Source organism: Aquitalea pelogenes, assembly GCF_001515305.1.
GTDB lineage: Bacteria > Pseudomonadota > Gammaproteobacteria > Burkholderiales > Chromobacteriaceae > Aquitalea > Aquitalea pelogenes.
In genome coordinates this window covers 1-56851 of the sequence record NZ_LNQV01000027.1, presented here as the reverse complement: position 1 = coordinate 56851, position 56851 = coordinate 1, and the positions used below count along the sequence as shown (strand labels likewise).

Sequence of the window (56851 nt, the reverse complement as noted above, 5' to 3'; positions counted from 1 at the left end):
GACCCGCTGGCCGAGGGGCTGGACTTCACCGTGCGGGTTACTGATAGCCCGCCGCCCGGCATGGCCGGCCGACCGCTGATGCCGATACGCCAGTTGCTGTGCGCATCGCCGCAGTATCTGGCGACGCATGGACGGCCTGGCCATCCTCGCGAGCTGGCAAATCATTTGTGCCTGTATCTGGCCGAGCATGCCGGGGACAAGCGCTGGCAATTGCGGCGTGGCAACGAGCAACTGAGCGTCACAGTGCAAGGCCGTTATGCTACCAATCACAGCGAGCTGCGTCTGGAGGGTGTGCTGGCACATCTGGGTATTGCCCCCTTGCCACACTGTACCGCGCAGGCGGCATTGGCCGCCGGGCAGATAGAAACCGTGCTGGACGACTGGGAGTTCACCACTGCCTACCGTGGCATGGCCTGGCTGCTTTACCCGCCCAACCGCTATCTGCCACCCAAGGTGCGGGTGCTGATCGACTATCTGGCGGACTGTCTGGCTGATCAAACCACACCCATGACACGGTAATGCCACAGCCGGGCCAAAGCCGGCTCGCCCTCGGGGGTGGCTTTCCCTATAATTGCCGCTGCTGTCTACGGGCAGCCCAAGACAATCACCGCAGGGAACCATCGAGATGCAAGAAAGCCATGCCTGGTCCGGTCGCTTCAGCGAACCGGTTTCCGAACTCGTCAAGAAATACACCGCCTCCATCGACTTCGACAAGCGACTGGCCGAATTCGACATCGAAGGCTCGCTGGCTCACGCCACCATGCTGAACAAGGCAGGCGTGCTGTCCGACGACGATGTGGCGGCAATCCGACGTGGCATGGCCGAAATCCTGGACGACATCCGCGCTGGCCGACTGGAGTGGAGTGTGGATCTGGAAGACGTGCACATGAATGTGGAACGTCGCCTGACCGACAAGATCGGCGATGCCGGCAAACGCCTGCACACCGGCCGTTCGCGTAACGACCAGGTGGCTACCGACATCCGCCTGTGGCTGCGTGCACAGATTGACGCCATCGTCGGCTTCATTGCCGAACTGCAAACCAGCCTGCTGGAACTGGCCGAAAAACACGCCGACACCGTGATGCCGGGTTTCACCCACCTGCAAGTGGCCCAGCCGGTGACCTTTGGCCACCATATGCTGGCCTATGTGGAAATGCTGGCGCGCGATGCAGAACGCATGACCGACTGCCGCAAGCGCGTCAACCGCCTGCCGCTGGGTGCAGCAGCGCTGGCCGGCACCACCTTCCCCATCGACCGTCATTACACTGCGCAACTGCTGGGTTTTGACGATGTCTGCCACAACTCGCTGGACGCGGTGTCCGACCGTGACTTCGCCATCGAATTCACTGCTGCCGCCAGCCTGGTGATGGTGCACCTGAGCCGCCTGTCCGAAGAGCTGATCCTGTGGATGAGCCCGCGCGTCGGCTTCATCGACATCGCCGACCGCTTCTGCACCGGCAGCTCCATCATGCCGCAGAAGAAAAACCCGGACGTGCCGGAACTGGTACGTGGCAAATCCGGCCGCGTGGTGGGCCACCTGATTGCGCTGGTCACCCTGATGAAGGCGCAGCCGCTGGCCTACAACAAGGACAACCAGGAAGACAAGGAACCCTTGTTTGACACCGTGGACACCCTGATCGACACCCTGCGCATCTACGCCGACATGATGCGTGGCGTCACCGTGAAGCCGGAAGCCATGCGCGCTGCCGTGCTGCAGGGCTTTGCCACTGCCACCGATCTGGCCGACTACCTGGTGAAGAAGGGCCTGCCTTTCCGCGACAGCCACGAAGTGGTGGCCCTGAGCGTGCGCTACGCCGAAGGCCGTGGCGTGGATCTGGCCGATCTGTCGCTGGACGAACTCAAACAGTTCAGCCAGCTGATCGAGCAGGACATCTACCAGGTACTGACCCCGGAAGGCAGCCTGGCCCAGCGCGACCACGTGGGTGGCACCGCGCCGAACCAGGTGCGTGCTCAGATCGCCCGCCACAAGGCAAGACTGGCAAGTTGATCAGTTAACGCCGTTCCAGACCAAACCGCCGCTCTCGGCGGTTTTTTATTGGCCTACAGTGTCAGCTGTGATCAGTTTCTCTGGAAGATTGCCGTGCAATTACCTTCGCTAGAGCCACTGGGACGCAGCCAGCGCATCATGCTGACCATGTTGCCCGGACTGGCGCTGTTCATGCTGGGCGGCCTGTTGATGCTCTACCAGTTCTACTCGGGTATCCAGTCTGCACTGGAAAGCCAGCTGTTTTACAAGCTGGAAAAAATCGAGCAGATTCTCGATCAGGCACAAAGCACGGGCGAGGCCATGTTGCAGAAGCCGGATCTGGAATGTCGCAACATTTATCCGGAAATCCGCCGACAGGTCACCACCCAGTCCTACGTCCGCTCGATGCGGCTGATTGATCAGGATGGCCGGGTGTATTGCGATTCCGTCATCGGCTGGCATTCGCCCGCCTATTCGCAGGAATACCCGAACCAGACCCGGCTGCTGCTATTGCCGGGAAACCGCCTGTCGCCCTGGCACCCCTTGCTGATGCTGTGGCTGGACGCCAAGCGGCACGATGTCCATGCCATCCAGCTTGCCGTAGACAGTGATTATCTCAAGGACAGGCTGGCACATCATGAACAGAACACCTGGTTTTACCTGCAGGTTGGCGACCGCTGGCTGGATGAAAAGGGTGGCATGACATCTCCACCACAACGTCCTCACTGGCAGCAACGTTACCTCAGTTCAGGGCGTTATCCGCTATCCATCGTCATGGATTACTCCATGCCGTGGTTGGTGCTGGAGCGGGTGAAGCAGGAGCCGGATCAACTGACCTTGCTCCTGTTGTTCAGCGTCAGTTTCAGTTGGGGGTTTCATCGCCTGCTGCTGCGTAATGGCGCGCCCAGTCGGGAATTGCAACGTGCGGTGCGCGAACGGGAATTCATTCCCTACCTGCAACCGCTGATTGATGCCGAGCATTTGCAGTGGCGCGGGGTGGAGGTGCTGATGCGCTGGCACCACCCGGTAGATGGCATCGTGCTGCCCGATCTCTTCATTCCGTTTGCCGAAAATACCGGTCATATCGTGGCCATGACCCGCGCACTGATGCAGCAGACAGCCGAACAGTTAAAAGACTGTCCCTTGCCGCCCGGTTTCCAGATCAGCATCAATGTCAGTGCCACGCATATCGAAGCGGGCAGCCTGCCTGCCGATTGCGCCGCCTTTTTGTCAGCCTTTGCGCCGGGCAGCATTGTGCTGACCCTGGAATTGACCGAACGCGAGCTGATCAAGACCGGCCCGCAAACCGATGCCCAGCTACAAAAACTGCATGATATGGGCGTGCGTATTGCCATCGACGATTTTGGCACCGGGCATTCCAGTCTGTCCTATCTGCAAAAGCTGGATGTGGACGAACTGAAAATCGACCGCAGTTTTGTGGCCGGCATCGGCAGCGACAGCCTGTCGGCCGATATCCTGGACAGCATCTTGCAGCTGGCTGCCAAGCTGGGCCTGGCCGTGGTGGCCGAAGGCGTGGAAACCCTGCAACAGGAAGATTATCTGCGCAGTCATGGCGCGCATTTGCTGCAAGGCTATCGCTATGCCAGGGCGATGCCGATTGCCGAGTTCCTGCATCGTCCCGAATGGCATAATGATGCCTCTCCGTTCCTGGCCAAGGCCAGGGCCGACGCACACTCCTGAGTAGAGGTAAAGCAGCAAGATGAAACCAGCCATCATCGGCATTGCCGGCGTAACCGTTCCCGGTGCGCTGGACTGCCTGTCCAAAATGCATCAACTTTCCGCCCTGATGTGTGGCGGTCACCATCATCACCCCCGCTTCGTGCTGGACCAGCCAGACTTTGGCGTGGTGCATGCCGCCCAGTTGCAAGAGCGCTGGGATATTGTCGAGGACTCCATTGTCGGCTCCTTGCAGCGGCTGGCAGCAGCCGGTGCCCAGGTGGCGGTGATTCCGGCCAATACCGTGCATTGCTGTATTGATGGCATTCGCCGCCGTGCGCCCTTGCCGCTCATCAGCATGCTGGATGTGGTTGCGGCAGAGTGCCGGCAGCGTGGCCTGCGCCGGGTCGGCGTATTGGGTACCCGCTGGACCATGCAGTCCCATCTGTACCGTGCGCCGCTGGCGGCGGTCGGAGTGGAGGAGTGCATTCCGGATGAAGCAGGCCAGGCCATTGTGCAGCGGGTGATTTTTGAAGAACTGGTTCCCAATGGCAGCGTAAGTAGCGATAGCCTGCAGCAATTATTACAGGTGGTGGCGGACTTGCGGGCGGCAGGTTGTGATGGCGTAGCGCTGGCCTGCACCGAGTTGCCACTGGTACTGGATGAGGCCAATTGCGGCATGGCGGCGGTGGATACCACCGCAGTGCTGGCGCGGGCAGCCATGCAACAGGTTCTGGCCTGAAGCATGCCGGGCCTGCACCTGTTGCAGGCCCGGTGGCTTTTGCCGTCGGCTTGCGGCGGGTCAAGGGCGGATTGGTGCTAGCATTTGCCCTACTACCAGAAAATATGTTAGTAACTAAACATGATTTTCGGAATCGAATCCCTATGAGCCGCTCACCCCGTCACGACAAGATTCTGCAGCTGGTCCGCGAAAATGGCTTCATGCCGATCGAAGAACTGGCCAGACTGCTCGATGTCACGCCGCAAACCATCCGCCGCGACATCAACCAGCTGTGTGAAGAAAATTTGCTGCGCCGTTATCACGGTGGTGCTGCCCTGGGCAGCAGCGTGGAGAACGAGGATTACTTTGCGCGCAAAGGAAAATTCCAGAGCGAAAAGGCACATATTGCCGACATGATTGCCGGCAGCATTCCGGACCATGCCTCGCTGTTCATGAGCATCGGTACCACCATCGAAGCGGTGGCCCAGGCGCTCACCATCACCCACAAGGGTTTGCGTGTCATCACCAACAATATCCATGTGGCGTCCATCATGTCGGCCAATCCGGATTTCACCGTGATGATCACCTCCGGCGTGGTACGCGCCAGTGATGGCGGCATTACCGGGGTGGCCACACTGGACTTCATCAACCAGTTCAAGGTGGATTACGCCATCATCGGCGTGTCCGGCATCGAGACCGATGGCTCGCTGCTGGATTTCGATTACCGCGAAGTGCGGGTGGCGCAGGCGATGATGTCCAATGCCCGTCACCGTTACCTGGCTGCCGACCACAGCAAGTTCGGCCGCAATGCGCTGGTGCGCATGGGACATATCAGCGAATTCCACACCGTGTTCACCGATGCCGAGCCGCCGGAGTCGCTGGCCAAGCTGCTGGAAGAACACAATGTAAGGCTGATTCTGGCCGATGCAGTCTGACATTCAGCCAAGACTGTATTGATAATCTCCTCTCGCTTTCTGAAATGAAAGCGAGGCTCCCTTGCAGGGCAAGGGCGGGGGGATTGGGAATAGATGGGAAGGCTGCGGAATCCAAGAGTTAGTTGAAAGGCCCGGCTTTGCCGGGTCCAGTACAAGCGCACCAAATAACCTTGTCAGCAGCCTGACGCCCGCACTGCGGGCGTTTTTGCTGTCAGCCCTCGGCGGGTACATCCACCCTGGGCAGCGCATAGGCCTGCACCCGGTTGCGGCCCAGATGCTTGGCCTGATACAGCATGTCGTCCGCCTGTTGTACCAGGGTAGTGGTGTCGTCAGCCGTAGCCAGTGAGCTGATGCCCACGCTGAAGGTCTGGCGGAAGGTACGCTGGTTGCTGAACTGGTCGATCTGCACGAATGCCTGCCGCAGAGCTTCCATTACCTGCAGGGCATCTTCCTGACGGGTGCCTGGCAACACGATGGCAAACTCTTCGCCACCGTAACGGCTGATCAGGTCGGAGCGACGCAGCCTCTCTTTCAGGAAGCGGGCCAGGTTGACCAGTACTTCATCGCCCGCCGGATGGCCGTAGGTATCGTTGACCACCTTGAAATGGTCGAGGTCCAGCATTACCAGCGACAGGGGACGCTGGTCGCGTTTGGCGCGCAGTACTTCGTATTCCAGTTGGGCATACAGATGGGAGTGGTTGAGCAGGCCGGTCAGGCTGTCATTGATGATGTAGGAGCGCAGCTTGCGGTAACGCCTGGCACGGTTGATCACCGTTACCACCAGTTCCTCCGGGGCCACCGGCTTGGTGAGAAAACCGTCAATGCCCAGTGTCAGCGTATCCAGCTGGATGGACTGCCGTTTTTCCACCGACAGGAACAGGATGGGGATGCCATCCAGCAAGCGTTGCTGGCGGATGATCTGTGCCAGTTCCATGCCATTGCAGCCCGGCATGTACATATCCATCAGGATCAGGTCCGGGCGGAACTGCACGATGCCATCCAGCACCCGGGCAGGCTCGGTGACCTGCAGGGTGTCAACACCATGCTGACCAAGCACACTGGCATACAAGCCGGCCAGCGAGGCCATGTCTTCCACAATCATCACCCGCAGCGGGTCGCGTTTTTCACCCAGATCACCAAAATTCAGGCTGTCTATCAGCTCGTGGGCCAATACCGGCCAGCCCAGAAAACCGGAGCCTCCGGCGCGCACCGCCTGCAAGCGGGCATCAAAATCGATGCGCGGCGAACAGAACAGCAAGGGACACAGCCCACGCAAGGTATCAGCCAGGGTGAAAATGGGGTCGCTGGCGGCAAAGTCGGTATAGGCCACCACCGCGGCCGGTTTGGCCTCGTTCAGCGCCTGCGCCAGCCGTGATGCCTGGTACATCACCCGCACGACAAAACCATAGCAGCTTAATTGCTCGCTCAGGCTGGCCGACTCCTCGCTCTCCGGCATCCACAGGTACAGCAGATGTGGTCCGGGCTGGCTCAAGCCGGGGTTGTACGGTTCGGGTGTTGTCTGCCGGTCGGCCATCATTGCCAGCTGGCTGACAATGCCCAGATGGTGACGCAGTTCGTTGTAGCGTTCCGGTTCACTCGGGCTGGCATCGTTCTGCAGCAACCAGTGCTGTAGCAGATTGCGCAATGCGGTGCATTCGCTGCGCAGGGGCAATGCCTGTTCCGCGTCGATGTGGCGTTCCAGATTGTTCAACAGTGCCAGCAGGTGTGCAGCCAGCGAACGGTCCCAGCGCATCACCAGCATGTGGCCGATGCGATCGATTTCACGTGCAGCGTGTTCTCTTGCCGAGTGGTGTAGGTTGCTTGCCAGCTTCATAGTGTTATCCGTTATTCAGACGTGGGCGAGGTCTGTGCGACAGCCTGGCGGTGCAGCAGTGCTGTGCAAACATGGGCAAGACTCAAGGCATTGCAAAGGAAAGCAGGGCCTGAATGCTCAATGTTATAATTCTGGCTTGATGAATCAGTTGGCGCGCAAATGAACGTATTTTACGAAGAAAGCGGTTCCTTCAAGGTTGGCACCATTGTTTCCCGTGCCGATGCCAGCTTGCAGGTAGATACGCTGCATGGCAAGCGAGCCAAGATCAAATCAAGCAATGTTTTTCTCGAGTTTAGCTCGACTCTGGCAGATTTTCTTCCTGCTGCAGAAAAAATGGCTGATGAGATCGATCTGGATTTCCTGTGGGAATGCAGCCCGGAAGATGAGTTCGAGCACGACGTGCTGGCAGCCGATTACTGGGGCCATGCCCCCTCGGCACTGGAGAGTGCTGCCATCATCCTGCGCGTGTTCGGTGCCCCGATGTATTTCTACAAAAAGGGCAAGGGCCGCTATAAAAAAGCCCCGGAAGAAGCACTGAAAGCCGCGCTGGCCGGTATCGAGCGCAAAAAGCGCGAGCAAGAGCAGATTGATGGCTGGGTGGCCGAGCTGAAGGCCGGTACCCTGCCAGAGGCCATCCGCAGCCAGTTGATGACCTTGCTGTGGAAGCCGGACAAGAACACGCTCGAATTCAAGGCCTTCGACCAGGCCGCGCGCGAGCTGAACCAGCCGCCGCTGAAACTGGCACAAAGCGTGGGCGGCATCAGTTCGGTGCCGGACTACCTGATGGCCGGTTTCTTGATGGAGTACTTCCCCAAGGGCAGCGGTTTTGGCAAATATGCTCCGCCGCTGCTGCCGGAAGAACTGCCGCTCTCCGAGGTGGCGGCTTTCTCCATTGATGACGCCAACACCACCGAAATCGACGATGCGCTATCGGTAGTCGACCTGCCGGACGGCAACAAGCGCGTGGGCATCCATATTGCTGCCCCTACACTTGGCGTGCCGGTGGATTCGGACATCGAAAAGCTGGTATGGGGCCGCCTGTCCACCGTGTATTTCCCCGGTGGCAAGATCACCATGTTGCCGGACGACGTGGTGCAGGCTTTTACCTTGCAGGAAGGGCAGGACTGCCCGGCGCTCAGCCTGTATGTGGACGTCACGCCGGACTTCGAACCGGTGGCCTACGAAAGCCGTATCGAACGGGTGCGCATTGCGGCCAACCTGCGTCATGCCGAGCTGGAACAGCAGTTCAACGAAGACACCCTGCTGAACGATCCGGGCGTGGATTACCCGTTCAAGCGCGAGCTGACCTGGCTGTGGCACTTTGCCAATGCACTGGAAAAACGCCGTGGCAAGTACGACCCCACCCGTCCGGTGCAGATGGACTACAACTTTGATGTGGTCGATGGCAAGGTGCTGATCACCCTGCGCAAGCGTGGTGCGCCGATGGACAAGCTGGTGTCGGAACTGATGATTCTGGCCAACAGCGAATGGGGCCGCATGCTGGCCGAAGCGGATATCCCGGCCATGTATCGCGCCCAGAGCATGGGCAAGGTCCGCATGACCACCCGCCCCGAGCCGCATATCGGCCTGGGCGTGGCGCAATATGCCTGGGCCACCTCGCCGCTGCGTCGTGCCACCGACTTCGTCAACCAGCGCCAGCTCACTGCCATGATTCGTGGCGAGAAGCCGCAGTTCGAGCAAGGCAATGCCATGCTGTTTGCCCTGCTGCGCGACTTTGACACCACCTATTCCGCCTATCTGGGTTTCCAGGACAAGCTGGAGCACTTCTGGTGCCTGCGCTGGTTTACCCAGGAAGGTGTCAGCAATGTCACCGCCACCTTCATCAAGGAAGACCTGGTTCGCATTGACGGTCTGCCGCTGCGGGTACGCATTCCGGGCCTGCCGGAACTGGCGCGTGGCGACCGTATCCAGCTGAGCGTGATCCGCATCGACGAGCTGATGGCCGAGATCGAATTCCGCTTTGTCGGCGTGGTGGGCCATGTCGAGGCCGCCAGCGAGGAAGAAGAAGGCTGAGGCTTGCCCTGTGGGGCATGAAAGCAAAAGGCTGCCAGCGGGCAGCCTTTCAGGCTGCTGACAAAGTGATTTGATGCGATTGCACCGGACCCGGCAAAGCCGGGCCTTTCGATGAAGTGACTGATTCCGCAGCCTTCCCGTCTATTCCCTTTCCCCCCGCCCTTTCCTTGAAAGGGAGCCTCGCTTTCTGTCCAGAAAGCGAGTTGGGGTGTTTCAATAATCTGAAAAGGTTGCCTGCTGGCAGCCTTTTTCTATACAGGCATTATTGATCAGAACATGTCGTCGATGCCGTTGCAGGCCTCTTTCAGATCACCAATGGCACCGGTCAGCGCATCACGCTCGATGCCCAGTTTGTCCACCACGCTCCAGGGCAGGGTGGTCAGCATGTCGCTTTCGCTCATGTCGTGATTGAAGCCGGCCACCATGTAGGCCGACAGGCCAATCACGATGGCAAAGCGCGAGACATCGCCCAGCAGGTCGTGCTGGTCGCGAATGGCTTGCTGGATGTCGTCCGGGAAATTCCAGCGCCGGGCCAGCTCGGCTCCCACTTCGGTCAGGTCCACGCCCAGCAACATGCGCTCGGTGGCCACCCGGTCTGCGCCGCCCGCCACAATCTTGTCGATCTGCACCGCCTGCTGTGGCATGGCCACATGCAGCACCAGTTCGCCGATATTCGACAGCAGGCCACAGGTGTAGCCCAGCTGGGCATCCAGCCTGGCCAGCTTGGCCAGCCGCTTGGCGGTATTGGCCATGGCAAAGCTGCGCTGCCAGAAGCCCTTCATGTCAAAACCCGGTATGCCGGCGGTGGCACCGGTAATGCCGGAAGCAATCACCAGGATGCGCAGGTTGTCAAAGCCCAGCAGTACTACCGCATCGTCCAGTGAACCCACACGGCGGCTGCCGCCAAAGCGCGCGGTATTGGCCAGACGCAGCACACGGGCGGTCAGCACCTGGTCGTGCCCGACCTTGTCGCTGATTTCATCAATATTGATATCGGTCTTGTGAAAGCTTTCAATCAGCTCCTGCACCACCTTGGGTACCATCGGCAACCGTCCGGATGCCTGCTCGAAAAGTTCAGCCACTTGCATGCCATATCCCCTTTGTCATTGTCCCGCTTATTGAGCTTAGGTGAAGTGTTGCAGAAAAAAAGGCCAAAAATGCCGATCTGGTACAAGCAGTCAGGCGACGGGCTGGCCGTGGGCCGTTTCCAGCAGGGCAAACCAGTGCTGGCGGTCCAGTTGCAGACGGCAGGCAGCAGCTGCTTCATCCAGCGAAGCCAGGCGGCGCGAGCCGGAAATGGGGATGGGTCGGGCCGGGTGGCGCATCAGCCAGGCCAGCGCCAGCGTGGCGGGAGTGACCGCCAGTTCGGCTGCCATTTGCTGCAGGGCTGCGTGCAAAGCCGGGTGGGCAGCAGGCTGTAACAGACGGCCTCCTGCCAGCGGCGACCACACCATGGGGCGGATGCCAGCTTGCAGGCATTGGTCAAACGTACCGTCGAACAGGGGCGCGCCATGCAGCAGCGAGGCTTCCACCTGATTGGTGAGCAAGGCGGTACGCGACGAGAGCAGGGCAAACTGGCTGGGACTGAAGTTGGATACGCCAAAATGCCGCACCTTGCCACTTTGCTTGAGGCTGGCAAAGGTGTCTGCCACTTCGTCCGGGTCCAGCAGCGGGTCCGGGCGGTGAATCAGCAGCAGGTCCAGATAGTCCGTGCCCAGGTTCTGCAAGGAAGCATCCACCGAGGCCAGGATATGCGCGCGGCTGCTGTCGTAGTGCTTTACCTGCCAGCCACGGCTGGCATCTGCCGGCTTGATGCCGCATTTGCTCACCAGCTGGATGTGCTCGCGCTGGCCGGGGTTGGCCTTCAGCCACTGGCCGAACAGCGCCTCGCAGCGAAAGCCGCCGTACAGGTCGGCATGGTCGAAAGTGGTGATGCCAAGCTGGATGGCATGCTCCACCCAGGCTGCCAGTTCCGCAGGGGAGAAATTCCAGTCGTGCAGCCGCCACAGGCCGGCGGCTACCGGAGAAAAAACTGGCCCCTCGGGGGCCAGTTGTGTTGCATGCAAAGGACTCATCAGGCAATCCGTTGTTCTGTAGTCGGGTCGAACAGCACGGCCTTGGAGACGTCGAACACCAGTTCCATGCTGTGGCCCGGCAGTTTGGCTTCTGTCGGGTGGGTACGGCAGCATACCTTGGTGTTGTTGAGCGAGACAAACACCAGGGTGTCCGGCCCGGTGGGTTCGATCACGTCGATATGGCAGGCCATCACCGGCAGCCCTTCGCGGTAGGCGGTGCGGGCATCGGTGATTTGCTCCGGGCGGATGCCGAAGATGACTTCGCGGCCCAGCCACGGCTTCATCTTGTCCTGGGCATGCGGCAGCGGCAGGATGACGCAACCCTTGTCGTCACAGATTTTCACCCCCAGCACCCCGGCCGATTCCACCACCTGCGCCGGAATGAAGTTCATCGACGGCGAGCCGATGAAGCTGGCGACAAACAGGTTGGCCGGGTTGTCGTAGATGTCCTGCGGGCTGCCGAACTGCTGCACGATGCCGTCCTTCATCACCGCAATGCGGTCGCCCAGCGTCATGGCCTCGATCTGGTCGTGGGTGACATAGACGATGGTGGATTTCAGCCGCTGGTGCATCAGCTTGATTTCGGTACGCATTTCCACCCGCAGCTTGGCGTCCAGATTGGACAGCGGCTCGTCGAACAGGAAGATGGACGGGTTGCGTGCCAGCGCACGGCCCATGGCCACGCGCTGACGCTGGCCACCGGACAGCTGCGAGGGCTTGCGGTCCAGCAGGTGGGTCATTTGCAGCATCTGTGCCACGCGTTCGACAGTGGCGTCGATTTCGCCCTGCGGCATCTTGCGGATTTCCAGGCCGAAGCTGATGTTCTTGCGCACGCTCATCGACGGGTAGAGCGCATAGCTCTGGAACACCATGGCGATGTCGCGGTCCTTGGGCGACAGGTCGTTCACCCGTTTGCCGCCGATTTCGATATCGCCGCTGGAAATGTCATCCAGCCCGGCAATCATGTTCAGCAGCGTGGATTTGCCGCAGCCGGAAGGGCCTACCAGAATCAGGAACTGGCCGTCTTCGATGGCGATGTCGATGCCCTTGAGCACCTCGGTGCCGTTGGCGTAAGTCTTGCACACATTATTGATGGAGAGAGCAGCCATCGTTCAACCTTTCACAGCACCGGCTGTCAGGCCACGCACGAAGTAGCGGCCGGCAACCATGTAAACGAACAGGGTGGGCAGGGCGGCAATGATGGCCGCTGCCATGTCCACGTTGTATTCCTTCACCCCGGTAGAGGTGTTCACCAGATTGTTCAGCGCCACGGTGATGGGCTGGGCTTCGCCGGCGGCAAACACCACGCCGAACAGGAAGTCGTTCCAGATCTGGGTGAACTGCCAGATCACGCACACCATGAAGATGGGGCCGGAAATGGGCAGCAGGATGCGGAAAAAGATGGTCCAGAAACCGGCACCGTCAATGCGCGCGGCCTTTACCAGCTCGTCCGGGATGGTGACGAAGAAGTTGCGGAAGAACAGCGTGGTGAAGGCCAGGCCGTAAATCACGTGCACCATCACCAGCCCGCTGGTGGTATTGGCAATGCCCAGCTCGCCCAACAGGCGCGCCATCGGCAGCAGCACCACCTGGAAGGGAATGAAGCAGCCCACCAGCAGCAGGGTGAACAGCACGTCCGAGCCACGGAAGCGCCACATCGACACCACATAGCCGTTGACCGCGCCAATCAGGGTTGAAATCAGCACCGAGGGCACCGCCATCTTCACCGAGTTCCAGAAAAAGCCCTTCATGCCGCCACATTCCACGCCGGTGCAGGCGCTGGACCAGGCCTTGCTCCAGGCATCAAGGGTGATGGATTGTGGCAGGGCAATCAGGTTGCCGCCACGGATGTCGTCCAGGGTTTTCACCGAGGTGGACAGCATCACGTACAAGGGCAGCAGGTAGTAAATGGCCATCAGCACCAGTGCGGCATACAGCACGATGCGGCCGGGAGTCAGGTGTTTAGCCACGTTTGGCGCTCCTTGTTTCCATATACATCAGCGGCACCAGTACGGCGACGATGGTCATCAGCATCATCATGGCCGAGGCTGCCCCCAGGCCCAGCTGGCCGCGGGTAAAGGCAAACTGGTACATGAAGATGGCCGGTACGTCGGATGCCGTGCCGGGGCCGCCGCCGGTCAGCGCCATCACCAGGTCGAAGCTCTTGATGGCGATGTGCGACAGGATCAGCAGCACGCTGAAAAACACCGGGCGCAGGCTGGGGATGATGATGCGCCAGTAGATGACCGGCAGGCTGGCACCATCCACCTGGGCGGCCTTGATGATGGAGTCGTCAATGCCGCGCAAACCGGCCAGGAACAGCGCCATCACGAAACCGGACGACTGCCACACCCCGGCAATCACCACGGTGTAGATGGCCTTGTCCGGGTCCACCAGCCAGTCGAAGGTGAAGTCGGGAAAGCCCCAGTCATTGATGACCTTCTGCAGGCCCATGTCGGGGTTGAGCATCCATTTCCAGGCGGTGCCGGTAACGATGAAGGACAGCGCCATCGGGTACAGGTAAATGGTACGCAGCGTGCCTTCGGCGCGGATTTTCTGATCCAGCAGCACGGCGAGGAACAGGCCGACGGCCAGCGTGCAGCCGATGAACAGGCCGCCGAAAATGCCCAGATTGGCGACCGCAGTCCACCAGCGGTCATTCTCGAACAGCGCCTGGTACTGGATCAGGCCGGCCAGGTCCATTTGTGGCAGCAGTCGCGATTCGGTCAGCGATAGCCAGCCGGTCCAGGCAATGAAGCCGTAGACGAACACCAGGCTGATCAGCAAGGTGGGCGACAGCACCAGCTTGGGCAACCAGCGGTCTGCCAGCGCCGACAGGCTGGCTTGTGATTGGGATGAGGACATGAATCAATCCTTGCATGCAGCCGTGGCGTGCTGGCGCAGGCGCGCAGCAGGCCGCGTCCCGACCGTGGTCACGGTGCGGAAGGCAGTCGGCGTACATGTTTTGCTTCGGTGTGGGACAGACAGCTACCGGGCCGGCATGGCCGGCAGCTGTCTACGGCATAGCGCGCCCGGACCGCAGGCCCGGGGCAATATGGCTGCTTGCTTAATGCACCTTGCCAGCCTTGGCCAGACGCTCGGTGGCGGTTTTCGGGCTCATGGAGGAGTTCATGAACTGCGAAATCACGTCATCAATCGCGCCTTCGGTGGCAGACGGCATGGCCATCTTGTGGGCAAAGCTGGGCACCAGGCCGCCACTCTTGGAGGCGGCGGTCAGGTCTGCCTTGGACTTCTTGGCACAGTCGTCAAACTTGTCCATCGGCGTATCCAGGCGGGCCGGGATGGAGCCCTTGTTCAGGTTGAACACTTCCTGGAAGTTCTTGCTCATCACGGTTTCGGCCAGATCAGCCTGTGCCTTCTGCGCTGCCGGGTCCTTCTGCTTGAACATGGCCAGGCTGTCGATGTTGAAGGTGAAGCTGCCGGCCGTACCCGGTGCGGCTACGCACAGGAAGTCCTTGCCCGGCTTCTTGCCGGCGGCGGTGAATTCACCCTTGGCCCAGTCACCCATGAACTGCATGCCTGCCTTGCCGTTGATCACCATGGCGGTGGCCAGGTTCCAGTCACGGCCAGCGGCACCCTTGTCGATATAGGTTTTCACCTTTTGCAGGGTTTCAAACACTTTCAGGGTGGTAGGGCCGGCCAGGGTAGCCTGGTCCAGCTGCACGAAGGCCTTCTTGTAGTAGGCCGGGCCACCTACGCCCAGCGCCACCGATTCAAACAGGGTGGCGTCCTGCCACGGCTGGCCACCGTGGGCAATCGGCTGGATGCCGGCTTTTTGCAGCTTGTCAGCCGCTTCGAAGAATTCCGGCCAGGTGGTCGGCACCTTGGCACCGGCCTTCTTGAAGGCGTCCGGGTTTACCCACAACCAGTTCACGCGGTGCACGTTCACCGGAGCGGCCACGTACTGGCCCTTGTATTTCATCACCTGGCTGACCACCGGCGGCAGCTGCTTGTCCCAGCCTTCGGCCTTGGCCACGGCATCGATATTGGCCAGCACGCCTTCGGCACCCCATTCCTGGATGGCCGGGCCCTTGATCTGGGCGGCGGTCGGCGGGTTGCCGGATACCACGCGGGTTTTCAGTGCGGTCATGGCGTTGTCGCCACCACCACCGGCCACGGCGAAGTCTTTCCAGTTATCGCCCTTGGCGGTCATCATTTTCTTGAGTTCGGCCACGGATTTGGCCTCGCCACCGGAAGTCCACCAGTGCAGCACTTCCACTTCCCCGGCAAATACGCTGGCCGGCAGCAGGGTGGCAGCCAGCAGGGCGGCGCTCAGTTGCTTGCGTTTCATTCTCTTGTCTCCGTCTTGTAGCGTTGCATTTCGGTTTTTTATGTTCCATTCCGCTGGTCGCTGCCTGTGGCAACGGGCGGGATGTGCAAGAACTATAGCGGCAGATTGTAAGTTTTGTGTAAGGATTGCGTGGAAATGCTGTAAGAAAATGCAGGTGAGGCAATGCAGTGCGACATGCCATTGGAATGAAATCAATAACTTCAAGGCACTGAACTGGTGCTGCTATGCAGCAAAATGGTGCGCTGTAGTGTGTCAACTACACTACTGGACAGTTTATTCAGCTTCGTTTTCCTGCTTGAAAAACAGGCTGGCACACAGGCCATGGGGCGGGTTGTCGCTCAGTTCCACCCTGGTGTGATGGCGGCGGGCAATCTCCTGCACGATGGCCAGACCCAGCCCGCAGCCCTTGCCCCCCACGCTGTTGTTGACCCGGTAAAAGCGCTGGAACACCTTTTCGCGTTCCGCCGCGGCTATGCCGGGGCCGTTGTCGCGCACGGCCAGACACAGCTGCGTCCCCTTGCGGTGCAGTTCCACCGTGATTTCACCACCCGGCGGGGTGTACTGGATGGCATTGTCCAGCAGGTTGGCCAACAGTTCGCGCAGCAGGCCGGCATGGCCCTGCATCAGCATTTTTTCATCGCTGCTGTCCAGGCCCAGGTCCAGCCCGCACGCCAGCGCACGCGGCACGGCCTCGGCGGTGACTTCGCGCGTCAGCTGGTTGAGGTCCAGCAGGCTGCGCTGCAAGCCGGTTTCCGGTTCGGCACGGGCCAGCGCCAGCAGCTGGTTCACCAGGTGAATGGAGCGGGCCACGCTGGTTTCCACTTGCTCCAGCTGGCGGCAGGCGCGCGGTATGTCCGGTGTCTGGCCTTGCAGTTCGGCCTTTACCAGTTCGGTTTGCGACTTGAGCCCTGCCAGCGGCGTGCGCAATTGATGCGCGGCATCGCCAATGAAGCGCCGCTGCTGGTCCACCTGCTTGTTGACCTCTTCCAGCAGGCTGTTGATGGCGGCGGTCAGGGTGCGGACTTCGGCCGGGGCATTGTTGACTTCGATGGGGGCCATATCGCGTGGCGAGCGGTTTTCCACCACCCGGCGCAGGCGGCGCAGTGGCGACAGGCCACGGCTGATGCCGGCCCACACCAACAGACTGGTCAGCAGCATCAGCCCCAGCAGGGGCAGGCCCATGTCCAGCAGGATCTTGCGAGTGAGTTCGGCACTCAGGGCGCGGCTTTTAGCCACTTGCACCAGCATCAGCTGTGGTTGTTCCGGCGTGCCTGCCAACAGGTACAGGGCCGCCACGCGCACATCCTGGCCCTTCATGCTGGCGTTGTAGAAATAGCTGTTGCCCGCCTTGGCCACCAGCTCATGCGGTGGCGGCGGCATGCTGGGCTCGCCCAGCAGGAATGCGGAAGGCGGCGAGCTGACCATGTAATACACCCGGTCGCTGGGGTCTTCTTCCAGGATTTCCCGTGCGGCACGGGGGAAGTCGACATAAAAACCATTGCCAAACGGCTTTACCTGCCGCGCCAGCGCGCGTGATGTCTGCGCCAGCGTCTGGTCGATGACCTCATTGGTGTAGCGCACCGCCATGGCATGCGCCAGCATGGCCGCCGCCAGCCACAGCACCAGTTGCGGCAGCAGCAGCCAGATCAGCAGCTGGCGGCGCAGTGACAACTGGCGCGGACGGGCGGTTTCAGTCATCGGCAGCCTGCATCAGCAGATAGCCAAGGCCACGTACTGCGCGGATACCTACGCCGCTGCCATCCAGCTTCTTGCGCAGGCGGTGAACATACACTTCCACCGCATTGCTGCCGATTTCCTCCCCCGCACCGGTGAGGGCGGCAGAAATCTGCTCCTTGGTCAGCACTTTTTCCGCCTGGCTCATCAGGATGAACAGCAGTTCCAGCTCGCGCGCCGACAGCTCCAGCGGCTGGCTGCCCGCCCAGGCGCGCTGGGCGCCGGGGTCCAGCCGCAGGGTGCCAAAGTGCAGTTCTTCCCGTTGCAGCACGTCGCGTTGCGGGTCGATGGCGCGCTGCCGGCGCAGCAGGGCGCGGATGCGGGCTTCCAGTTCCGGGAATTCGAACGGCTTGACCAGATAGTCATCCGCACCGGCATCCAGCCCGGCCACACGGTCTTCCATGCTGTCCAGCGCGGTGAGCAGCAGGATGGGCAGCGCGGGTTGATGCACCCGTACATTGCGCAGCACCTTCAGGCCGTCCTGACCGGGCAGGCCGATATCCAGGATCACCGCATCAAAGTGCTCGGCCAGCAATACCTGCTGGGCTGTCAGGCCATTGTCGCTATGACTCACGGCAAAACCCAGCTGGCTCAGACGGGTGAGCAGGGCGTCGGCCAGCACGGCATCATCTTCGGCCAGAAACAGTTTCATGGGACGGCAGCATCGGGAAAGGAAGGCTTGATGGTAGTGCAGATTAGCCGGGCTGTGCCATCACCGCGCGGTGTGCGGTGCAGCAAAAAGCCCGCACATGGCGGGCTTTGACGGAGTGGGGCAGGTTTACTGCGCCAGTGCGCTGGCCTGCTTGGCCAGTTCGGTGATGCGGGCCCAGTCGCGGTTGGCAATGGCGTCTTCCGGGGTCAGCCAGCTGCCACCAACGGCCAGTACGTTTGGCAGCGCCAGGTAGTCCTTGGCCTTGGCCAGGTCAATGCCGCCGGTCGGGCAGAAACGCAGGTCCGGCAGCGGGCCAGCCAGCGACTTCAAGAGCTTGATGCCACCCACGGCTTCGGCCGGGAACAGCTTGAGGATGTCAAAGCCCTCGTCCTGCGCGCGCATGGCTTCGGACGCAGTGGCCACGCCCGGCAGCAGGGTAAGGTTGGCATTGCGTGCGGCAGAGGCCAGCTCCGGGGTCAGGCCGGGGCTGACGCCAAACTGGGCGCCAGCGTCCAGCGCGGCTTCCAGCTGGGCACGGTTGCGCAGCGTACCGGCACCCACGATGGCGCCGGGTACTTCGTCACGCATGCGGCGCATGGCAGCCAGGGCCGCCTTGGTGCGCAGGGTGACTTCCAGCACGCGGATGCCACCATCTACCAGCGCACGCGCCAGGTCTACCGCTACAGCGGCGTCATTTACCACGATGACCGGTACGACCGGTCCCTGGCGCAACAGGGTCAAAGCGTCCATATCAGTTTCTCCACAGCGGGTGATGGAAGCTCATGGCACCAGCTTCCGCGGCGTCGGCGGATTCGCGGAATACTGCGAACAGCTCACGTCCCACGCCAAATTGATTGTGTGCAAGGTCGGCACGCGCCAGTTCGCGTGCAGCCCATTCTTCGGCCGGTACTTTCACTTCCAGCGTGCCGGCCACGGCATCCAGTTTCACGATGTCGCCATCGCGAACCTTGCCGATACTACCGCCCAGGACGGCTTCCGGCGAGACGTGGATGGCAGCGGGCACTTTGCCTGACGCGCCGGACATGCGGCCATCGGTGACCAGTGCCACGGCAAAGCCGCGTTCTTGCAGGATGGACAGCGCCGGGGTCAGCTTGTGCAGTTCCGGCATGCCGTTGGCGCGCGGGCCCTGGAAGCGGATGACGGCGACAAAGTCGCGTTCCAGCTCGCCGCGCTTGAACGCAGCCAGCATGTCGTTCTGATCGTTGAATACGATGGCCGGTGCTTCCACGATGCGGTGTTCCGGCTTGACGGCGGATACCTTGATCACGGCGCGGCCCAGGTTGCCAGCCACCACGCGCAGGCCGCCATCGGCGCTGAACGGGTCGGCCACGGTGCGCAGCACGCTGTCGTCGCCGCTCACGGCGGGAGCCGGACGCCATTTCAGCGTGCCATTGTCCAGCCACGGTTCGTTGGCATAAGCCGACAGGCCACGGCCGACGATGGTGTCTACGTCTTCATGCAGCAGACCGGCAGACAGCAGCTCGCGGATGACAAAGCCCATGCCGCCTGCGGCGTGGAAGTGGTTCACATCGGCCTTGCCATTGGGGTAGACGCGGGTCAGCAGCGGGATGATGGCCGACAGTTCGTCAAAATCGTCCCAGTTGATGTCGATGCCGGCGGCGCGGGCAATGGCCACCAGGTGCAGGGTGTGGTTGGTGGAACCGCCGGTGGCCAGCAGGCCGACAATGGCGTTGACGATGGATTTTCATCAATCATGCGGCCAACCGGGGTGAAGTTCTCACCCTGGGCGGCAATGTGGGCGGCCTGACGGGCGGCAGCGCGGGTCAGTGCCTCGCGCAGCGGCGTACCCGGATTGACGAAGGCGGTGCCCGGCAGATGCAGGCCCATGATTTCCATCATCATCTGGTTGGAGTTGGCCGTGCCATAGAAGGTACAGGTGCCGGGGCCGTGGTAGGACTGGCACTCCGATTCCAGCAGCTGATCCCTTCCCACCTTGCCTTCGGCGAACAACTGGCGCACCTTCGCCTTGTCGTCGTTGGCAATGCCGGTGGTCATCGGCCCGGCCGGAACAAACACCGCCGGCAGATGGCCGAAGGTCAGCGCGCCAATCATCAGGCCAGGAACAATCTTGTCGCACACGCCCAGATACAGGCTGGCGTCGAACATCTGGTGTGACAGGGCCACCGCGGTGCTCATGGCAATCACGTCACGCGAGAACAAGGACAGCTCCATGCCCGGCTGACCCTGGGTCACGCCGTCGCACATGGCAGGCACGCCACCGGCAAACTGGGCGGTAGCACCGGCCTTCAAGGCTTCTTCCTTGATCCAGGCCGGGTAGGCTTCCAGCGGCTGGTGGGCGGACAGCATGTCGTTATAGGCAGACACGATGGCCAGATTGGGGCGGTGTGCCTCTTTCAGGTGAATCTTGATATTGTCCGGCATCGCCGCAAAGGCGTGAGCCTGGTTGGTGCAGGACAGCTGGGCGCGTTCCACCTTGCCCTGCTGGGCGGCGGCCTGAAGATGATCCAGATAGGCAGCGCGACGTTCGCGGCTGCGATCTATGATGCGCTGGGTAACGGCGTGCAATACCGGGTGCAGGGCCATGGCGATTCCCGTGATGAATGTGGGTAAATGGTAGTTTTACTACACTTAAATTGCAAGAATTCAGCCAGTGCCTTGCCGTGGCAAAATGGGGGTGATTAGCACGAAAGTCGCTCCAGTAAAGGATTGTGTCGTTTTATGCCCGATTGGACAGGTGTTGCTTTCTGCGGATTATCCCGGCAACACACATGGACATGGCAAAATCGGGTGGTAATATAACTACATTGCAAATGCACAAGACGGAAGATCACTATGGATAACCGTAGCACGCCCACCCCGGCCTTCGATATGGTGCTGTTCGGTGGTACTGGCGACCTGGTAATGCGCAAGCTGTTGCCGTCGCTGTATCAGGCCCATGCCGCCAGCCTGCTCAACCAGCAAGGCCGTTTGCTGGCGCTGGGTCGCAAGGCGATGAGCCGCGACGACTACCTGGCGCTGGTGGAAAAGAATGCACGCCAGCATATCAAGGAACACTTCGATGCGGCGGCCTGGGAATCCTTCCGTGCACGTATCGACTATCTGCAGGTTGATGCCGGTGAAGCTGCGCATTATCCGGCACTGGCCGAAGCGGTGGGCCAGCATCCGGAACGGGTGGTGGTCTGTTATCTGGCCACTGCGCCCAATCTGTTTGCCGGCATTTGCGAAAACCTGGCTGCCGTGGGACTTAACCGCCCCAATGTGCGCGTGGTGCTGGAAAAGCCGCTGGGTATCGACCTGGATTCGTCCAACGAAATCAACGATGCGGTGGCTCACTTCTTCAAGGAAGACCAGCTGTACCGCATCGACCACTATCTGGGCAAGGAATCGGTACAGAACCTGATGGCCATCCGCTTTGCCAACGCGCTGTTCGAACCGCTGTGGCGCCGCGAGTGGATTCACGATGTACAGATCACCATTTCCGAAGACCTGGGTGTCGGCACCCGTGGTGACTTCTATGATGGCACCGGCGCGCTGCGCGACATGGTGCAGAACCACTTGCTGCAATTGCTGTGTATCGTCGCCATGGAGCCGCCGGCCAATATGGAAGCCGACGCGGTGCGTGACGAAAAACTCAAGGTGCTGAAGGCACTGCGCCCGTTCAGCGAGCAGGATGTGGCCAACAAGACCGTGCGCGGCCAGTACAAGGCCGGTGCGGTGGCCGGTCAGCCGGTGGTGGGCTACTTGCAAGAGCAAGGCATTCCGGCTGATAGCCAGACCGAAACCTTTGTCGCCCTCAAGGCGGAAATCGACAACTGGCGCTGGGCCGGTGTGCCTTTCTTCCTGCGTACCGGCAAGCGCATGCAGGAGCGGCTGGCGGAAATCGTCATCAACTTCCGCGACGTGCCGCACCAGTTGTTCTCCGGCCCCTTGAGCGGCAGTCACACCGCCAACCGCCTGGTGATCCAGTTACAGCCGGAAGAAAGCATCCGCCTGTACTTCCTGGCCAAGGAACCGGGCGACACCATGCGCCTGCAACCGGCCTACCTGGACCTGGACTTCTACAAGGCCTTCAAGGTGCGTCGTGCCGATGCCTACGAACGCCTGTTGCTGGATGTGATCCGCGGCAAGCTGGCCTTGTTCATGCGTCGTGACGAGCTGGTGGAAGCCTGGCGCTGGGTGATGCCCATCATGGAATGCTGGCAGAACAGCAGCAACACCCCGCCCAAGCAATACACGGCAGGCACCTGGGGCCCGGCGGCTTCCAGCGCCCTGCTCAGCCGCGACGGCATCAGCTGGCACGAAGAAAGCTGACCGACCTGACCCGTCCGGGCCGCCGCACTGGCCTGCCCGGACAGGACAATTCATAACAAGCCGGCCAGCAAGAGCGGCAATCACCCGGTGTCATGGATATCAGGGGCCGGGTGCAAGGTGAGGATGACATGCATGCAATGGTTTGAATTTCCCGATGCACCGGCCAGCGCCGCCGCCCTGGCCGCTACCGTGGCACAACGCTTGTCGGCCGCTCTGGCGCGCGATGGTCGCGCCGTGCTGGCTGTTTCCGGTGGCAAATCGCCGGTTCCCTTCTTTCACGCGCTGCGCAGCCAGCAGCTGGACTGGTCGCGCGTGCTGATCACACTGGTGGATGAACGCTTCGTCCCGCCGGATCACCCGGACAGCAATGCCGCGCTGGTGCGCGAACATCTGTTACAGGATGCCGCCGCTGCCGCCCGTTTCCTGCCGCTGGTGGGCGATGCCCGTGATGACGTCACCGAACTGGCCGCCGCCAATGCCGCTTACCAACAACCGACTGTCGCCGTATTGGGCATGGGTGAGGACGGCCATACCGCTTCGCTGTTTCCCAGTGCTGACGCGCTCGCTGACGGGCTGGACATGGCCCGCAGCCTGCCCTTGCTTGCCGTCCAGCCGCTCACCGCGCCGCACCTGCGCTTCAGCATGAGCAAGGCCGCCTTGCTCGCCTGCGACAGCCTCATCCTGTCCATTCAGGGGGCGGGCAAACGCCAGGTGTTCGATCAGGCTGCGCAAGGTATCAACGACAGCCTTCCCATCAGCCATTTCCTGTTGCAGACGGAGTGCCCCATCGATGTCTACTGGACTGCCTAATACCTGGCCGCGGCTGCTGGCCGATATCGGCGGCACCAATGCCCGTTTCGCCCTGGAAACCGCGCCTGGCGTGCTGGAAGACATCCTGGTGCTGCCCTGTGCCAGCCACCCCACGCTGGAAGCGGCCATGCGCAGCTATCTGGCCGAGGTGGGCACCCGTGCGGTGGCCCATGCCGCCATCGGCATTGCCAACCCGGTGACGGGTGACTGGGTGCAGATGACCAATCACCACTGGGCGTTTTCCATTGAAGCCACCCGTCAGGCACTGGGTCTGACCTCGCTGATCGTCATCAACGATTTCACCGCGCTGGCGCTGTCGCTGCCGCACCTGCCACGTCAGGAACTGGTACAGGTGGGGGGCGGCGAAGCGGTTGCTGGCAGCCCGCTGGCGCTGATTGGCCCTGGCACCGGTCTTGGCGTGTCGGCCCTGATTCCGGCACCGGGTGGCTATATGCCGCTGGCCGGTGAAGGTGGCCACGTCAGCTTTGCCCCGTTTGACGAGCGCGAGGCTGCCATCTGGCGCTATGCGCGCGATCGCCATGGCCATGTATCGGCCGAGCGCTTGCTGTCCGGCCCGGGGCTGGTGCTGATTTACCATGCACTGGCGGCACTGGCCGGTGAACCGGAGCAGGACCTGTCCGCTGCCGACATCACCGCCCGTGGCCTGTCGGGCGACTGTCCGCGCTGCCGCGAAACGCTGGATGCCTTCTGCGCCATGCTGGGTACGGCGGCGGCCAATCTGGCGCTGACGCTCGGCGCCCGTGGCGGGGTATACCTTGGCGGTGGTATCGTTCCACGTTTGATCGACTACTTCAAAACGTCGCCATTCCGCCCACGCTTCGAGGACAAGGGCCGTTTTTCCGCTTATCTTGCGGGAATTCCGGTGTTTGTCATCAACAGCCGTTACCCTGCGCTGATCGGCGCGTCGGCAGCGCTGGCGGCGCACCTGGAGCACTGACCCATGCTGGAAAGAATCAAGTCTCAGCTAGAAGCCCTGTCTTCGGCCGAACGCAAGGTGGCCGAACTGGTGCTGGAGCAGCCCTACACCATGATGCAGGCCGCAGTGGCGGATATCGCCCGCAATGCCGGCGTCAGCCAGCCCACGGTGATTCGCTTCTGCCGCTCCATGGGCTGCTCGGGCCTGCCCGATTTCAAGCTGAAACTGGCCGGCAGTCTGGTCACCGGCGTGCCTTATGTGCATTCCAGCGTCCGGCCGGAAGACCCCACCTCGGAAATCGTGGCCAAGGTGTTCGACAACACCGTCACCGCACTGCTCAAAAGCCGTAACGACGTCAACCCGCAGGCCATCGAAGCGGCCATCGAGGCCATTTCCCGCGCCCGACGGGTGGAGTTCTACGGTCTGGGCAACTCCGGCATCACCGCCGCCGATGCCCAGCACAAGTTCTTCCGTTTCGGCATTTCCACCGTGGCCTATGCCGATACCCACATCCAGATGATGGCGGCCTCGGTACTGGGGCCGGACGACGTGCTGGTGGCCATTTCCAGCTCCGGCCGCTCGCGCGAGCTGCTGGATGCGGTGGAAGAAGCCACCGCTTCCGGGGCCACCGTGGTGGCCATCACCGCCAGTGGTTCTCCCCTGGCACGTGCCGCCACCATCGCCCTGATGGCGGACACCCAGGAAGACAATGAAACCTACAGCCCGATGATTTCCCGCATCATCCACCTGGTGCTCATCGACGTGCTGGCCGTGGGCGTGGCCTTGCGCCGCGGCCCCGGCGTGATCGGACAACTAGAAAAAACCAAGCACAGTCTCAAAGCAAAGAGACTGGCCGAACGGACAGAAGAGGATTAATCATCATGAGCGAACTGACCCAACTTCCCGCCTGGCAAACCCTGTGGGACCACTTTGCCGATGCCAAGCAGCTGCACATGCGCGAGCTGTTCCAAAACGACCCGGAGCGGGCCGAACGTTATGGCCTGGAAGTGGGTGGCCTGTTCCTCGATTACTCCAAGAACCGCATCACCGACGAAACCCTGAAGGGCCTGATGCAACTGGCGCGCGAAGCCGGGCTGCCGGAACGCATCAAGGCCATGTTCAAGGGCGAAAAGATCAACAGCACGGAAAACCGCGCCGTGCTGCACGTTGCCCTGCGCAATCGCACCAATTCGCCCATTTTCGTTGATGGCGAAGACGTGATGCCCAAGGTGAATTCCGTGCTGGAACGCATGGGCAAGTTTGCCCACGCCGTGCGCTCCGGCGAGTGGCTGGGTTATACCAACCAGCCCATCACCGACATCGTCAACATCGGCATTGGCGGCTCGGACCTGGGTCCGCTGATGGTGTGCAGTGCGCTGCGCCCGTTTGGTCACCCGCGCATGAACATGCACTTTGTCTCCAATGTGGATGGTGCCCAGCTGAAGGAAACCCTGAAGAAGGTGCATTCGGAAACCACCCTGTTCGTGGTGGAATCCAAAACCTTCACCACCCAGGAAACCCTGACCAATGCACTGACCGCGCGTGACTGGTTCCTGCAGCGTGCGCGGGACGAAAAAGCGGTGGCCAAGCACTTTGTTGCCGTATCCACCAACCAGAAAGCCGTGGCGGATTTCGGCATCGACCCGTCCAACATGTTCGAATTCTGGGACTGGGTGGGTGGCCGTTACAGCCTGTGGTCGGCCATCGGCCTGCCCATCATGCTGTATCTGGGTGAGGAAAACTTTACCGAGCTGCTCAACGGTGCGCACATCATGGACCAGCATTTCCGCAATGCACCGTTCGAGCAGAACATGCCGGTGCTGCTGGCCATGATAGGCATCTGGTACATCAACTACTTTGGTGGTGGCAGCCACGTGATTGCGCCGTACGACCAGTACCTGCATCGCTTGCCGGCCTTCATCCAGCAGCTGGACATGGAGTCCAACGGCAAGCAGACCCAGCTCAATGGCAACCCGGTCAATTTTGAAACCGCGCCCATCATCTGGGGTGAAACCGGCATCAACGGCCAGCATGCCTTCTTCCAGCTCCTGCATCAGGGCACGCATATTTCGCCGATCGACCTGATTGCCTCGCTGGAAAGCCGTGGCAGCCTGCCGGGTCACCATGAAATCCTGCTGGCCAACGTGTTTGCCCAGGCCGAGGCCTTCATGCGCGGCAAGACCGCCGACGAAGTACGCGAAGAACTGGACGCGCAAGGCATGAAGGGCGATGCACTGGAAGCACTGGTGCCGCACAAGGTATTTGCCGGTAACCGTCCCACCAATACCTTGCTGATGAGCTTCCTCGACCCGCGCAACCTGGGTTCGCTGATTGCGCTGTACGAGCACAAGATCTTTGTGCAAGGCGTGATCTGGGGCATCAACAGCTTCGACCAGTGGGGGGTGGAGCTGGGCAAGCAACTGGCCAAGACCATTCACGCCGAACTCACCGGCAAGCTGAAAACGGCCGAGCACGACAGCTCCACCCGCCGCCTGATCCAGCTGTACCGTCAGGCCAACAAGAGCAAGTAAGCGCACTGGCTGAGCCAAGGGCCACCCTCAAAGAAAAACGCTCCGGATGGAGGCGTTTTGCATGGGACTGACAGCGAAGATCAGAAATTGTACTTGGCGCTGTAGATCACCGCGTTCTGGTACTCGGACGAGCCCAGCTTCTGGTCGGCATAGCGGTATTGCACGCCGGTGGTGAATCGCTTGTTCACATTCCACCACAGGGCGATGGCACCGTTTTCGCCGGTGTTGTGCTTGTAGTTGGCCACGAATTCGTGCTTGCGGGCGAATTCGGTTTCATGCCACTGGGTCACCAGGAAGGACTGACCAAAGGCGCTGAACGGGTACAGCAGCACATAGCCGGCCATCCAGCCGTTGTAGCCGGAACCGATGCCGAAGGAGTCCAGCTCGTTGTGCGCGCCAATGAACGGCTTGATGGTCAGGTCGCCGTACTTCAGTTCGGTGCTCAGGCCCAGGACGCGGTTCTGGCTGAAGAAGTTGTTGCCACGGGTGTCGTAAACGTGTGCGTACAGTTGTACCGGTACGTTGCCCACCTGGGTCAGGTTGAAGCGGCCAATGGCCTTGGTGGTGTAGCGACGGTCATAGCCGTTCAGGCCGTCGCCACTCTTGCCCGGGTTTTCCAGGTCGAAGAAGCCGTAGACATCACCCCAGTTGCCACCCATGCCGCCTTCGGCTTCCAGGTAGCCGAAGTCTTTCTTGCCGCTTTGCTCGGTGGTACGGGAAGACCAGTCGAGGTAGTTGGCACTGACATTGGCAAAGGACCAGTTGTCGGCATGCGCCAGGGTGGAGCCGCTGATCAGAGACAGGGCCAGCAGCAGTTTGCGAGCTTTCATTTTTTCCGCCTAAGTGAACTTTTTTTATGTAAAACCCGCAGGTCAGACCATACGGGGGCGCGCAGGGTAGCGCACAAGTCTCTACATTGAAAAGTTTCAGTTCAAGCGACGTAACATTTCAGCAACATTATGAAAACGGGCTGTATTGCTGTTGGACAATATGCAGCAAATGTCACCATCAGCGGACATTGGCTGGCAAGTAGGCGCTATCCGGCCAGCCATAGCGCAACAGGCTGATGCTGCCGCTGGCCAGGTAAATACCGCGCTCGGCAAAGCCCGGCGGAATCTCCAGTGTTGCTCCGGCATCCATGTCCACCACGGCATACAGTGCGTCACCGGGAAAGGCTACCGGTGCGCTGCGGCCCCAGGCATGGCCCACTACCAGTTGTATGCGGCTGCCATCCTGCTGCCATGAGGGCAGGGCGTCGCGGTCGTAGTGGATGAAGGCCGGTTCGCATTCCTCCAGTGCCACCGGCAAGGCCAGCCACAGTTGCAGGCCTTCCACCGGGGTACCGCTGCTGCGGATGTCCTCCGGAATGCGTTCCGAATGCACGATGCCACGCCCGGCAATCATCAGGTTGGCCGCGCCCGGCTCAATGCGCTGCACGCTGCCCAGGCTGTCACGGTGCATCAGCGCGCCGCTGAACAGATAGGTGAGGGTGGCCAGGCCGATATGCGGGTGTGGCCGCACATCGTTGTCGCGTTGATCCAGATTGAAATGGGCCGGGCCCATGTGGTCCAGAAAAATGAAGGGACCGATATGACGGGCAGTGCGGCTGGGCAGCAGGCGGCGCACCGGAAAGCCGATATCGCTGACCTTGGCGCTGATGCGTTCGCTCCATGTATGCATGGTGTGGGCTCCTGCTGACAGGGCCGCCGCCGTGAGGGCGACAGCCGCTGTCTGCGTGTTGGTTCAGAAACGACCGTTGCGGAAGTCGTCAGCCGCCGCTTCCAGTTCGGCGCGGGTGTTCATCACGAACGGTCCCCACTGGGCAATCGGCTCGTTCAGGGGTTTGCCGGCCACCAGCAGGAAGCGCGCTGGTGCGTCACTGGTCACGCGGATGCCACCGGCAGTCGCATCATTGGCCAGAATGGCCATCTGGCGCTGCTTGACCACCTGGCCGTGACTGCCAGCCTCCAGCTCGCCCTGATAAACATAGATGAATGCATTATGGCTTGCCGGAATGGAGAGGAATTCTTCCTGTCCGGCGGCCAGATGCACGTCCAGATACAGCGGCTCGGTATCCAGACGCTGGATGGCAGCGGGCTGCTTGTCCACGCAACCGGCAATCAGGCGCAGGCGGCTGCCGTGCCCGGTTTGCAGTTCCGGAATTTCCGCCGAAGGAATATCCCGATACCACGGGTCCATCATCTTGTTCTTGGCCGGCAGGTTCACCCACAGCTGGAAGCCATGCATCAGGCCGTCTTCCTGCTCTGGCAGCTCGGAGTGAATCAGGCCGCGCCCGGCGGTCATCCACTGTACGCCGCCCGGCCCCAGCAGGCCTTCCTGCCCGGTGCTGTCGCGGTGGCGCATGCGGCCATCGAGCATGTAGGTGACGGTTTCGAAGCCACGGTGCGGGTGGTCCGGGAAGCCGGCAATGTAGTCATCCGGATTGTCCGAACGGAATTCGTCCAGCATCAGGAAGGGGTCCAGCCGGCGTTGCAGGTCGTGGGTCAGTACCCGCAACAGGCGGACACCGGCACCATCGGAAACCTCCATGCCATTGATCAGGCGTTCCACTTCGCGGCTGATGTTGTGCGTGCTCATCTTGCATCTCCTTGTCGTGGCCGGCGCTGCTGGGCCTGGCCGTTGATCATGGACTGCATTATTGCAGTGGAAATTTGAATAAAAAAGCGCAAAAATCAGTAGTAATCAATCTGAAAATCAAATAAATGAAACAAGCCAGAACTACCTGGGAGCAGTGGCAGGTCTTGCAATGCATTGTCAGTGAAGGCGGTTTCGCCCAGGCAGCCAGGGCCATGCACCGCAGCCAGTCATCGGTCAGTTATATGGTGGCGCAATTGCAGGAGCAGCTGGGTGTGCCCTTGCTGCAGGCACAAGGGCGGCGCATGGTGCTGACAGCAGCAGGCGAGGTGTTGCTGCGCGATGCACAGAACGTGCTGGCGGCATCATTGCGGCTGGAGGAGAAGGCGCGTTCCTTGCTGCAAGGCTGGGAGGCCGAAGTGCGGCTGGCGGTGGACAGCCTGTTTCCCACCCCGGCGCTGTTGCCGGCGCTGGGGCAGTTTGCCAGTCATTGCCCCAGTACCCGCCTGCAAATGCACGAGGTGGTGATGTCCGGCGCGGATGATGCGCTGCATGGCCAGCAGGTGGAGTTGGCGGTGGCGGGGCGGGTGCCGCAGGGTTTTCTGGGTGACTGGTTGCTGGAGGCGGAGTTTGTCGCCTGTGCCGCGCCGGACCACCCCTTGCACCGGCTGGGGCGGGCGCTGGAAATGGAAGACTTGCAGCAGCATGTGCAAGTGGTGTTGCGCGATTCCGGCCAGCGCAGCCGCGCGATGAAGGCTGGCTGGGTGCCTGGCAGCGCTGGACGGTGTCGCAACCGGAAACCGCCATTGCCGCGGTGGAGCAGGGCTTTGCCTTTGGCTGGCTGGCCTGGCACCGCATTGCCCCTGCGGTGGCGGCGGGCAGATTGCGGCCATTGCCGCTGGCGCATGGCGGTTTGCGCAAGGCGGCCTTGTATCTGGTGCTGGCCGACCCCTCGCAGGCGGGTCCGGCTACCTTGCAACTGGCCGACTGCCTGCGGGCCGAGGCTGAGCGCTGGCGCGATGGCTTATCAGCCGTATCAGCCAAGCTGAAAGCAAAACGACCAGCGCAAGGCTGGTCGTTTTGTGGCAGTAGCGCAGGCGGCGTTAATGGCCTTGCTGGCCTTGCAGATAGTGCTCCAGCGCATGACCGGCCGACAGGATGTGAAAACGGATGAATTCCGCAGCTTCTTCGGCGGCACCTTGCTTGCACAGTTCCAGCAGGCGGGTGTGTTCTTCGTGCGCGCGTTCCATGGTGCGAGTGAACAGGATCTGCATCCGGGTGTAGCGGTCGGTCTTGTTGTGCAGCTGTTCAATCAGCGCCAGGGTATTGGGGCGCTTGGCGGCGCGATACAGTGCCAGGTGGAAGCGCGAGTTGAGTTCGCCCCAGTGGCGGACGTCATTCTTTTGCAGCGCCAGCTCGAATTCGTGCAGGGTTTGTTCTGCCAGCACGATGTCGGCCGGGGTCTGACAGGGAATGGATGCCTTCAGCACCGCGCTTTCCAGCATGGCGCGGATTTCCAGCAGTTCCAGCACGTCTTCCAGCGACAGCTTGGACACCACGGCGCCCTTGTGGTCGATGATCTGGATCAGTCCTTCGGCTTCCAGCTGGCGCAGGGCTTCACGTACCGGCACCCGGCTGACGCCGTATTCGTTGGATAGGGCTTCCTGGCGCAATTGCTGGCCATCAACAAACTCACCCGAGAGTAGGCGCTGGCGAAGCGATTCGGTTACGGCACTGGTCAGCGTCTGGCGCTTGATCGGCTGCAGGGTAGTCATGGTTTTTTAGGATCTGTCAGTCAATCGGATAAATGCAAATGGATTCGATTATACGGTGCTTCCATTGTCAGACAAGAGGGGATCGCGATGCTTTTTGTCGCAAATGTGAAAGATTTTGCCATTGGAAAAGAAAAACCCGGCCAAAGCCGGGTTTTTCTTGCAAGACTGGGGTGGATGATGGGGCTCGAACCCACGACAACAGGAATCACAATCCTGGACTCTACCAACTGAGCTACATCCACCACAGGGTACTGCATTCTACTACAACTGCCAGTGACTACAAAAAACTGGGATACTGGCGCGCCCGACAGGAATCGAACCTGTAACCCCCGGCTTAGAAGGCCGGTGCTCTATCCAGTTGAGCTACGGGCACTCACTTATCGGGCTTTTTCTGGTCGGGGCGGCGGGATTCGAACTCGCGACCCCCTGATCCCAAATCAGGTGCGCTACCAGGCTGCGCTACGCCCCGACGACAGAGAACGCAACTATACGGATAGCCCCTTTTGCTGTCAACACCGTCTTGCAATCTTTTTTTGTCCGCCACCTGCTTGCCCGCTGCGGCAGGATGGCCAGCCTGCAGGAGAGCCTCGACTAACTTCATGATAAATAGATGCTTATTGTGTGAATTTTGCTTTACGTGAAATTATTCCTAATGTATTTTTGTAGTTTCGTAAAAAGCCAAAAAATGAGAAAATTGCCGCCTCTTTTCAAGTTCCATACGGAATCAGGCATGGCGGCGCAACTCATTGATGGTAAGGCAGTAGCAGAACAACTCATCGCCAAGGTAGGCGAAAGCGTGAAACAGCGTGTGGCGGCAGGCAAGCGTGCCCCCGCACTGGCAGTGATCCTGGTTGGCAACGACCCGGCATCCAGTGTCTATGTAGGCAGCAAGAAGCGTTCTTGCGAAAAAGCAGGCATCCGTTCGGTTGCCTACGATCTGCCGGCTGAAACCAGCCAGCAGGAATTGCTGGACATCATTGATACCCTGAATGCCGATGCCACCGTGGATGGCATCCTGGTTCAGCTGCCGCTGCCCAAGCAGATCGACCCGCAAGCCGTGATCGAGCGCATCGATCCGAAGAAGGATGTCGACGGTTTCCATCCCTATAATATGGGCCGTCTGGCCATCAAGATGCCGCTGCTGCGTCCGTGCACGCCGCGTGGTGTGATGACCCTGCTGGAAGAATACGGCATCGACCCCAAGGGCAAAAAAGCCGTGATCGTGGGTGCATCCAATATCGTTGTCGTCCGCAGGCGCTGGAAATGTTGCTGGCACGTGCCACGGTGACGGTATGTCACAGCGCCACTGCCGACCTGGCACATGAAGTGGCCCAGGCTGACATCGTGGTGGCTGCAGTGGGCATTCCCGGCTTCATCAAGGGTGAGTGGATCAAGCCCGGTGCCGTGGTGATTGATGTGGGCATCAACCGCCTGGATACCGGCAAGCTGGCTGGCGATGTGGAATTTGCCACCGCTGCCGAGCGCGCCAGTTTCATCACCCCGGTGCCGGGTGGTGTCGGTCCGATGACCGTGGCAACGCTGTTGCAGAATACGCTGGATTCGGCCAATCTGAACGCCTGATCCCGTCACCGGCAACCAGCGCCACAGGCTGCAGGGAGTAGTCATCCCTGTGGCGTGTGGCGTTTGTCTTTTGCCGGATGGTGACGGCGACGCGGAATTGGCAAGTGACAGCCGCAAGGCTGCCGTTGATCATGTAATGACAAAGAGACTGTAATAATGAGCAATACCCGTCAATCGGCCACGCTGCTGATCAGTGCGCCGGACAAGAAGGGCCTGGTAGCGGCCCTGGCCAATTTCCTGATGACTTACAACGCCAACATCATGCATGCCGACCAGCATCAGGATACCAGCGAGAACCTCTTCCTGATGCGTATCCAGTGGGAGCTGGACGGTTTTACCCTGCCGATGGATGCATTTGCCGCTGCGTTCCAGCCGATTGCCGCCGAGCACAACATGACCTGGAAGGTTTCCCTGTCCAGTCGCAAGCCGCGCATGGCCATTTTCGTATCCAAGTACGAACACTGCCTGGTGGATTTGCTGCACCGCTGGCGCATTGGCGAGCTGAACTGCGACATTCCGCTGGTGATTTCCAATCACGAAGATTGCCGCCGTCTGGTTGAGTTCAACGGCATTCCCTTCCATGTGATCCCGGTGACACGCGAGAACAAGGCCGAGGCCGAGGCCGAACAGTTCCGCCTGCTGGAAGAGGCTGGTGCCGATTTCATCGTACTTGCGCGTTACATGCAGGTGCTGTCCGGTGAGTTCGTCAAACGTTATCCGGACCGGGTGATCAACATCCACCACAGCTTCCTGCCGGCATTCGATGGTGCCAAGCCGTATCACCGTGCCTTTGCCCGTGGTGTGAAGCTGATTGGCGCGACCAGCCATTACGTGACGGAAGATCTGGACGAGGGTCCGATCATCGAGCAGGAAGTCACCCGCATTTCACACCGTGACGATGTGGAAGACCTGATCCAGAAGGGCCGCGACCTGGAAAAAGTGGTGCTGTCGCGCGCCGTGCGCTGGCATGTGGATGACCGCATCCTGTCTTACAGCAACAAGACCGTTGTTTTTGACTGAGCCGGCATCATGCACCGTCTGATTGATGATTTGCTGGGGCTGCTGCGTTTTCGCGTTGGTCCGCTGGAGCAATACCAGTATCCGCGCTGGATGCCGGCCCTGTTGCTGACGGTTCTCGGACTGGTAGCCAGCGGCGGCACCGGTGAGCTGGGCAATAACGTGCTCGGCCGCATGCTGTTCATGCTGATGTTCACCTGGCTGGAAACCTTGCTGTTCACCCAGTTCATCACGGTGTGGTTGCGGCTGGCCAAGTGGCGGCCGGATGGTTCGCTGTTCGGCCTGATCGTATTGTGCAACAGCCTGCAGTTTGTCGAGCCGCTGACCAGCTGGTTGCCGGACGATGCGGCTCTCGGTGCCGATCTGGCGCTGTCCTTGCTGACCATCGCCCTGATGGTGAACAGCATGGCGGTGGTGTCCGGGGTTGCCCGGGTACGCGTGCTGTTGGGGGTGATGCTGTTTGCTCCGGTGGCCATGCTGACGCTGGCAATCAGCCTGCAAATGGCCAGCAGCATGGGCTGGGTCACCATTCCGCAGGACATGCTCAGTGCGGTGGGTGAGGTGTCGACTCCGGCAGACACTGCGCCGGCAGGTGGCAAGGGCAGTAGCGACCTGTAAGGTGCATCTGACCATTTGCCAACGACAAGGGCTGCCCACTGGCAGCTCAGGCTGCTGACAAAGTAATTTGCTGAGATTTCAGCGGACCCGGCAAAGCCGGGCCTTTCGACTAACTCTTGGATTCCGCAGCCTTCCCATCTATTCCCTATCCCCCCGCCCTAACCTTGTAAGGGAGCCTCGCTTTCTGAAAGGAAAGCGAGAGGGGGGGGCCAACAACAAGGGCTGCCCACGGGCAGCCCTTGTTGCTTTATTTCAGGGTTCTTCGCTCGCCGGTGCGGCCAGCAGTTGTTCCAGCGCAGTGTTGATGGCCTGGCGTTGCATGGGGCTGTGCAGCTGGCCGTGATACTGGCCGTCGACAAACAGCAGCAGGGTGGGCAGGTGGAAAATGTCGAAGGCGTGCGCCAAAGCCATGCTCTCTTGCACATCGACATAGGCCAGCTGTTGCAGGCAGTCAGGTTGCCAGCTGTCCAGCAACTGGTGCCAGGCGCGGCATGCAGAGCAGCCGGGTTGGCCAAACAGCACCAGCGTATTGCCGGGCAGGCTTGCCAGCGTGTGATGAAAACCGAATTCGTCCAGCTGTAGCCAGCGGGCGCTGTCCATGCCGGACATGGTGGTTCAGTCTACCTTGGCGATATAGCGTGCCAGGCCCAGAATGGCGCGCAAGGCCTGGCCCTTGGCGGTTTCTTCATTACGCAGCCTGGCATAGCGGCGCAGGATGGCGCGGCTTTCCACGAACAGGTCCAGCTCGGTATCCGGCGAAGAAACCAGCGCAATCCGTTCGATTTCACCTTGCGGGCGTGCCTGACCCTGCGCAATGCACAGGTAAACCTTGTGGGCATTGTGCGGTGTGATGTGGTCGAACAGGTAAAGCATGGAGTTGATGCGCAGCCCGGTCTCCTCGCGGATTTCCCGGATCAGTGCCTGGGAGCGTAACTCGCCCCGGTTGGCCTTGCCCCCCGGCAGGTTGTAGCGGCTGCCACGCGTAGCGGTAACCAGAACGCCGTCGGGCAATTCGATGATGGCGGTGGCACGTCTTGCCAGATCAGCCGGCAGGCGTTGATCGGGCTTTTTGTCGTCCTGATTTCTCATGCGTCTCGATATAACAGATACGGGCCGCAAATGGCGGCCCAGTTCTGTCGACTATTCTAATGGAAGCCCTTGGCCGGGACAAACAGTCAATGCGTCTTAATGCCTGTCCAAGCCGGTTTGACAGCATGAACTGCCATGTATTCCACAACCTTCCGCAGGACTCAAAGCCAGTGCAGTGCCAGTCCACCCAGGCCCAGCAGCAGGCAATACCAGCCAAATGGCCGTAGCGATTCGATTTCGCTTTTCTTGAAGTAGCGCATGAGAAACCAGGTGCTGGCATAGGCACAGGCCCCGGCCAGCAGCCCGCAGCTCAGTAACAAGCCCCAGGGCTGGGCATGACCGCTGTGCGCCAGCTTGGGGATTTCCAGCACCCCGGCGGCCAGGATGATGGGGGTGGCAAGCAGGAAGGAAAAGCGCGCAGCCGCGGCGTGGTTCAAGCCATGTGCCAGGCCGCTGAGCAAGGTGACGCCGGAGCGGGAAATGCCAGGCAACAGGGCCAGTGCCTGCCCGCTGCCAATCTTGATGGCACCCATCAGACTCAGTTTATCCAGTGTCCTGGCATTGGCTGCCTGTTGTTTGCGGTCACCCCACAGCAGGAGCAGGCCGTTGATGCTGAGAAAAACCAGCACCGCCGTGGCACTGCTGAACAGCACGCGCAATTGCTTTTCCAGCAGCAGTCCCAGCAGACCGGCCGGAATGGTGCCGGCGACCAGTCGCCACATCAGCCTGGCTTCGGCATTGCTGTTGCCGCCACGCGCCCGGATGAAGCCGGTGATGAGTGCGCGCCAGTCACGGTGGAAATACAGCAGCAGGGCAAGGGCGGTGCCCAGGTGCAGCATTACCATGAAGGGCAGGAAGTCAGGATGACTGCGATTGAGAGACCAGTGCAGCCAGTCCGGAATCAGGATGCCGTGTCCCAGGCTGCTGATCGGAAACAGTTCACTGACCCCCTGGATGACTGCAAACAGCAGTGCTTCAACAGGATTCATGGTTTAGCGATGGTGGGGTAAAAAAGATGGCCAGTTTTACCAGATGAAAATGTCAGTTTGATGACGTGTCATTGAGCGCACTGCCCCAGCATTGCGTGATCCAGTCCGGCAGGTGAGGGCCGGTCAGCAGTGGGGTGTCGTAGTCGGGCGAGAGCCGTGAGGCCAGTGCATACAGTTTGCGACTGGTGGCGGCTTGCCAGTTGCCGGCAAAGCCGGGCAGCCCGGCTTCGCGCCGGATGAAGTCGAAACGGACCTGGGAGTGAACAAACTCCTGATGTTGTAGCCGGCCTTCGGCATAAGGGCGCAGCCAGTCCAGCGCCAATTGCAGGCTGCCACCGGAGGCTGCCTTGTCGTGCAGCCAGTCCTGCTGCCACTGCCGTGCGGCAATGGCGGCGCGTACCAGCGGTTCCAGATCGTAGGTGACATAGTGCAGGGCATCGCGCTCGCGGTAATCCAGCGTTTCACCCTGGGCATTGATATTGCGCTCCAGATGCTGGCGGAACAGTTCGGTGGCGGCTTTTTGCAAGCCGGCATCCTGCAGGGCCAGGGCCGACAGGGCGATCAGCTTGATGCGGTGGCTGTTCCAGTTATTCCTGAAGGTGGCCCCCAGTGGCTGTCTGGCGGTGCGGATCCGTGTCACATAGCCCTCGGCCAGCTGCCGCAACAACTGCCGTGTCTGGGTGGCTGTGGCGGCGGGTAGCTGATTGGCCGTGATGGCATAGGCGTCAATCAGTGCCTCGAGGTCGGTTTCGTCGATGGGGTTGAAGGAGGGCTGATAAACCCGTGTCCAGGCATCCAGCTGGCGTGCCACGGCATCCAGATAGCGTTGCTCGCCGCTGCCTTGCCAGGCCAGCGCCAGGTCGCGCATGCGGAACCAGTCCTGCTTGGCCTTGACGCTCTGATCGAAAATGCCCTGATGCGGCAGGGTGCCTTCGGTATGAATTTGCGGCAAGGGAGCGGGCGTTTGCCTGAGCGCGGCTTCCGCCCTTTGCAGCAAGGAGGGTGCAGCCTTGCCGGCCATGCACCAGGCAGTCGACGGGCTGGCAACAGCCATGCCTGTCCCGGCAAGCCAGCACAGCAGCATGCTCAGGGAGATGGGCAGTGAACGCCAGTAAGTCAGCATGTCTGGAATCTGGCAGCAGCTGGCGGTGGCCAGCCTGCATGCACGCAGGGCCGTCAAGGGTGGAGATTTGCTGAGTCTAGCAAATATTTACACTTGCTGCGGCTCTGAGCGCTCAGTGTTCCGGGTCGAGGGCGTCCTGTTCCAGATCGGCTTCCATCTGGGCGCGGATGGCGGCAAAAAACTGGTGGATTTCCTGCACGGCAGGGGAGATGGCGGCCAGCCATTGTTCGCGCTGGCTGCTGTCGCTGTTGTCGATGTAGGGGCGCATTTCCGGGTCCGGGTGGCGTTCGAAGGCCAGCGCCATGATGGCTTCCAGCGCAGCAGCATGTTCGGCATCGTCAAACAGCAGGTTCCAGTCGTCCTGCTGCAGCTGCATGCCTTCGACAAAGCCCTCGGCCCAGTCATTGCCGTGCACCACACCTTGTTCGTCCGCATCCAGCCAGGGCTGGAATTCCGCGCCCTGTTGCAGGGTGTGGGCGATGTCCAGCCAGTGGCCCATCAGCAGGGCGACAAATTTTTCCAGATCCTTTTCGCTGCGGAATGCCTGCTCGTCATCAAAGGCATCACCCAGAATGAGCGGCAGACATTCGGTGGGCTTGATGGCTTCCGGGCCGCACAGCAAGGCGGTGAAGAAACCGTCCAGCTTTTCCAGGTTCATGCACTGCAGGCGTGCAAAGCGTTGCAGGGTGGTGGACAGGCGCTGGTAGTCGGCCTCGGTCAGCGGAGCGTGTTTCATCGGCGGGTCTTTCGGTATCAATGCGCCATTATCGCTGATAGCAGGCCGGGCTGCCCACCTCCCTGTCGCGCTCATTCCTTCCAGCGCATCGGCGGCAGCGCGGCAAAGGCTTCGCGCAAGGCCTGGCCCCAGCCGGTGTGCAGCTGCTGGAAGTAGGGGTCGTGCTCGGTAATGCGCTGGTGGATGCCGGGGCCGAAGTCGTCCTTGTCGTATACCAGCATATCGATGGGCAGGCCGACCGACAGATTGCTCTTCATTGTCGAGTCAAAGCTGATCAGTGCGCATTTGGCGGCGTCTTCCACCGGGGTGTGGTAGTTCACCACCCGGTCGATGATGGGCTTGCCGTACTTGGCTTCGCCTATCTGGAAGTAGGGTGTGTCCTGCGTGGCTTCGATGAAATTGCCCTGCGGGTAGATGTTGAACAGGCGCGGTGCTTCCCCGCGGATTTGCCCGCCCAGGAGGAAGGAACAGCCGACTTCGATCTTGGACTGGCTGAGGGTGGGGCCATCGCGCTCGACAATTTCACGCAGGGTATCGCCTACCAGACAGGCGGCATCGTACATGGACGGAACATTCAGGATGTTGCGCTCGCTGCTGCTGGCACTGGCGCGCTGGCGCAACAGGCTGACCACACTTTGGGTGGTGGCCAGGTTGCCGGCGGACAGCATCACCAGCAGGCGCTCGTCCGGTTGCTGGAAAAATTGCATCTTGCGAAAGGTGGACACGTGGTCCACCCCGGCATTGGTGCGGGAGTCCGAGGCAAACAGCATGCCGGACGCAAGATTCATGGCGACGCAGTAAGTCATGATGCAGCTACTTGTGTGGTGGAGTTGAATCAATCTAGCTGCTGTGTCACTGGCCGTCCAGCCAGACGCGCGCCTGGGCGGTCATGCTTTCGGTGCCACCGCCAAAGCGCACGCCGCGTACCGGGCAGGCGTCCAGATAATCCATGCCGATGGCCAGCTTCAGGTGGTGTTCGTTGGCGGCCACGGCATTGGCCACATCAAAGCTGTGCCAGGCCCCGTCCACCCAGGCTTCGGCCCAGGCATGGCTGGAGACATGGTCTGCCGCATGCGCGGGCGAGTAGACATAGCCGCTGACATAGCGCGCCGGAATGCCCAGCTGGCGGGCGCAGCTCAGAAACACATGGGTGTGGTCCTGGCACACACCGGCTCCTTTGGCAAAGGCCGCCGCCGCCGGGGTGTGGCTTTGGGTTTCGCCGGGCAAGAAGGGCATGTGCTCGCGAATGCCTTCCACCAGCGATTGCAGCTGGGCGAGGCTGGGCGCTGGCTGGCGGTAAGCGGCGGCAAAGCGGCACAGGGCTTCATCCGGCGTGGTCAGCTCGGTCTGGCGCAGGAAGAACAGCGGCGGCAGGTCGTCGCTCAAGGGCGCGGTATCGTCGGTTTCCACCGTGCCGCTGACCTTGATGCGGATTTCCTGGTGCGGATAGTCAAGGGTGAGGACGTGCAGGATATTGCCGTAGCTGTCGGTGCTGCGGTGCGCGGCCACCGGCAGCTCCAGCTGCCAGTCCAGAATCTGCAGGCCATTGCCGCCTTGTGGTGTCAGGCGCAGGTATTGGGTGCTGTGACGTACCGGGCTGTCGTAGCGATACAGTGTTTCATGGCTGATGGCGAGTCTCATGGCTATCCCTTTCTGTATGATGCGGACCGGTCTGCGCTCAGGCAGCTTCCAGATAACTGTGGTGGATGGTGTTGCCCAGCAGGATGATGTCGTCGATCAGGCTGTCCAGTGTCTGTTCCAGCCCGTCGGCAAAGATGTCCTCGATGCTGCTGTAGGTCAGCCGCGCCTGGATTTCACTGGCGCGCCGCCGTGCACTGCGACCGGCATGGCCTTCGATGCGGCCCAGCACCTTGTTGATTTCGCCAAAGCAGGCGCGCAGGCTGCGCGGCATGTCCTGACGCAGGATCAGCAGTTCGGCCACCCGCTCCGGGGTGATGCTGTCGCGGTAGATGTCGCGATAGGCCTCGAAGCCGGACACCGAACGCAGCAGTGCCGCCCACTGATAGTAGTCGAGGATGTTCTCGGCTTCCGGCTCGTTGTCACTGATCTGCTTGGTTTTCACGTTCAGGATGCGCGCGGTGTTGTCGGCGCGTTCGATGAAGGTGCCCAGGCGGGAAAAGTGGAAGGTGTCGTTGCGCAACATGGTGCCGTAACCCGCGCCACGGAACAGGTGCGAGCGTTCGCGCACCCATTCCAGAAAGCTGGACGCGCTGCGGGTATCCAGACCGCGGGCATGCCATTCACGCATTTCCAGCCAGGTGCCGTTCACCTGCTCCCACATCTCGGTGGTGATTTTCACCCGCACCACATGGGCGTTTTCCCGCGCATTACGCATGCAGTTGTAAATGCTGCCCGGGTTCTCGCTGTCCAGTGCCAGATAGTGCAGCACGGCTTGCGGCGTGGGAGTGTGGTGACGGCGCAGAAAATCCGCCGTGCTGCCGGTGACATCCAGCGGTACCAGCAAGTCGTCTTGCGAGGACGCATGCAGCAGCGACATCTGCAAGCTGACATCCAGCAAGCGCGCGGTGTTTTCGGCGCGTTCCATATTGCGTGCCATCCAGTACAGGCACCCTGCCATTCGGCTCAGCATGTGATGTCCTCCTTCAGGATCCAGGTATCTTTGGTGCCGCCGCCTTGCGACGAGTTGACCACCAGCGAGCCTTCACGCAGTGCCACGCGGGTGAGGCCGCCGGCCACCAGCTGCACTTTCTTGCCCGACAACACAAAGGGGCGCAGGTCGATATGGCGCGGCGCAATGCCGGATTCGACAAAAGTAGGGCAGGTGGACAGGGACAGCGTGGGCTGGGCAATGAAGTTGGCCGGGTCTTCCAGGATGCGCAGGCGGTAGGCTTCGATTTCCGCCTGGGTGGAGGCCGGGCCAACCAGCATGCCGTAGCCGCCAGCGCCGTGGACTTCCTTCACTACCAGCTCGGACAGGTGATCCAGCACGTAGGCCAGGTCGTCCGGCTTGCGCAATTGCCAGGTGGGCACATTGTGCAAAATGGGTTCCTCGCCCAGATAGAAGCGGATCATGTCCGGCACATAAGGGTAGATGGACTTGTCGTCCGCCACGCCGGTGCCCACGGCATTGCATACGGTGACGCGCCCTTCGCGATACACCGACATCAGGCCCGGCACGCCCAGCATGGAGCCGGGGTTGAAGGCCAGCGGGTCCAGATAGGCATCGTCCAGCCGGCGGTAAATCACGTCCACCCGCTGCGGGCCGGAGGTGGTGCGCATGTAGACATAACCGTTCTTGACGAACAGGTCCTGCCCCTCCACCAGCTCCACCCCCATCTGGCTGGCCAGGAAGGCGTGCTCGAAATAGGCGCTGTTGTACTGGCCGGGGGTGAGTACCACCACCGTGGGGTTGTCCACCTCGGCCGGCGATACCGAGCGCAAGGTGTCCAGTAGCATGTTGGGGTAGTGTTCCACCGGGGTGATGTCGTGGCTGGCAAACAGTTCGGGGAACAGCCGCATCATCATCTTGCGGTTTTCCAGCATGTAGCTCACGCCGGATGGTGTGCGCAGATTGTCCTCCAGCACATAAAAACCACCGTCGTTGTGGCGGATGATGTCCACCCCGGCAATGTGGGCGTATACCTGACGTGGCAGGTCTATGCCCTGCATCGCCAGCTGGTAGCCCGCATTGGTGAGGATCTGCTCGGGCGGGATGATGCCGGCCTTGAGGATGTCCTGCTCGTGATAGATGTCGTGCAAGAAGCGGTTGAGCGCCGTTACCCGCTGGATGCAGCCTGCTTCCAGGGTTTTCCATTCGCTGGCAGAAATGATGCGTGGAATGGTGTCAAACGGGATCAGCCGTTCCGAGCCGCTTTCGTCGCCGTATACGGCAAAGGTGATGCCCACGCGGCGAAACAGGGTGTCAGCCTCGCTTTGCTTGTCGCGCAGCCAGGCCAGAGGCGCCTGGTTCAGCCAGTTGGCAAAACGCTGGTAGGACGGGCGGGTATCTTGCCCGGGCATCAGCATTTCGTCGTAGTGGGTGTGGTCTAGCGGTGTAATCCGGTGCATCGCGTATTCCCCCTTGTTGGCTTGTAAAGGGAGTAAGGCAATAAGCGTGCCCAGAAATGCCGGGCAACCGTCATTTTGACCGTGACCCAGGCAGGGCGCAGGTCTGAAGCAGGTAAAACGCTGGGCGGGCAGATGGGAGAATATGGCGCTGACCGCAGTTCTTTAGCGCGGAATTGAAAATTGATTGATTAATGCTGCTGTAAAAAATACAGAAAGATGGCAGTGCTGCACCTTAATGACACACGGGTGCAAACTGTGGTGCAGGCTGTGGCTGAGAATGGTGCAGGGCAGTAACGTCCGGGCGGGCGATGCCGGGGCAGGCGGGCGTGAAGGCCACCTGCCACCGGCTGCCGGTGTGATCAGAGGATTTCGGCAATATTGCGCGCGGCGCGTTTGGCATCGAGGAAAATCAGGCCCAGCTTGGCTTCACGCCGGGCAATCACGGTGAGTACGGCATCCTTGCCGGCGTAACTCATCAGGATGTAGCCGTTGTCACCCTTCACCATCACTTGTTCCAGTTCGCCGCGTGCCAGTTCCTTGGCGGTGCGCTCACCCAGTGACAGCATGGCGGCGGCCATGGCGCCCACCCGGTCTTCATCCACATCCTGTGGCAGCAGGGCGGCCATGGTCAGGCCGTCGGACGAGATGATGGCCGAGGCTTCGATATCGGCCGAGGCACCGTTGAGGTCACTCAGGATGGATTTGAGCATTTGTTCACGCATGGTTTTCTCCAGGGGGTATTCGGTGGCCCGTGTCGGGGCGGGTGCTTGTTCAGGCGTAACGACGGCTGAGCAACTCGATCAGCGTCACGAAGTGTTCGTCTTGCAATTGCGGCGTACCGCCGATGACCAGCACGAATGACTGCTGGCCCACATGCAAGGGGAAAAAGCCCAGTTCGCTATGACCGGCCGGGTTGCTGACGGCCCAGGCTAGGCTGTGGATGTTGAGATTGTTTTTCAGCAGCAAGCCATGACGGCGGTTGAGCGACATGATGTCGCCGGCCAGCGCGGCTATCTCCTCGGCCGATTCGTGGTGAAAACCGGCGGTGGCGTAGTACAGGCCGTTGTCGTCGGCCAGCAGCGCCCGGCCGGTATCGGACAGCGCCGCCAGCAGGGTGGGCAGCTGGCTTTCCAGGTTCACCGCCAGCGTGGGGCGCGGCTCGGTGGTGCCGTGGACAAAATCCAGTCTTTGCAGGCGATACAGGGTTTCCAGCCCGCGTTCCAGATTGTTGTCATGCCATTCGGCCAGCAATTCGGTGGTGAGCGGAACCGCATGGCCAAGGCGCAGGATATGGGTGAGCAGCACGCGCGCGGCATCCTGGTCCGGGCTGGATACCGCATAGTAGGCCCCGGCCGGACTGGTGATCGGGTACAGCGCATCCTTGAGCGAGAGGTGGTCTGACATCATCAGCTTTCCAGCCCGGGGTCGATGGAGAACAGCAAGGCCAGCACCAGCTTTTTGACGTCCTCCCGGGAGCGGGCGTCAATTTCGAAAATGGGCGGGCGCATATCGAATTTTTCCAGCAGCGCGGCATAGGTTTCGATGCTGGGGGTGGCGCGCACATCGGTCTTGGTGACGCCAATCACCAGCGGTGCCACCTTGAGCATGTCGCGGAAGGCGTTTAGGAAAAACTGCAGGTCCTTCACCGGATTGGCGCGGGTATTGTCCAGCAGCAGGATCAGCCCGATGCCGCCATGGCTGAGGATGTCCCACATGAAGTCAAAGCGTTCCTGACCCGGCGTACCGTACAGATGCACCTTGGTGGCCTCGTCCAGCATCAGCACCCCGTAGTCCAGTGCCACGGTGGTGGTGTCCTTGCGGTTGAGTGTCATGTCGGATGCACGGGCATCGGTGGTGACCGGCGCAATATCGCTGATGGCAGCAATGGCGGTGGTTTTGCCAGCGCCTACCGGGCCGGCAAAGATGATTTTGTTATCGTAAGCTCGCATGGATAAGGGGTTTCCTGGTTACAGGCCAATGACTTTTTTCAGCAGGCGTGACAGCAGGCTGCCACTGCCTGGTGCGGTCTGGATGCTGGCCGGGGCCGTATCCGCCGGGGATACGGCGGCAGCGGCTTCCTTGCGTGGCGGTGGGCGCACCGGTTCGGTGCTCATCACCTGCAAGGTGGTGTTGCGATTCGGCAGATCCAGGATGCCTATGCCATAGGCGGCTGCCAGATAGTTGAACAGATGCTCCGGCGGCACTTTCAGCAAGCGGGTGATCAGCTTGAGGTTCACCGGGGTACGCGTCAGAAAGGCGGTGATGCGCATGGCTTCCGGAATGGGGGCCAGCCGCGTCAGATTGGGCCAGTAGCGCAGACGGATGGGGGTGTCGGCGGAAATGCCACGCATCAGCCGCCCCTGACAGGTCCAGATGGCGAGCTGCCAGGCCAGGGTTTGCGGGCGGATTTCCTCGGCCCTGGCGGGGACGGTGCTGTCGTTCCAGGCTTGGTGGTCCACTTCCTGGCTGGTGTGGGCGCATAGCGCTTGCAGGCTATCCAGCGGTTGCAGCAGCCAGGCCTTGTCTTGCGCCGCCTGCACAATCAGCACCGGCACTTCGCGCACGCGTACCACCGCATTGCTGCGCTGGCGCAACAGGCGTGCCACCAGGCCGAACAAGCCGGCATGCGGGTCGAAGCGGGCATAACTGATGATGTGCGGCTCGGCCTGGGCTGCAGGCTGCGTGGTGCTGGTGTGATGCGCGCTGGCAGGCGGCAGCATGCTGCGCACTACATCATCATGCTCATGCGCCAGCGCGGTTTTGTCCTCTGCGGATGCGGTCTCTGCCTCGGGCTGTTCATCTGGCAAATCCATCAACTGCGGCAAGTCGGATGTAGCCGCGCTGTGGCTTTCCTGCTGACGCGCGGCGGCCTCGGCGCGGTGGGCGGCCTGTGACTGGCTGATTACCGCGTCCAGCGTGGGTGCCACGCTGGCTACATAGGCCGCGGCATCGCTGACCGGGGTGTGGCCGCTGATGTCTGCCTGGCTTGTTGTCCTGGACGGGGCGGCAGCGTTATGAGCTGGGTGCTGTGCTGCCGGCTGCTCCGCCATGCTGCGCAGCGGGCTGGTTTGCGGCGGCTGGCGTAGCAGCTCGCGCATTTGCGGAAACAGGGTTTCAATGCGGATAGGCTTGCGCAGCACGGCCGCAGGGGCATCGCTGGGTGGCGTGGTGGTGACAATCAGCGCCGGCAGGTGCGGGTGTTCGGCACGAAAGTCATGCCAGGCATTCCAGCCGGTGATGCTGTCGACATCGACAATGGCCAGGTCAGGATTCAGGCCCGGAGCCTCGTCCAGCAGCTGGTAGTGTTGATGCGAGTGGTGCATGCGGAACGCCATGCGGAATACCGACAGTTTGCGGGTATCCATGCCCACCGGCATGACGGTGATGGAGCGGGCTTGTGCAGTGTTGCTGGGCATCATGGTCTGGTTTTCTCAGGCCGCAAGACGTTGCTGGTTGAGGCGTTGTTTCATGGTTTGCACAAACTGGCCCAGCATGGCGGTGATTTCGATGGGCGGGCAGGCCAGCTGCTCGCGCACTTGCCGGGTCAGTGAGGTAAAGCGCGCCAGATCGCCCAGATGCTCGTACAGCTTGAGCAGCGGCGGGTAAAGCGTGGCATCGGCCGGGTTGGCCAGCACTGCTGTTTCCAGTGTCTGGATAGCCATGTCGATCTGGCCGAATTCGACAAACTGATCGGCTTCGGCCAGCACATCATCCAGCACCTGTCCGGCCTGTTGCGGCTGACGGACCAGCAGCAGCGGCACGCGCGGCGACACGGGGGCCGGGGTGCTGACATAACCCATGCGGCGGCCGATTTCCTCCAGTGCCATGCGGTCTGGCTGGGCTTCCAGTGCCAGCAGCAGCGGGTGCTCGCCCAGCCGGTAACCCAGTTGCAGCAACTGTTGTTTCAGATTGAGCCCGGCGTTGCCGATGGCCACGTGGAATTGCCACAGATAGCGGCAGAACAGGGACAGCTTGCGTGTCATGTAGCAGGCACGCAGGGTGTCGATCAGCCGGGACAGCGATACACCTTCTTCTGCGGCCATGCTTTGCAGGGCGGGCAGGGCGGCGGCCGGTTCGTGGCAGGCCAGCAGGATGCTGGCCTGGCGGGCGGGTGGCAGCAGGGTGGTCAGTGTGGCCAGTTCGCGCGGGTTTAGCGCCGAGAGTTCTGTGCGGCCTTCCACCAGCGGGACGCGTGGCAGTTGTGCGGCAATCTGCACGGCTTCGCTGGTGGATACCACCGGCTGGTCCGGTGTCTGGCCGACGGCGCGTAGCAGCAGTTCTTCATGGCTGTGCTGGGGCAGATGATCGCCCAGTTGCTGGTTGACTGCGTCAATACCCATGCCCAGCCGGCTTTCGGCCACCACCCGTAGCGACAGGTTTTGCGGGTCTTCCTGCAAGCCCAGGAACACGGCGTCGGTCAGTTGCTGCCGGTCCAGCAGGCTGCGTTCATGCAGGCGTTCAAGCATGTCGCTGTAGTCATCAATCCAGCGCAGGCTGAGATAAAGCTCGGACAGGCGCTTGAGCTGGCTGGGGGCATTGACCGAGCTGCCGTCCACATAGCTGCGCAGGGCCAGGGCGGCCTGTTCCAGATAACCGAACTGCAAGAACACCTCGACCTCGGCCAGGATGTCCAGATCGTCCACGGCATAGGACAGGGTCTGCTCGCTGTCATCTTCGCTTTCGGCTTCGCTGTCAGCGGCGGTTTCGGCCAGCACATCAGCTTGAATGGCAGGCTGGATGGCGGGCTGGGCTGCCGCCTGGGGGCGCGGCTGGCGGATGACGGCTTCCGGCAGCAACTGCGCTGTTTGCGGCGGCGTGTGGCCCGGTGCCGGGCTGGCATCGGGCTGGCGGCGAAAGAGAACCACCAGCAGCATGCCAACCAGCAACAGCAGGATGACGCTGGCGGCCATGGCTTCTGGCGATGCGCTTAATTGGGCAAGCAAGGTGCTAAGGGAGTCCATGGGAAGGTGGCTCAATCCAGCGTGTAGTCGGCAGCGGTAATCAGGTCGGTACCGCACTCCAGGGTTTCGAACCAGTCGAGGAAGCGTTTGACCATGTCCTTGCCCTTGAACGAGCCGCCGTGCTGCGGCACGATCCACTCCACATCCAGCTGGCGAATCATGTTCACCCACAGGCGGCAGGCCTTGTTATTGGTCATGTAACGCTTGTGGAAGCCCAGCATGTGGCTGTCGATCAGGTGGGCGTCGAAGTCGCTCACCGGTTTGCCGGCATCGTGACCGTCCATCAGCGAGGCACCGATGTCGCCGGAGAACAGGATTTTGCTGATCGGGTCGTACACCTGGAAAAAACCGACGGTGTGCAGGTAATGCGCCGGAATGATCTTGAGGGTGGATTCGCCCAGGGTGATGTCCATGCCGCGCGGCGGGATGGGAATCAGCCGGCCTTCGGTGGCACCGCGGATACAGAAGTGCGGCAAGAAGCGCACCCATTCCTGGGCGATGATGATCTGGGCATCGGTGATCAGCAGCCAGCCGTTGGCCGAGGCGATGATGTCCGGGTCCTGGTGGGAGGCGAAAATGTAACGGGTGTGCGATGGCAGGAAGTAGTCAGCCAGCTCGGCAATCAGGTGCTTGTAAGTCAGGTTGCCACCCGGGTCCAGAAGCATGCCGTCGCCTTTGTCGATGATGGCAAACTGATTGGACTGAATGCCTTCTCCCTGTACCAGCTCGGTAAATGCAACGCACTTGTGATTACCATCATCATAAAGCACCAGAGCCATGGCTGTTCCTTGCGTGAAAATTGCCGCCCGGACGTGGTACGCAGAAGGAAAGAAGCCGATTACGGCAAAATCCGCAGCTGTCTGCTTGTCAACGTCATTGGGACTTGTGAGAAGCTGTTTATTATTTTCATTTGGCTCTAAACGGTTTTGATATGAGTCAACAATGGCATAAATGCATGCTGAATATTTGAATGGAATATAATTTTTGCGTGCAGGTGAAATGTGGAAGCAGATTCAAAGACTTCCAGAAGCAGATGGGCTGGCTGGCCTATGGGGGATGGCTGTCCTAGTGCCTGGGTGCTGTCCGGACTGACAGGCAGTAATGCGCGGTTCAGCGCTGTTTGAGCGTGCGGATGGCTTCGCTGATGGCCTGCAGCAATTGCGGGTCGCTGGCCGGATTGGCGGCCAGGTACAAGGGATCGCCCTGTGGCAGGGTGAGTACTGCGTCAAACTGCTGCTCGGGCAGTTTCAACCGTGCCAGCTCGCTGCGTAGCTGGTCCGGGTCGGCTATCAGCAGCTGGGCTGCTCCGCTTTGCAGCAGGCGCGGACACTCCTGCTGGCTGTTGGTGGTGATGTACTGGTTGTTTTCCTGGAAGCCGGCCCTGGCCAGGAACTCTTCTTGCACATCGTGATTGCCCACGCACACCTTGCAGCAGTTTTTCACTTGTTCCAGGCTCTGCGGTGTAATGCCGGTTTCGCCGTGCAGCCGGTAGAACACACGTTGCATGTAGGCTATCTGCCCCAGCCAGATGAACTGGCTTTCACGGCTGCTGGTGCGGGCAATCGAATAAATCAGCGTGTTGGGTCGGGTAGCGGCGATACGATAGGCGCGTGCCCACGGAAACACTTGAAAATCTGCTTTCAGGCCCGCGCGCGCCAGGATGTCCTTTACCAGTCGCGTGCTGGGGCCGGAGATATTGCCCTGTCCATCCACGGTATTCAGCCAGAACTCGTTTTCGGTTACCACCAGCAAGCGCTCGGCTGCACTGGCAGGCTGGGCCAGCAGCGCTGATAGCAGCAGTACGGCACCGGCCTGGGACAGGCAGGACAGAACACGGTGGATGACTGACATGGTGAGGCTCCGGCAATCACATCAGGAATGAGTACACTATAAACGACAACAGCCGCCGGGTTGCACCGGCGGCTGTTGTCGTTGAAACAAGGCTTGTTACAGCTTGCCTTCCAGCCAGGACGGCAGGCTTTCCAGCGCTGCGGCCAGGTTCTCCGGCTGCGTACCGCCAGCCTGTGCCATGTCCGGACGGCCACCACCCTTGCCGCCTACTTGCAGGGCAACCTGATTCACCAGTTCACCAGCCTTGACCTTGCCGGTCAGGTCCTTGGAAACACGGGCAATCAGGCTCACCTTGCCGTCGGCCACGCAGGCCAGCAGCGCCAGGCCGCTTTCCAGCTTGTCCATGACCTTGTCGCTCATGTCACGCAAGGTGGCAGCATCGATGTCGTCAATCTTGCTGATCAGGCAGGCCACGCCATTGATGCTTTGCTGTTTGCCGGCCAGCAGCTGGTCGAGCTGACCCAGTGCCAGTTGGCCCTTCAGCTGCTGAGCCTGTTTCTGCGCGGCCTTCAGTTCGGCCTGCAGTTTTTCCAGCTTGGACAGCAGTTCGCCCGGCTGTGCCTGGGCGATGGCAGCGGCGGCTTTCAGTTCGCCATCCTGTGCCTGTACCAGTGCCACCGCACCTTCGCCGGTGACGGCTTCGATACGGCGTACGCCAGCAGCCACGCCGGTTTCGGCGATGATCTTGAACAGGCCGATGTCACCGGTGCGCTGTACGTGGGTACCGCCGCACAGTTCGGTGGAGAAGTCGCCCATTTTCAGCACGCGCACGGTGTCGCCGTACTTTTCACCAAACAGGGCAATGGCACCGGCCTTGATGGCGTCGTCGTAGGACATGTGGCCCACGCTGACTTCCACGTTGTGGATCACCACGCGGTTGACGATGCGCTCCACTTCGGCCAGTTGCTCGGCGGAAACCGGTTCGTTGTGGGCAAAGTCGAAGCGGGCACGTTCCGGGTTCACCAGCGAACCCTTCTGCGCCACGTGTTCACCCAGTACATGGCGCAGGGCGGCATGCAGCAGGTGAGTGGCAGAGTGGTTACGCGCGGTGGCGGCACGCTTGTGCAGGTCGATGGTGGCGGTGACGCTGTCGCCAACCTTCAGGCTGCCACGTGCCAGACGGCCCTTGTGACCGAATACCGCAGCCTGCACCTTCTGGGTGTCGGCCACGTCGAACAGTGCCGCTACGCCGCCCTGGGCAGAGATTTCACCCACATCGCCCACCTGACCGCCGCCTTCGGCGTAGAAGGCGGTATTGTCCAGCACCACGATGCCTTCGTCGCCGGCGTCCAGCTGCTGTACGGCTTCATTGCCCTTGTACAGTGCCAGTACCTTGGCATCCACGCTGCTGGATTCATAGCCGTTGAATACGGTGTCGGCACCGCTGTAGTCGACATTGCCGGCCATCTTGAAGGACGAAGCGGCACGGGCGCGTTCGCGCTGGGCTTCCATTGCCTTGTCGAAGCCGTCCTGATCCACTTCCACTTCGCGTTCGCGGCAGATGTCGGCGGTCAGGTCCAGCGGGAAGCCGAAGGTGTCGTACAGCTTGAAGGCGGTTTCGCCATCCAGCACCTTGCTGTTGGCTGCCAGTGCGGTTTCCAGCAGGGCCATGCCCTTGTCCAGGGTTTCGGCAAAGCGCAGCTCTTCCTGGCGCAGGGTGTCTTCGATCTCGGCCTGCTTCTGGCGCAGTTCCGGATAGGCCTGACCCATTTCCTCGGCCAGGTCGGCGACCAGCTTGTGGAAGAACAGACCCTTCTGACCCAGCTTGTAACCGTGGCGGATGGCGCGACGGATGATGCGACGCAGCACGTAACCGCGGCCATCGTTGGACGGAATCACGCCGTCGGCAATCAGGAAGGAGCAGGCGCGGATGTGGTCGGCAATCACCTTGAGCGACGGCACGTCCATGCTGAAGGGCACGCCGGTTTCACGCGCAGCGGCTTTCAGCAGGTTCTGGAACAGGTCGATCTCGTAGTTGGCGTGTACGTGTTGCAGCACGGCCGAGATGCGCTCCAAGCCCATGCCGGTATCCACCGACGGTTTCGGCAGCGGATGCATGGTGCCGGACTCGTCGCGGTTGAACTGCATGAACACGTTGTTCCAGATTTCGATGAAGCGGTCACCGTCTTCTTCCGGGCTTCCCGGCGGGCCGCCCCAGATGTGGTCGCCGTGGTCGTAGAAAATTTCGGTACACGGGCCGCAGGGGCCGGTGTCACCCATTTGCCAGAAGTTGTCCGAGGCGTAGGGCGCGCCCTTGTTGTCGCCAATGCGGACAATCTTGTCAGCCGGAACGCCGACTTCCTTGTTCCAGATATCGAAGGCTTCGTCGTCGGTGGCGTACACCGTCACCATCAGCTTTTCCTTCGGCAGTGCCAGCCATTGTTCGCCGGTGAGGAATTCCCAGGCGAAGTGAATGGCGTCGCGCTTGAAGTAATCACCGAAGCTGAAGTTGCCCAGCATTTCGAAGAAGGTATGGTGACGTGCGGTGTAGCCGACGTTTTCCAGGTCGTTGTGCTTGCCGCCGGCGCGTACGCATTTCTGGCTGGTGGTGGCGCGGGTGTAGGGGCGCTTGTCAAAGCCGAGGAACACGTCCTTGAACTGGTTCATGCCGGCATTGGTAAACAGCAGGGTGGGATCTTCCCACGGTACCAGCGAGCTGGAGGCTACTACCTGGTGGCCTTTGGAGGCGAAGAAATCCAGGAATTTCTGGCGAATTTCGGAGGTTTTCATGTCGTTTTCGTCGAGATTGAATACGTTGGTAGCGGCGTGGGACAGTGTCTTGCGGCCATTACGGTCATGCCCGATTGTGTCAAGCCATGGCAAGGCTGGCAAGGGTCATGGCGTGGCGATGAAGCCTGTGCCGTGCTAGTCCTCGTCAGCCCAGGGGAAGTCGTCTTCGTCACGGCCTGCCATCACCTGACGGATGACACCCATGCCAAAGCCGCGAGCCGCCAGAAAGCGCATCTGTTTCGCCCTTTCCTGCGGCGTGGTGGCCACGCTGCCAAACTTCTTTTCCCACTGTCGCCGGGCCAGGGCCAGGTCGTCACGCTCGGCCAGGGCATCGGCAATGTCTTCCTGTGCTACACCGCGCTGGCGCATTTCCTGCTGCAGGCGGCGGGTGCCGTATTTCTGGCCCTTGATGTCGGCAAACTGCCGGGCAAAGCGGCTGTCGGACTGCCAGTTGCGTTCGGCCAGTTCGTCCAGCAGGGTGGCCAGCTGTTCCGGGCTTTCGGCAAACGGCGCGAGCCGCCGCTCCAGTTCCCGCCGTGTGTATTCGCGGCGGGACAAGAGATCGACGGCTCGCGCCTTCAGGCTTTTTTCCATCAGCCGTTCGCGTGCTTATACGTCCAGTACGTCGTCAGCCAGCTCTTCGTCGTTCTCGGTGATTTCCACCTTGATGCCGACGGCTTCGCGGATCTTGCCTTCGATTTCCTGCGCGATGGCCGGGTTGGACTTCAGCCATTCGCGGGTGTTGTCCTTGCCCTGGCCGATCTTCTGGCCGTTGTAGGCATACCAGGCACCGGATTTTTCAATGAAGCCGTGCTTGACGCCCAGCTCGATGATTTCGCCTTCGCGGCTGATGCCTTCACCGTACAGGATGTCGAAATCGGCCTGGCGGAACGGCGGCGATACCTTGTTCTTCACTACCTTGACGCGGGTTTCGTTACCGATCACCTCGTCACCCTTCTTGATGCCGCCGACGCGACGGATGTCCAGACGCACGGAGGCGTAGAACTTCAGTGCGTTACCGCCGGTGGTGGTTTCCGGGTTGCCGAACATCACGCCGATCTTCATGCGGATCTGGTTGATGAAGATCACCAGGGTATTGGTACGCTTGATGTTGGCGGTCAACTTGCGCAGTGCCTGGCTCATCAGGCGGGCTTGCAGGCCGACGTGGCTGTCACCCATTTCGCCTTCGATTTCGGCCTTGGGTACCAGTGCGGCCACCGAGTCGATCACGATGACGTCAACACCGCTGGAACGCACCAGCATGTCGCAGATTTCCAGTGCCTGCTCGCCGGTGTCCGGCTGGGAAATCAGCAGGTCTTCCACGTTGACACCCAGTTTCTGGGCGTAGATCGGGTCCAGTGCATTTTCTGCGTCGATGTAGGCGCAGGTGCCACCCAGTTTCTGGGCTTCGGCCACGGCCTGCAGACACAGGGTGGTTTTACCGGAAGATTCCGGGCCGTAGATTTCCACGACACGGCCGCGCGGCAGACCGCCAACACCCAGTGCCAGGTCCAGGCCCAGCGAACCGGTGGATACCACTTGCAGGTTTTCGTTGATCTGGTTGTCGCTCATCCGCATGATCGAACCCTTGCCGAACTGCTTTTCGATCTGGGCAAGGGCTGCCGCCAATGCGCGGCTCTTGTCTTCTGACGCCATGCTGTCTCCAATTGCGTGTAGTGGAATCGATAGATGGGGGATTATCGCACAAAGGCAAGAGCCGACAAATGCGAAAGACGGCTTGAAATGACACCAATACACGCAACATGGTATTGATGGAGAGGCTGGCCGGAATCGCCCGGTCAGGTAAAATGAGAGCATGATGAACGAGCGCGCACAACGTCTGCTGAAAACGCTGATCGAACGCTATATTGCCGATGGTCAGCCAGTGGGATCGAAAACCCTGTCCATGCTGTCCGGCATGGAACTGTCATCTGCATCCATCCGCAACATCCTGGCCGACCTGGAAGGCATGGGGCTGATTGCCTCGCCGCATACCTCGGCCGGACGCGTGCCGACGGCCAAGGGCTATCGCCTGTTTGTCGATCACCTGCTCACCATCCAGCCGCTGGAAGAGCTGGCCATGCGCGAGCTGGAAAACAGCCTGCAGCCGGACAGCCCGCAGCGCATTGCGCAGGCGGCATCCACCTTGCTGTCCGATCTCACCCACTTTGCCGGGGTGGTGGTGACGCCGCAGCGCTCTGATGTCGCTTTTCGCCAGATCGAATTCCTGCGCCTGTCCGAGCGGCGCATCCTGATGATTCTGGTAACACTGGATGGTGATGTGCAAAACCACTTGCTCACCACCGAACGCGATTACAGCCCGAGCGAACTGGTGGAGGCCGGCAATTTCATCAACCAGCATTATGCCGGCCAGGGCCTGAGCGCCATTGCCAGCCGCGTGGCGGTGGAACTGCGCGAACTGCAGGGTAACATCACCGAACTGATGTCGGCCGCGGTGCGCTTTGGCCAGAGTTCACTGGGCAGCCCCAGCGACGCGGTGGTGATTGCCGGCGGCATGAATCTGCTGAATGTGCGCGACTTGTCCGAAGACTTGTCACGACTGCGCGAACTGTTTGCCACTTTCGAGCGCAAGACCGAACTGCTGAAACTGCTGAACCAGGGGCAGGATGCCCAGGGCGTCAATATTTTCATCGGCGAGGAATCCGGCGTGATGACGCTGGACGAATGCTCGGTGGTGACCGCGCCCTACAGCATCAACGGCATGGTAGTGGGCACGCTGGGCGTGGTCGGCCCCACCCGCATGGCCTACGAACGGGTCATTCCCATTGTCGACATTACTGCGCGGCTGGTTTCCAGCGCGCTCTCTTATTAAGCCGCACTGGCGGCAGTACACGGAATTACCGATGAAACGATTCTTGATGGCCGCCGCCCTTGCCGGTGGCGTGGTGTCTTCTGTGGCGCAAGCCGATGCCGCCTTGCTGGGCCGGGCAGACGTACAGCGTTATATCGACGAGCAGGTGGCCAGCGGCAGCTTCAACCGGCCCGAGCTGGAGGCGGTGTTTGCCAATGTGGAACTCAAGCCCAACATCATTGCCATTCTGGACAAGCCGGCGACATCCCGGCCCTGGTATCAGTTTCGCGGCAGCTTTTACAACGAGCGTCTGCTGAAAAGCGGCGTGGCCTTCTGGCAGCAGCATGCCGCCACCTTGCAGCGTGCCGAGCAGGTGTATGGCGTGCCGCCGGAAATGGTAGTGGCCATTCTGGGCATTGAAACCAATTACGGCCGCAACACCGGCAGCTTCCGCCTGGCTGATGCGCTGACCACCATTGCCTTCAACTACCCGCGCCGTGCCGAGTACTTCCGTGGCGAGCTGACCGAATTCCTCAAGCTGTCCAAGGAAGAGGGCATCGACCCGTTGACGCTGAAAGGCTCTTATGCCGGGGCGATGGGCCTGCCGCAGTTCATGCCGTCCAGCTTCCGCAAGTGGGCGGTGGATTTTGACGGCAGCGGCCACCGCGATATCTGGAATAACGTCGACGATGCCATCGGCAGCGTGGCGCATTACTTCCAGCTGCAAGGCTGGCGCCATGGCGACGACATCGTCATCCCGGCAGCAGTACAACCGGGCGTGGATCTGAGCAGCCTGGTGGCCGACAAATTCAACCTGCACCTGACAGTGGGCGAACTCAAGGCGCGCGGTGTGCTGCCACAAGCCCAGGTGGCCGACAATGTGCAGGCGGTGCTGGTGCCGCTGGAAACTGCGCCGGGGGTGACTGAATACTGGCTGGGGCTGAACAATTTCTATGTGATTACCCGCTACAACAAGAGCACCCTGTATGCCAAGGTGGCGCAAGAGCTGGCAGCCGAGCTGCGCCTGCGCTACCTGAATGCCCAGGCCCAGTCAGCAGCACAGCCCGCTGCCGACAGCGCGAATCCGGCCCAGTAAGGCCAGCCAGACCGGCAGGCGGCAACTGACAAAAGAAGTCGCCTTGCCGGCCGATTGCCATTAAAATCCGCCCCCATGAGCTATCAAGTCCTTGCCCGCAAGTGGCGCCCCAAACGCTTTGCCGACCTTGTCGGCCAGGAGCACGTGGTGCGCGCCCTCTCCAATGCCCTGAAAGAAGAGCGGCTGCATCACGCCTATCTGCTGACCGGCACCCGCGGGGTGGGCAAGACCACCATCGCACGCATTCTGGCCAAGAGCCTGAACTGCGAAACCGGCACCACGGCCGAGCCTTGCGGTGAATGTTCTGCCTGTCGCCAGATCGACGCAGGCCGCTTTGTCGACCTGCTGGAAATCGACGCCGCCTCCAATACCGGCATCGACAATATCCGCGAAGTACTGGAAAACGCGCAGTACGCGCCCACCTCCGGCCGCTTCAAGGTGTACATCATCGACGAAGTGCACATGCTGTCCAAGAGTGCCTTCAACGCCATGCTCAAGACGCTGGAAGAACCGCCGTCCCACGTCAAGTTCATCCTGGCCACTACCGATCCTCAAAAAGTGCCGGTCACGGTGCTGTCGCGCTGCCTGCAGTTTTCGCTGCGCAACATGACGCCACAGCAGGTGGCAGGCCATCTGGCCCATGTGCTGCAAGTGGAAAACGTGCCGCATGAAAGCGCCGCCCTGGCCCTGCTGGGCCGTGCCGCAGCAGGTTCCATGCGCGATGCGCTGTCGCTGCTGGATCAGGCCATTGCCTATGGCATGGGCGAAGTGAAGGAAGACGGCGTGCGCGCCATGCTGGGCGCGGTGGACCGCCGCTACCTGTTCGTGTTGCTGGATGCGCTGGCCGCCGGTGATGGCCCGCGCCTGATGGCCGAAGCCGAACAGCTGGCGCAGCGTGGCATCGGTTTTGACAGTGTGCTGGCCGAAATGGCCGTGCTGTTGCAGCAACTGGCCATGGCACAGACCGTGCCCACGGCCATTGCCGACGACGAACCCGAACGCGAAGCATTGTTTGCACTGGCCAGCCTGATTGCCCCGCAAGACGTGCAGCTGTACTACCAGATTGCCATTCATGGCCGCAAGGATCTGGCGCTGGCACCGGACGAACATGCCGGTTTCAACATGAGCCTGCTGCGCATGCTGGCCTTCCATCCGGTCAACGCCCAGCCTGAGAGTGTAGCCGCGCCGCGCAGCAATGCCGCGCCGCGCAGCAATGCCTCGGCCTGCTGCACATCGTCCGGCACAAGCCCCGACCAGTGCACCGGCGGCGGTAAC

Annotated in this window: 50 protein-coding genes, 3 tRNA genes and 3 pseudogenes (1 of these 56 cut by a window edge); 19 read left to right on the top strand and 37 right to left on the bottom strand. The window is 61.0% G+C overall.

What is annotated here, in order from left to right:
- The 5 genes from AWT75_RS12830 to AWT75_RS12810 form a co-directional block, all read left to right on the top strand.
- Positions 1–519: the 3' portion of a LysR family transcriptional regulator gene (locus AWT75_RS12830; RefSeq protein WP_204377041.1), read on the top strand. Its footprint begins 261 nt before the window's first position; 519 of the gene's 780 nt are visible here — the last part of the coding sequence; its start codon lies off the left edge, out of view; its stop codon occupies positions 517–519.
- Positions 520–625: 106 nt separating this feature from the next.
- Complete coding sequence (gene argH, locus AWT75_RS12825; protein WP_062789424.1) at positions 626–2008, top strand: argininosuccinate lyase; 1383 nt, start codon at positions 626–628, stop codon at positions 2006–2008.
- A 93-nt stretch (positions 2009–2101) separates the two neighbouring features.
- Positions 2102–3688 (top strand): EAL domain-containing protein, encoded by a 1587-nt coding sequence (locus AWT75_RS12820; RefSeq protein ID WP_153013328.1) that lies wholly within the window; start codon positions 2102–2104, stop codon positions 3686–3688.
- A gap of 19 nt (positions 3689–3707) precedes the next feature.
- Positions 3708–4406 (top strand): aspartate/glutamate racemase family protein, encoded by a 699-nt coding sequence (locus tag AWT75_RS12815; protein WP_062789422.1) that lies wholly within the window; start codon positions 3708–3710, stop codon positions 4404–4406.
- 143 nt (positions 4407–4549) lie between these two features.
- Complete coding sequence (locus tag AWT75_RS12810) at positions 4550–5320, top strand: DeoR/GlpR family DNA-binding transcription regulator (RefSeq protein WP_045846546.1); 771 nt, start codon at positions 4550–4552, stop codon at positions 5318–5320.
- A 211-nt stretch (positions 5321–5531) separates the two neighbouring features.
- Here the strand turns inward: AWT75_RS12810 and AWT75_RS12805 are convergent, their stop codons facing one another.
- Entirely contained in the window at positions 5532–7154 is a 1623-nt protein-coding gene (locus tag AWT75_RS12805) for a GGDEF domain-containing protein (RefSeq protein WP_239689578.1), read from the bottom strand.
- Between the two features lie 159 nt (positions 7155–7313).
- Between AWT75_RS12805 and AWT75_RS12800 the strand changes: the two genes are divergently transcribed.
- Positions 7314–9188, top strand: a complete 1875-nt coding sequence (locus AWT75_RS12800) for a ribonuclease catalytic domain-containing protein (RefSeq protein WP_062789421.1) — start codon at positions 7314–7316, stop codon at positions 9186–9188.
- A gap of 269 nt (positions 9189–9457) precedes the next feature.
- Here AWT75_RS12800 and AWT75_RS12795 read toward each other — a convergent pair whose 3' ends face one another.
- The 10 genes and pseudogenes from AWT75_RS12795 to edd all read right to left on the bottom strand — a co-directional run bounded on the left by AWT75_RS12795 (position 9458) and on the right by edd (position 20547).
- Positions 9458–10276 carry an HDOD domain-containing protein gene (locus AWT75_RS12795; RefSeq protein ID WP_062789420.1) on the bottom strand — a complete coding sequence of 273 codons (819 nt, stop codon included), beginning with the start codon at positions 10274–10276 and terminating at the stop codon, positions 9458–9460.
- Positions 10277–10366: 90 nt separating this feature from the next.
- Positions 10367–11263, bottom strand: coding sequence for an aldo/keto reductase (locus AWT75_RS12790; RefSeq protein WP_062789419.1), 897 nt, complete (start codon positions 11261–11263; stop codon positions 10367–10369).
- The gene (locus tag AWT75_RS12785) at positions 11263–12372 is read right to left on the bottom strand and encodes an ABC transporter ATP-binding protein (RefSeq protein ID WP_045846542.1); all 1110 of its coding nucleotides are present in this window, start codon (positions 12370–12372) and stop codon (positions 11263–11265) included. The genes AWT75_RS12790 and AWT75_RS12785 overlap by 1 nt, the downstream gene beginning before the upstream one ends.
- A 3-nt stretch (positions 12373–12375) precedes the next feature.
- The gene (locus AWT75_RS12780) at positions 12376–13233 is read right to left on the bottom strand and encodes a carbohydrate ABC transporter permease (protein ID WP_045846541.1); all 858 of its coding nucleotides are present in this window, start codon (positions 13231–13233) and stop codon (positions 12376–12378) included.
- Positions 13226–14128, bottom strand: a complete 903-nt coding sequence (locus AWT75_RS12775) for a carbohydrate ABC transporter permease (RefSeq protein ID WP_045846540.1) — start codon at positions 14126–14128, stop codon at positions 13226–13228. The genes AWT75_RS12780 and AWT75_RS12775 overlap by 8 nt, the downstream gene beginning before the upstream one ends.
- Positions 14129–14330: 202 nt before the next feature.
- Complete coding sequence (locus AWT75_RS12770; protein ID WP_062789418.1) at positions 14331–15575, bottom strand: ABC transporter substrate-binding protein; 1245 nt, start codon at positions 15573–15575, stop codon at positions 14331–14333.
- A gap of 273 nt (positions 15576–15848) precedes the next feature.
- Entirely contained in the window at positions 15849–17273 is a 1425-nt protein-coding gene (locus AWT75_RS12765; RefSeq protein ID WP_062789417.1) for a sensor histidine kinase, read from the bottom strand.
- On the bottom strand, positions 17266–17961 hold the full coding sequence (locus AWT75_RS12760) for a response regulator transcription factor (RefSeq protein ID WP_045846537.1): 696 nt from the start codon (positions 17959–17961) through the stop codon (positions 17266–17268). The genes AWT75_RS12765 and AWT75_RS12760 overlap by 8 nt, the downstream gene beginning before the upstream one ends.
- Before the next feature lie 126 nt (positions 17962–18087).
- Positions 18088–18711 carry a bifunctional 4-hydroxy-2-oxoglutarate aldolase/2-dehydro-3-deoxy-phosphogluconate aldolase gene (locus AWT75_RS12755; RefSeq protein ID WP_045846536.1) on the bottom strand — a complete coding sequence of 208 codons (624 nt, stop codon included), beginning with the start codon at positions 18709–18711 and terminating at the stop codon, positions 18088–18090.
- A gap of 1 nt (position 18712) precedes the next feature.
- Positions 18713–20547 (bottom strand): annotated as a pseudogene (gene edd, locus AWT75_RS12750) (phosphogluconate dehydratase).
- Positions 20548–20796: 249 nt separating this feature from the next.
- Between edd and zwf the strand changes: the two are divergent.
- From zwf to pgi, 5 genes are all read left to right on the top strand, one after another.
- Positions 20797–22275, top strand: coding sequence for a glucose-6-phosphate dehydrogenase (gene zwf / locus AWT75_RS12745; RefSeq protein ID WP_045846534.1), 1479 nt, complete (start codon positions 20797–20799; stop codon positions 22273–22275).
- Positions 22276–22407: 132 nt separating this feature from the next.
- Entirely contained in the window at positions 22408–23085 is a 678-nt protein-coding gene (gene pgl / locus AWT75_RS12740; RefSeq protein WP_062789416.1) for a 6-phosphogluconolactonase, read from the top strand.
- On the top strand, positions 23066–24043 hold the full coding sequence (locus tag AWT75_RS12735; protein ID WP_062789415.1) for a glucokinase: 978 nt from the start codon (positions 23066–23068) through the stop codon (positions 24041–24043). Before pgl ends, AWT75_RS12735 begins: the two co-directional genes overlap by 20 nt.
- A gap of 3 nt (positions 24044–24046) precedes the next feature.
- Positions 24047–24898, top strand: a complete 852-nt coding sequence (gene hexR, locus AWT75_RS12730; protein ID WP_045846531.1) for a transcriptional regulator HexR — start codon at positions 24047–24049, stop codon at positions 24896–24898.
- A 5-nt stretch (positions 24899–24903) separates the two neighbouring features.
- Entirely contained in the window at positions 24904–26553 is a 1650-nt protein-coding gene (gene pgi, locus AWT75_RS12725; protein ID WP_062789414.1) for a glucose-6-phosphate isomerase, read from the top strand.
- A gap of 80 nt (positions 26554–26633) precedes the next feature.
- Here the strand turns inward: pgi and AWT75_RS12720 are convergent, their stop codons facing one another.
- From AWT75_RS12720 to AWT75_RS12710, 3 genes are all read right to left on the bottom strand, one after another.
- Positions 26634–27383, bottom strand: coding sequence for an outer membrane protein OmpK (locus AWT75_RS12720; protein WP_062789413.1), 750 nt, complete (start codon positions 27381–27383; stop codon positions 26634–26636).
- Between the two features lie 178 nt (positions 27384–27561).
- Positions 27562–28233, bottom strand: coding sequence for a pirin family protein (locus AWT75_RS12715; protein ID WP_062789412.1), 672 nt, complete (start codon positions 28231–28233; stop codon positions 27562–27564).
- A 63-nt stretch (positions 28234–28296) separates the two neighbouring features.
- Positions 28297–29151: a pirin family protein gene (locus AWT75_RS12710; protein ID WP_062789411.1), complete on the bottom strand. Its 855-nt coding sequence runs from the start codon at positions 29149–29151 to the stop codon at positions 28297–28299.
- Between the two features lie 125 nt (positions 29152–29276).
- On the opposite strand from AWT75_RS12710, the pseudogene AWT75_RS23520 reads away from it, so the two are divergent.
- Positions 29277–29831 (top strand): annotated as a pseudogene (locus AWT75_RS23520) (LysR family transcriptional regulator); the annotation flags it as partial.
- 101 nt (positions 29832–29932) lie between these two features.
- On the top strand, positions 29933–30322 hold the full coding sequence (locus AWT75_RS23515; protein ID WP_338021301.1) for a LysR substrate-binding domain-containing protein: 390 nt from the start codon (positions 29933–29935) through the stop codon (positions 30320–30322).
- On the opposite strand, the gene AWT75_RS12700 is transcribed toward AWT75_RS23515, so the two are convergent.
- From AWT75_RS12700 to AWT75_RS12685, 4 genes are all read right to left on the bottom strand, one after another.
- On the bottom strand, positions 30252–30923 hold the full coding sequence (locus tag AWT75_RS12700) for a GntR family transcriptional regulator (RefSeq protein WP_062789410.1): 672 nt from the start codon (positions 30921–30923) through the stop codon (positions 30252–30254). The two genes, AWT75_RS23515 and AWT75_RS12700, sit on opposite strands and share 71 nt — an antisense overlap.
- Before the next feature lie 166 nt (positions 30924–31089).
- A tRNA-His gene (locus AWT75_RS12695) sits at positions 31090–31165 on the bottom strand.
- Positions 31166–31219: 54 nt separating this feature from the next.
- A tRNA-Arg gene (locus tag AWT75_RS12690) sits at positions 31220–31296 on the bottom strand.
- A 19-nt stretch (positions 31297–31315) separates the two neighbouring features.
- Positions 31316–31392 (bottom strand) — tRNA-Pro (locus AWT75_RS12685).
- Between the two features lie 261 nt (positions 31393–31653).
- Here AWT75_RS12685 and folD point away from each other — a divergent pair.
- The 3 genes and pseudogenes from folD (at position 31654) to AWT75_RS12670 (ending at position 34139) form a co-directional block, all read left to right on the top strand.
- Positions 31654–32504: pseudogene (folD, locus tag AWT75_RS12680) on the top strand (bifunctional methylenetetrahydrofolate dehydrogenase/methenyltetrahydrofolate cyclohydrolase FolD).
- A 156-nt stretch (positions 32505–32660) separates the two neighbouring features.
- Positions 32661–33524, top strand: coding sequence for a formyltetrahydrofolate deformylase (gene purU, locus AWT75_RS12675; protein ID WP_062789409.1), 864 nt, complete (start codon positions 32661–32663; stop codon positions 33522–33524).
- A gap of 9 nt (positions 33525–33533) precedes the next feature.
- Positions 33534–34139: a hypothetical protein gene (locus tag AWT75_RS12670; protein WP_062789408.1), complete on the top strand. Its 606-nt coding sequence runs from the start codon at positions 33534–33536 to the stop codon at positions 34137–34139.
- Between the two features lie 252 nt (positions 34140–34391).
- Here AWT75_RS12670 and AWT75_RS12665 read toward each other — a convergent pair whose 3' ends face one another.
- From AWT75_RS12665 to recA, 19 genes are all read right to left on the bottom strand, one after another.
- A complete protein-coding gene (locus AWT75_RS12665) occupies positions 34392–34748 on the bottom strand; it encodes a thioredoxin family protein (protein ID WP_231588836.1) in 357 nt (118 codons plus the stop codon).
- A 6-nt stretch (positions 34749–34754) separates the two neighbouring features.
- Positions 34755–35228 (bottom strand): NUDIX hydrolase, encoded by a 474-nt coding sequence (locus AWT75_RS12660; protein ID WP_052693863.1) that lies wholly within the window; start codon positions 35226–35228, stop codon positions 34755–34757.
- A gap of 161 nt (positions 35229–35389) precedes the next feature.
- On the bottom strand, positions 35390–36217 hold the full coding sequence (locus AWT75_RS12655) for an undecaprenyl-diphosphate phosphatase (protein WP_062789407.1): 828 nt from the start codon (positions 36215–36217) through the stop codon (positions 35390–35392).
- Between the two features lie 52 nt (positions 36218–36269).
- Entirely contained in the window at positions 36270–37340 is a 1071-nt protein-coding gene (locus AWT75_RS12650; RefSeq protein WP_153013327.1) for an alginate lyase family protein, read from the bottom strand.
- Positions 37341–37452: 112 nt separating this feature from the next.
- On the bottom strand, positions 37453–38076 hold the full coding sequence (locus AWT75_RS12645; protein ID WP_045846093.1) for a YecA/YgfB family protein: 624 nt from the start codon (positions 38074–38076) through the stop codon (positions 37453–37455).
- A 71-nt stretch (positions 38077–38147) separates the two neighbouring features.
- A complete protein-coding gene (locus tag AWT75_RS12640; RefSeq protein WP_062789405.1) occupies positions 38148–38882 on the bottom strand; it encodes a proteasome-type protease in 735 nt (244 codons plus the stop codon).
- Positions 38883–38928: 46 nt separating this feature from the next.
- Positions 38929–39717: a transglutaminase family protein gene (locus tag AWT75_RS12635; RefSeq protein WP_045846091.1), complete on the bottom strand. Its 789-nt coding sequence runs from the start codon at positions 39715–39717 to the stop codon at positions 38929–38931.
- Between the two features lie 37 nt (positions 39718–39754).
- Positions 39755–40687: an alpha-E domain-containing protein gene (locus tag AWT75_RS12630; RefSeq protein ID WP_062789404.1), complete on the bottom strand. Its 933-nt coding sequence runs from the start codon at positions 40685–40687 to the stop codon at positions 39755–39757.
- Positions 40681–42126 (bottom strand): circularly permuted type 2 ATP-grasp protein, encoded by a 1446-nt coding sequence (locus tag AWT75_RS12625; protein WP_082696089.1) that lies wholly within the window; start codon positions 42124–42126, stop codon positions 40681–40683. The genes AWT75_RS12630 and AWT75_RS12625 overlap by 7 nt, the downstream gene beginning before the upstream one ends.
- A 359-nt stretch (positions 42127–42485) precedes the next feature.
- Complete coding sequence (locus tag AWT75_RS12620; protein WP_045846088.1) at positions 42486–42848, bottom strand: roadblock/LC7 domain-containing protein; 363 nt, start codon at positions 42846–42848, stop codon at positions 42486–42488.
- Positions 42849–42897: 49 nt separating this feature from the next.
- Complete coding sequence (locus AWT75_RS12615; RefSeq protein WP_231588835.1) at positions 42898–43533, bottom strand: peptidase M23; 636 nt, start codon at positions 43531–43533, stop codon at positions 42898–42900.
- Positions 43533–44075, bottom strand: coding sequence for a GTP-binding protein (locus AWT75_RS12610; RefSeq protein WP_045846087.1), 543 nt, complete (start codon positions 44073–44075; stop codon positions 43533–43535). The genes AWT75_RS12615 and AWT75_RS12610 overlap by 1 nt, the downstream gene beginning before the upstream one ends.
- 18 nt (positions 44076–44093) lie before the next feature.
- Entirely contained in the window at positions 44094–45545 is a 1452-nt protein-coding gene (locus tag AWT75_RS12605) for a hypothetical protein (protein WP_062789403.1), read from the bottom strand.
- Between the two features lie 12 nt (positions 45546–45557).
- On the bottom strand, positions 45558–47087 hold the full coding sequence (locus tag AWT75_RS12600; RefSeq protein ID WP_153013326.1) for a hypothetical protein: 1530 nt from the start codon (positions 47085–47087) through the stop codon (positions 45558–45560).
- An 11-nt stretch (positions 47088–47098) separates the two neighbouring features.
- On the bottom strand, positions 47099–47866 hold the full coding sequence (locus AWT75_RS12595) for an oxygen-binding di-iron domain-containing protein (protein ID WP_045846084.1): 768 nt from the start codon (positions 47864–47866) through the stop codon (positions 47099–47101).
- 331 nt (positions 47867–48197) lie between these two features.
- On the bottom strand, positions 48198–48938 hold the full coding sequence (locus AWT75_RS12590; protein WP_062789401.1) for a substrate-binding periplasmic protein: 741 nt from the start codon (positions 48936–48938) through the stop codon (positions 48198–48200).
- Between the two features lie 96 nt (positions 48939–49034).
- The gene (gene alaS / locus AWT75_RS12585; RefSeq protein ID WP_062789427.1) at positions 49035–51668 is read right to left on the bottom strand and encodes an alanine--tRNA ligase; all 2634 of its coding nucleotides are present in this window, start codon (positions 51666–51668) and stop codon (positions 49035–49037) included.
- A 135-nt stretch (positions 51669–51803) separates the two neighbouring features.
- Positions 51804–52262: a recombination regulator RecX gene (gene recX, locus AWT75_RS12580; RefSeq protein WP_062789400.1), complete on the bottom strand. Its 459-nt coding sequence runs from the start codon at positions 52260–52262 to the stop codon at positions 51804–51806.
- Positions 52263–52277: 15 nt separating this feature from the next.
- Positions 52278–53324 (bottom strand): recombinase RecA, encoded by a 1047-nt coding sequence (gene recA / locus AWT75_RS12575; RefSeq protein ID WP_045846081.1) that lies wholly within the window; start codon positions 53322–53324, stop codon positions 52278–52280.
- Between the two features lie 160 nt (positions 53325–53484).
- Between recA and hrcA the strand changes: the two genes are divergently transcribed.
- The 3 genes from hrcA to dnaX form a co-directional block, all read left to right on the top strand.
- On the top strand, positions 53485–54501 hold the full coding sequence (gene hrcA / locus AWT75_RS12570) for a heat-inducible transcriptional repressor HrcA (RefSeq protein WP_062789399.1): 1017 nt from the start codon (positions 53485–53487) through the stop codon (positions 54499–54501).
- 31 nt (positions 54502–54532) lie between these two features.
- Positions 54533–55576 carry a lytic murein transglycosylase B gene (gene mltB, locus AWT75_RS12565; RefSeq protein ID WP_062789398.1) on the top strand — a complete coding sequence of 348 codons (1044 nt, stop codon included), beginning with the start codon at positions 54533–54535 and terminating at the stop codon, positions 55574–55576.
- 75 nt (positions 55577–55651) lie between these two features.
- A partial coding sequence (gene dnaX / locus AWT75_RS12560; RefSeq protein ID WP_153013325.1) for a DNA polymerase III subunit gamma/tau occupies positions 55652–56851 on the top strand: 1200 nt, incomplete at its 3' end.

Coding starts and splice junctions, on each gene's coding strand:
- AWT75_RS12620 (WP_045846088.1), bottom strand. CDS start 42,848: ATGCGTGAACAAATGCTCAAATCCATCCTGAGTGACCTCAACGGTGCC.
- AWT75_RS12760 (WP_045846537.1), bottom strand. CDS start 17,961: ATGAAACTGTTTCTGGCCGAAGATGATGCCGTGCTGGCCGACGCCCTG.
- AWT75_RS12635 (WP_045846091.1), bottom strand. CDS start 39,717: ATGAGACTCGCCATCAGCCATGAAACACTGTATCGCTACGACAGCCCG.
- recX (WP_062789400.1), bottom strand. CDS start 52,262: ATGGAAAAAAGCCTGAAGGCGCGAGCCGTCGATCTCTTGTCCCGCCGC.
- AWT75_RS12605 (WP_062789403.1), bottom strand. CDS start 45,545: ATGATGCCCAGCAACACTGCACAAGCCCGCTCCATCACCGTCATGCCG.
- AWT75_RS12800 (WP_062789421.1), top strand. CDS start 7,314: ATGAACGTATTTTACGAAGAAAGCGGTTCCTTCAAGGTTGGCACCATT.
- AWT75_RS12700 (WP_062789410.1), bottom strand. CDS start 30,923: ATGACTACCCTGCAGCCGATCAAGCGCCAGACGCTGACCAGTGCCGTA.
- AWT75_RS12670 (WP_062789408.1), top strand. CDS start 33,534: ATGCACCGTCTGATTGATGATTTGCTGGGGCTGCTGCGTTTTCGCGTT.
- AWT75_RS12630 (WP_062789404.1), bottom strand. CDS start 40,687: ATGCTGAGCCGAATGGCAGGGTGCCTGTACTGGATGGCACGCAATATG.
- AWT75_RS12735 (WP_062789415.1), top strand. CDS start 23,066: ATGTCTACTGGACTGCCTAATACCTGGCCGCGGCTGCTGGCCGATATC.
- AWT75_RS12765 (WP_062789417.1), bottom strand. CDS start 17,273: ATGACTGAAACCGCCCGTCCGCGCCAGTTGTCACTGCGCCGCCAGCTG.
- recA (WP_045846081.1), bottom strand. CDS start 53,324: ATGGCGTCAGAAGACAAGAGCCGCGCATTGGCGGCAGCCCTTGCCCAG.
- AWT75_RS12795 (WP_062789420.1), bottom strand. CDS start 10,276: ATGCAAGTGGCTGAACTTTTCGAGCAGGCATCCGGACGGTTGCCGATG.
- pgi (WP_062789414.1), top strand. CDS start 24,904: ATGAGCGAACTGACCCAACTTCCCGCCTGGCAAACCCTGTGGGACCAC.
- AWT75_RS12775 (WP_045846540.1), bottom strand. CDS start 14,128: ATGTCCTCATCCCAATCACAAGCCAGCCTGTCGGCGCTGGCAGACCGC.
- AWT75_RS12625 (WP_082696089.1), bottom strand. CDS start 42,126: ATGCACCGGATTACACCGCTAGACCACACCCACTACGACGAAATGCTG.
- AWT75_RS12660 (WP_052693863.1), bottom strand. CDS start 35,228: ATGAGAAATCAGGACGACAAAAAGCCCGATCAACGCCTGCCGGCTGAT.
- zwf (WP_045846534.1), top strand. CDS start 20,797: ATGGATAACCGTAGCACGCCCACCCCGGCCTTCGATATGGTGCTGTTC.
- alaS (WP_062789427.1), bottom strand. CDS start 51,668: ATGAAAACCTCCGAAATTCGCCAGAAATTCCTGGATTTCTTCGCCTCC.
- AWT75_RS12615 (WP_231588835.1), bottom strand. CDS start 43,533: ATGATGTCAGACCACCTCTCGCTCAAGGATGCGCTGTACCCGATCACC.
- AWT75_RS12600 (WP_153013326.1), bottom strand. CDS start 47,087: ATGGACTCCCTTAGCACCTTGCTTGCCCAATTAAGCGCATCGCCAGAA.
- AWT75_RS12755 (WP_045846536.1), bottom strand. CDS start 18,711: ATGGACGCTTTGACCCTGTTGCGCCAGGGACCGGTCGTACCGGTCATC.
- hrcA (WP_062789399.1), top strand. CDS start 53,485: ATGATGAACGAGCGCGCACAACGTCTGCTGAAAACGCTGATCGAACGC.
- AWT75_RS12710 (WP_062789411.1), bottom strand. CDS start 29,151: ATGAGCACGCACAACATCAGCCGCGAAGTGGAACGCCTGATCAATGGC.
- AWT75_RS12770 (WP_062789418.1), bottom strand. CDS start 15,575: ATGAAACGCAAGCAACTGAGCGCCGCCCTGCTGGCTGCCACCCTGCTG.
- AWT75_RS12785 (WP_045846542.1), bottom strand. CDS start 12,372: ATGGCTGCTCTCTCCATCAATAATGTGTGCAAGACTTACGCCAACGGC.
- AWT75_RS12650 (WP_153013327.1), bottom strand. CDS start 37,340: ATGCTGACTTACTGGCGTTCACTGCCCATCTCCCTGAGCATGCTGCTG.
- mltB (WP_062789398.1), top strand. CDS start 54,533: ATGAAACGATTCTTGATGGCCGCCGCCCTTGCCGGTGGCGTGGTGTCT.
- AWT75_RS12720 (WP_062789413.1), bottom strand. CDS start 27,383: ATGAAAGCTCGCAAACTGCTGCTGGCCCTGTCTCTGATCAGCGGCTCC.
- argH (WP_062789424.1), top strand. CDS start 626: ATGCAAGAAAGCCATGCCTGGTCCGGTCGCTTCAGCGAACCGGTTTCC.
- AWT75_RS12810 (WP_045846546.1), top strand. CDS start 4,550: ATGAGCCGCTCACCCCGTCACGACAAGATTCTGCAGCTGGTCCGCGAA.
- pgl (WP_062789416.1), top strand. CDS start 22,408: ATGCAATGGTTTGAATTTCCCGATGCACCGGCCAGCGCCGCCGCCCTG.
- AWT75_RS12645 (WP_045846093.1), bottom strand. CDS start 38,076: ATGAAACACGCTCCGCTGACCGAGGCCGACTACCAGCGCCTGTCCACC.
- AWT75_RS12655 (WP_062789407.1), bottom strand. CDS start 36,217: ATGAATCCTGTTGAAGCACTGCTGTTTGCAGTCATCCAGGGGGTCAGT.
- AWT75_RS12595 (WP_045846084.1), bottom strand. CDS start 47,866: ATGGCTCTGGTGCTTTATGATGATGGTAATCACAAGTGCGTTGCATTT.
- AWT75_RS12715 (WP_062789412.1), bottom strand. CDS start 28,233: ATGCATACATGGAGCGAACGCATCAGCGCCAAGGTCAGCGATATCGGC.
- AWT75_RS12590 (WP_062789401.1), bottom strand. CDS start 48,938: ATGTCAGTCATCCACCGTGTTCTGTCCTGCCTGTCCCAGGCCGGTGCC.
- AWT75_RS12790 (WP_062789419.1), bottom strand. CDS start 11,263: ATGAGTCCTTTGCATGCAACACAACTGGCCCCCGAGGGGCCAGTTTTT.
- AWT75_RS12665 (WP_231588836.1), bottom strand. CDS start 34,748: ATGTCCGGCATGGACAGCGCCCGCTGGCTACAGCTGGACGAATTCGGT.
- hexR (WP_045846531.1), top strand. CDS start 24,047: ATGCTGGAAAGAATCAAGTCTCAGCTAGAAGCCCTGTCTTCGGCCGAA.
- purU (WP_062789409.1), top strand. CDS start 32,661: ATGAGCAATACCCGTCAATCGGCCACGCTGCTGATCAGTGCGCCGGAC.
- AWT75_RS12815 (WP_062789422.1), top strand. CDS start 3,708: ATGAAACCAGCCATCATCGGCATTGCCGGCGTAACCGTTCCCGGTGCG.
- AWT75_RS12610 (WP_045846087.1), bottom strand. CDS start 44,075: ATGCGAGCTTACGATAACAAAATCATCTTTGCCGGCCCGGTAGGCGCT.
- AWT75_RS12640 (WP_062789405.1), bottom strand. CDS start 38,882: ATGACTTACTGCGTCGCCATGAATCTTGCGTCCGGCATGCTGTTTGCC.
- AWT75_RS12805 (WP_239689578.1), bottom strand. CDS start 7,154: ATGAAGCTGGCAAGCAACCTACACCACTCGGCAAGAGAACACGCTGCA.